Below are 57671 nucleotides of genomic sequence, written 5' to 3' on the forward strand. Positions count from 1 at the left end.
CTGAGCCGTCTCAGACTATTACCACTAATTTTGTGTTGAACTCTCTTACGTCAGTAGCAGATGAGCCTACCCAATATGCTTCTGCATTTGAGGTAACATCTTTAGAGCAAGATGGTTTAGCGGTTGGTAGATTAACAGGTGTTGATATAGATACCGATGGCTTGTTACGCGCAACTTATTCAAATGGTACATCTGAGCCTATCATTCGGGTAGCTTTGGTAAGGTTTGCTAACGAGCAAGGCCTGACACAACAAAGTAACACTGCTTGGAAAGAAAGTATCGCTTCTGGTGAAGGCTTAGCGGGTGAAGCAACGACAGGTACCTTTGGTGACATTAACTCTTCGGCATTAGAGCAGGCAAATGTTAACCTCACCACAGAGTTAATCGACTTGATTATTGCCCAGCGTAACTTCCAAGCTAACTCCCGAGCACTAGAAATAAATAATCAGCTTAATCAAACGGTATTGAATATTAGATAGTAACCATCTGATTTATATGATGTTTAAGGGCTGCCAAATGGCAGCCCTTTTTTGTTTAATAATTATGCAGCGTTAACTTGTCTTATTTATATAGCTGGCACCCTATTTGCACATCTATTTGTAATATTTTCATTAAGTCAAGATTCTGTCATGGATAAATTACTCTACATTGCCGCAAGTGGTGCTAATCAAGATTTGGTTGGTGCTTCAGTCCGCGCCAATAACCTGGCTAATGCTCAAACTACTGGTTTTAAGGCTCAGCTAGAACAAGCCCGAGCAATGCCGGCATACGGCGAAGGTTTGCCGACACGAGTATTCTCAATGACAGAAAGTCCCTCAAATGATTATGAGGGGGGGACTATGATACAGACTGGCCGTGAATTAGACCTAGCATTGCAAGGTGACGGGTGGTTTTCGGTTTTAGATGCGAATGGCAATGAAGCTTACAGCCGCAATGGTAGTTTTGAGTTAGGGGCTAATGGAGAATTAAAAGATTCTCATGGTAATGCTGTTGTAGGAGATTTTGGGCCAGTTTTTCTGCCTATCCCTGTTTCAAATATCAATATTGCCACTGATGGTACTTTGTCTGTGCAACCACAGGGGGCACCTGAAAGTGTCTTAGAAGAAGTGGGACGGTTGAAATTTGTAAACCCTGATGTGGCTAACATGCAGCGAGGCTCAGATGGGCTGTTTCGTATGAAAGATGGTGAATTGGCTGCAGAGGACCCCACTGTATCCATTCGTACAGGTTTTTTAGAAAGCAGTAATGTTAACCCAGTAGAAGAAATGGTTAGCATGATTACATTGCAGCGCCATTATGAAATGCAGGTGAAGTTAATGAAACGCGCTGAGAGTATGGATACTCGTGGTAATCAATTGCTGCGTATCATTTAAATAACCGTAACAAATTTAGTGATTTTAGGAGACAACCTATGCATCCCGCATTATGGATAAGTAAAACTGGTTTAGACGCCGCGCAAACAGATGTGGCTGTAATATCCAATAACTTGGCAAATGCCAGCACAGTCGGATTCAAAAAAGACAGGGCGGTTTTTGAAGATTTACTGTATCAAAATATTAACCAGCCTGGTGGCCGCTCATCAGCAGACACAGAGTTACCTTCAGGTTTGATGCTAGGGGCTGGTAGTAAAGTAGTTGCTACACAAAAAAGTCATACCCAGGGCAATATGTTAACCACTGATAACGCCTTAGATATGCTTGTAAACGGCAATGGTTTTTTTGAGGTGTTACAGCCAGATGGGTCAATTGCTTACACCCGTAATGGCCAGTTTACCTTAAATGATCAAGGGCAAATCGTAACACCTGGAGCAGGATTTTTATTGCAGCCAGAAATAACAGTTCCAGAAGATGCCCAGCAAATTACTGTGTCTCAGGATGGTGAAGTTTCTGCTTCAATAAACGGTGAAGCTGAACCTCAAGTACTGGGGCAAATTACCTTGTCTGATTTTATTAATGACACAGGATTGCAACCTATTGGACAGAACTTATATGTTGAAACCGCAGTAAGTGGTGCACCGATTCAAGGTGTACCTGGGTTAGAAGGCATTGGCACAATCTTACAAGGTGCTCTTGAGACCTCCAATGTCAACGTAACAGAAGAGTTGGTGAATTTAATTGAGAGTCAACGATTGTATGAGATGAATTCTAAAGTTATTTCTGCTGTTGACACTATGTTAGGTCAGGTCATTCAGCAGTTATAGTAGAAGGGGCAATTTGATGATGTATCAAATCTTGGTGAAAGTGATTACGGTTTTTTTAGGAGCGTTAATTTTAACGGGGTGTGGCTCAACGAGCGCTCACAACCCTCTTCCCAATGATCCTTTTTATGCCCCTATTGTGCCCGAGTCTCCGCGACCAAAGATTTCCAGTGATGGGGCCATTTTTCAGTCAGACTTGGCTGATAGTTTGTATTCAGATGTTAAGGCTAGGAGGGTAGGTGACATTATTACTGTTACCCTGCAAGAAAACACCAGTGCAACAAAGTCTGCTGGTACTAGTAATTCTAAAGAAACAGGTATTGATGTTAGTCCCATCATAGGGTTAGGTGGCAACGCAGTAAATATTGGAGGCCAATCTATTCAATTAGGGTTAGATACCTCGAATGAGTTTGACGGCGATGCATCTGCTAATCAGAGCAATAATCTCAGTGGCAATATTTCCGTGACAGTGGTGCAGGTTTTAGCCAATCAAAATTTATTAGTGAGAGGCGAAAAGTGGCTTACTTTAAATAATGGTGATGAGTATATTCGTTTAACTGGGGTTGTTCGCCCTGCAGATGTAAGTCCTTCCAATGAAATTGTCTCTACTAAAATAGCTAACGCACGTATTCAATATAGCGGCACAGGTAGTTTTGCCTCAGCTCAGCAAGCTGGATGGTTGAGTGGTTTTTTCTCATCGGAATATTGGCCGTTTTAGGCTGGAGAGTTAAATGAAAATATTTGTATCCCTTTTTGTGTTCGCGAGCTTGATTTTATCGCCCGTATCTAATGCTCAAAGAATTAAAGATTTAGCATCGATTCAGGGCGTCAGAAGTAACCAATTGGTTGGTTATGGGCTAGTAGTAGGTTTACCGGGAACAGGTGAACAAAGCCCATTTACTGAACAAAGTTTTAGAACAATGTTAGCGAACTTTGGGATTAGCTTAGACAGTAGTGTTAAACCAAAAATAAAAAATGTAGCAGCTGTTGCAGTACATGCCGAATTAAAACCATTCGTTAAACCCGGTCAAACCATAGATGTTACCGTTTCATCTATCGGTGAAGCCGCAAGCTTACAAGGTGGCACTTTGGTACAAACCTTCCTGAAAGGCTTAGATGGCAATGTGTATGCTGTGGCTCAAGGAAGCTTAGTAGTGAGTGGCTTTGGCGCTGAAGGTGGCGATGGTTCAAAGATTGTTGTTAATACACCAACTGTGGGCAGGATTGCTAATGGTGCATTGGTAGAGCGTGCCGTTACCAGTGGATTTATGCAGAATGATTTTTTAACCCTTAACTTAAATTATCCCGATTTTACCACTGCAAAAATTTTAGCAGATACCATAAATAGCCGGTTAGGAGCAGATCCATCTAAAGGTTATGTGATTGCTACCCCATTAGATGCTGCTTCTGTTCGAGTTACCGCACCTAGAGATGTGGGGGAAAGAGTTGGTTTTTTGGCCATTTTAGAGAATTTTGAGTTTACTCCAGCTAAAGCATCGGCTCGTGTGGTTATCAATAGCCGTACTGGTACCATAGTGATAGGTCAAGATGTTCGCCTGTTACCTGCAGCTATCACTCATGGTGGATTGACAGTCACCATTGCTGAAAATCAAATGGTATCCCAACCTAATGCATTAGCCGATGGTGAGACTGTTGTTACCACCCAGTCAATTGTTGATGTGAATTTAGACGATACTCGGATGTTTAGTTTTGACCCAGGTGTAACACTTGACGAACTAGTACGCGCTGTAAATGAAGTTGGCGCAGCACCAGGCGACCTAATGGCGATACTTGAAGCACTTCGAGAAGCAGGTGCCCTGCAAGGCGAACTAGTGGTTATCTAGGTAATAATTATGGACCAAACTCTGCTCACCCAAAGCCCCTTAGAGGCATCTAGAAACGCCAATGACATAAAAGGTTTGGATACCTTACGTCAAGCTGCCCAAAGTGGTGATAAGGGGGCTCTAGAGGAGGCGGCTAAGCAGTTTGAAGCTATTTTTGTACAGATGATGCTGAAGTCCATGCGTAAAGCGCAAGATGTACTGGCTGATAAAGACAGCACTACTAATTCTGACCAGGTGAAATTCTACCGGGATATGCATGACCAACAGCTAGCTACCGATTTATCTAGTAATGGTAGTATAGGCTTGGCAGACATTATTGTACGCCAATTAGGGCAGTTAGGTGATGGTTATATGCCTGCCGGAGTTATCCGTGATGATGGTAATTTATCTAGTATTAATCGTCAGTCAATAAAGCAAACTCAAGTAGCACAAAGTACTGTTTTAGGTGATTTGAACCCTAGCAATCAAGGTAGAGATTTAGATCAGCAAGTTAAGTCATCTAATGCTTTTAAATCTCCTGGTTTTACTGATGCCCAAGCTTTTGTAGAGCAGCTATATCCAATAGCCCAACAGGCGGCAGAAACGCTAGGACTTGATCCTAAAGCCTTACTAGCCCAAGCCGCGCTAGAAACTGGTTGGGGTAAACATATGATCCATAATGTCGATGGTGAAAACTCCCATAACTTATTTGGAATAAAAGCGAACCGAAGTTGGCAGGGTGATAGAGCGCTAGTGGATACCCTTGAGTTTGAACAAGGTATCGCCTCTACTAAAAAGCAGCCCTTTAAAGTATATGAAAACTTTTCTGAGGCAATGAAAGACTACGTGAATTTAGTTCAGCAGAGCCCACGTTACGAAGAAGCTGTCAAAAATACCCAATCACCACAAAATTATTTCTCTGAATTGCAGAAGGCGGGTTATGCCACTGACCCCGAATATGCAAATAAGGTTATCTCAGTATTTGAAAGCCCTCAATTTAAACAGTATTTACCATGATAAAGCTCGCGATTAGGACTAGGAGATTTTACATTGATTACAAGTAATTCTAATCGAAATATCGTCACTGCCGATTTGTATTCCATTGCTACCAGTGGTGTGAATGCCAGTAATCAACTATTAACTACTACCGGTAACAATATTGCCAATGTTAATACTGAAGGGTATGTACGAGAGCAAACCATATTTGAAGGACAACTTTATGGAGGAGTAGGTGAGTCTACTACTTCAAGGGTACTCAATACCTTTGCACAAAATCAATTGCGTCGCGATACCACCATGCAAAGTGAGTTTCAGACCTATTACGATAAAACCTCTGTTTTAGATAATTTATTTGCCAGTGAAGCCAATAGCATATCAAGTAGTATGAGCCGTTTTTTTGCAGCTATTCAGACAGCTACTGATGACCCAACTAGTATGGCCGCGAGACAGGTCGTACTAGGGGAAGCTGAGTTAATGGTTAGCCAAATAGGCATAGTTTCTAATTTTTTAGATGAGAGAGAAGATGAGGTCAATAAAGAGTTTGAAGCTACAATTGGTGTCGCCAATACTTTAATTCAGTCTATTTCTGATTTAAATGAATCAATACGCAGCATTCAAGGCAATAACCCTAATAGTGAACCTGGTGCACTAAAAAACGAGCGTGACCAAGCTATTATGGAGCTTGCAGAATTGGTATCTATAGAAACACGAGTCGATGCTGATGATGGTGGTGTATTAGTTAATTTATCATCGGGTGAATCTTTAGTATTACAAGATGGCTCCTTTAATGTTTTTACTGTCAGTAATGATGCTGACTTAAGCTATACCTCATTGCAATTAACCAGTGATGACAATGTCACAAGTTTAAACATTCATGAAACTGATATGGGCGGAACCCTAGGTGGTTTGTTTAGATATAGAGATGAAGTGCTAGAAAGTAGTCGCCGGGAGTTAGGTCAAATAGCCCTAGCTTTAACCGATGCGGTTAATACTCAAAACAAACTGGGTATGGATTTTGATCAGCAACTAGGTACTGACATTTTTACTAGGCCAGAGGTTACCGGCTTAAAATATCCTGATAACTCAGATCCCAGCTTATTAGTTTCTGGCCGTATGACTGCTGGTGAGAGCTCCAGTCTTACTAGTGCCGATTATCGTGTCACGGTTGATGGAACAACTAGTGGTACTCCAGATACCATTGATATTACCGTCGCCTTAGTAAATGTAGATGGTACACCGGTTACAGACACGGATGGCAATGCCATCACACAAAGTTATTCTGGGTTAATCGCAGAAGAAGGCACCTTCAATTCTGTGATAGGTGGGATTGAATTGGAATTTGCAAGCGGTGATGCATATGCTGTAGGAGATGAGTTTCTACTGCAACCTACCAAAGAGGCTGCTAGCGAAATTGAGTTGGCGATAACTCGCCCAGAAGACTTAGCTTTTGCTTCACCTATTCGCGTTGAAGGTAATATAAATAATCTCGGTGATACCGAGGTAACATCAAGCTCTGTTACAAACACCACTGTGGATAATACCTTTGCAGATTTAGGTGCTTCAGCATTTGATGGTGCTGGTGGTATTCATAGTGCAGGCACTTCGCCAACAGGGGCGGGTGGTGTCGGTGCGCCAGCAGAAATTTATTTTACATCAGCCACTGATTATCAAGTACTAGATGATGCGGGAAATGTGATCACAGAAGTTTCAGGCGCCACCAGTTTTTCAAACATGTTGGCACAAGCTGAAGCTTCTGGAACTGGTCCAGCATGGCCTAGCGAGTTTTCTGCCATGGATAATTATCCTGGTTATGATTTCAGTTTGCAGGGCGAGCCGAAAGCCGGTGATAGCTTTACAATTGGATACAATACTGATGGTTTAAGTGACACCAGTAATGGTTTAGCGTTAGCCAACCTGCAAACTGCAGATAGCATGCTGTTAAATAATAATGGTGCTGGCAATCTAGTTACTTTTCATGAAAGTTATTCAAATATTGTGACCGATATTGGACAAAAGGCATCAAGCGCAGATATCTCACTACAAGCCGCAGATGCCCTAAAATCCCAATCTAATAATTGGTTTCAATCCGTGTCTGGGGTTAGCTTAGATGAAGAAGCCGCGAACTTGGTTAAATATCAGCAATCTTATGCTGCATCCGCTAGGCTGCTGAGTACGGCTCAAGATTTATTCAATACAATTTTAAGTGTGGTTTCTTAAGAGGCTTAGGGGGATTTATGCGTATTTCAACAGCACAACTTTATGACCGCAGTATTCAAGCTGTCTTAGAAAACCAAAGCGACTTGTCTGACGTGCAGTTACAGTTATCTTCTGGGAAAAAGTTGTTAACGCCTGCTGATGATCCTGTTGGTGCTGCTCAAGTGATTAGATTAACTGAAGAAATTGATCAGATAAATCAATTCAAGGTCAATAATAACCTCTTAAATAACAGTTTAGAGCAAGAAGAAACTGTTCTTGGAAGTGTTAATGATGCTATCGACCGTGCAAGAGTCTTGATGGTGCAATCTGGAAATGGCATTTTTACAGCGGACGATAAACGTGCTATCGCTATTGAGATTGAAGAAATACGCGATCAAGTCTTTGATTTAATGAATACTCAAAACTCTGCTGGTGAATATATTTTTGCAGGTTATCAATCAGAGTCTCCCGCTTTTAGTTTTAATGCCAGTTCACCGGGTAATAAATATAGCTTTGAAGGTGATAATGGCTTTAATGAAATTAAAATATCTGATTCAGTTAATTTACAAGTAAACAATAGTGGATTTGATGTATTTGAAAATGTAAGTGCTAGAAATAAAGCTTCTATTAGTGGCTCTGTAGGGGTGACAGAGTCAAGTATGCAAATAGCAGAGCAAGCTAACTTCGAAAAGTTTCACGAAAACAATTACGATGCAGTGGATACTGCAAATAATGAATTTAGGTTAACTATAGTATCAGCTACTCAAGTACAAGTGACAAATGTTGGCACTGGTGCGGTATTAGATACAGTAGATTTTGAAAGTGGCAGTGGCTTATTATACCAAGGTCTAGAATTTAATATTACTGGTACAACAGGCGATTCCGTTGATTTTGAGTTGGCACCACCTGAAAAGAAGAATATTGCAGAAACATTAAATGATTTTGTTATCGCTTTAAGTAATGAAGATCTTTCAGACTCTGATTTTGAAGAAGCATTAACGGATGCGTTAACAGGAGCCGATAATGCTTTAACTAGTATTGGTGAGTCGGTATCAGCTATTGGTGCAAGAATGAATGTAGCTGATTCGGTGCTGGCTTCGAATTTAAATTTACAAATTGCCAACCAAACTGCAAGAGCCAATATTGAAGAAGTAGATTATGCAGAGGCGGTTTCAGAATTAAGCCGGCAAGAAACCGCCCTGCAAGCCGCTCAGTCTACTTTTAGTTTGGTGACTGGAACATCATTATTTGACTACCTGTAAGCAGTTTATTTAATTCAGTTTACTACTTACGCTAGTTTTTTAGTCCATTAATATCTATTTCAGACATGTACACATTGCTTTTGTTATCTTCATGGGAAGAGTAATAACAGACATATAATTTCGTTTCTTTCAGTACCAGACCGGGGTAACTATTATCACCCTTGGATGGCAAGATAAGTTGTTCCGTTAACTCGGCTGTTTTCAAATTTAGCGTTAAAATTCCTGTTACTAACTTTCCTTTTTTGATAATTCTTCCCGCGACTACAGCACATTCAGAGTTGAGCTTTAGCATTGCGGGGCCGCCAATGTATCTTTTTAAATCAATCCACTTCCAGGTTTTATAAGGAAAATGGCTCACCCCTAATTGTGCCGTGTAACTATCAGCGTCGCGTCTTATTAGCGCATAAGCAGTTTGGTTATCAAAGATAATATCACTTTCGTTGGGGTAACCTTTGCCGTGTTTCTTTAAGCTAAATGCTTCGGATACATGGCGATGGAAACTCCGACGGGGATCGCCTGAAAATAAGTTTATAGCATTTCGTTTGCGGTTGTAGGCGAAGCCATAACCCAAGCCTAGGTGCCAAGTTATTCGCCATAACCACCATCCTTTTTCGGCAAACTCTTTAAAAGACGACCAACTTTCGCCTGTTTGTGATACCCAACACAGGTTGCGAGTACCAAGAGTACGATTTTCATTATTGGTTTTCCTAGCGTAGGCGATGAGTAATAAATGCCCATTAGGGGTAATACTTAATTTGGGATCTCTAAGGTCAGTATTTGGCAAATGAATTCGAGTTTTGTTTTGTACTTTACCTGTATTATCTAGAGTTAATACGCAAATTCGCCCATCAGCACTTATATGGTTTGTAGCCTCTCGATAGCAGCAATAAAATTGCTCATCAAAGTGGCATAAATCCACAAAAGCATTGTGACCTGCCCAGTTTCCTATCTTTTTAGACCAATTTATCTGCATTTTCAAAATAATTTTATCGAATTTAACTTATTGAAACTCAAGTAAATATTAATAGCAATACGGCAAAAAATTGCCGAGTTCTCAAAAATAAGGCAATGAATGACTAAAGGGATTTTTAAAAGCGTCGATACATTTTTTGAGAGAGCCAGTAATAATGATTTTTTGAAGTACAAAATTATTATTCTATTAGTGTTATTTAACCAGCCGAATTTGTTTCGGTCGCCAGCATCGTCTGGACTGAGAGTGTAGGAGAAAACCATGAGTTTATTCGTAAATACCAACGTATCTTCTTTGAATGCGCAACGTCAGTTGTTTGATTCAGGGAATGCTTTAAGTACATCTTTTGAACGTTTGTCATCAGGATTCCGTATTAACAGCGCTGCAGATGATGCCGCTGGTCTACAGATTACCGACAGAATGACTACGCAAATCCAAGGTCTAAACCAGGCCGCACGAAACGCTAACGATGCTATATCATTAGCCCAAACCGCTGAAGGCGCGTTAGGCGAAGTGACAACTGCTTTACAGCGAATTCGTACCCTAGCAGTACAATCACAGAATGGTATTAACTCTTCTGCTGACCGTACGGCTTTGCAGAAAGAAGTCAGTGCCCTTAAAACTGAAATTACACGTATCTCAACTGACACACAGTTTGGGGGGGTAGATATATTAAAAGGTGATTTTTCTGCGACTTTCTTAGTAGGGGCCAATGCAGGTCAGACTATTGCTGTCGGTCTTACTAGAACTGATGGTTTTGGGGCTTCAGGCTTAGCTGTTAACGATACTACAGTACAAACTGAAGCCGGAGCCTCTGCTGCTTTGACTGCTGTTAGTGAAGCAATATCTGCCATTGGTGGTGTCAGAGCTGACCTAGGTGCTTTACAGAATCGTTTTCAGTCTACTATTCGTAACTTAACCAATATATCTGAAAACGTATCGAGTGCCAGAAGCCGAATCAAAGATACTGATTTTGCTACTGAAACAGCAGAGCTAACTCGTAACCAGATTGTACAGCAAGCAAGTTTAACGGTTTTAAGTCAGGCTAATCAGCGTCCACAGTCAGCTCTATCTTTACTAGGTTAATAACACAGTAACCTAGGTTTCGAGACTCTTCATCTGTTTTGAGGCGTAGAAGCCAGGAGGTAGTGCTCTGGATTTAACGAACCGAGCAGTTGGGAGTTTTGCTCACTCTCTCCTAATAAAAGAGCGACCAGCCGGAGTTTACTCCGGCTTTTTTGTATTTAACTATTTGTAAAATAAGAACTTTAAAAATAAATTGTTTTTTTCCTAAAGGATTCTCCTGATACGAACGATAAATTAAATAGACGTTACGCAACTAACAAAAATATAAGCGAACGGCGACGTAGAAGCTAAATAATAATAAAAGAAAAGCTCTACATCTATTTAGGCAACTAATAAAAATAATAGCCAAATAGTATTTACACAAAAATCGTTAGGAGATTGAAATGAGCTTATTCGTCAACACAAATGTGTCGTCGTTAAATGCAACTCGCCAGTTGTTTACGTCGAACAATAATTTAACCACTTCTTTTGAACGTTTATCGTCAGGTTTTCGCATTAATAGTGCCAAAGATGATGCCGCAGGCCTGCAAATATCTAATCGTTTAACTACGCAAGTTCTTGGTTTAGATCAAGCCGTTAGAAACGCAAATGATGGGATTTCTTTATCCCAAACCATCGAAGGTGCGTTAGGCGAAACTACAACAGCTTTACAGCGTATACGTGTTTTGTCGATACAATCTCAAAATGGTATTAATTCCTCTTCTGATAGAGTTGCATTACAGAAAGAAGTAACCGCTCTAAAACAAGAAATAAGCCGTATTGCTTCTACATCACAATTTGGTGGCGTTTTCATCTTAGACGGTGCATTTTCTTCAAAGTTTCTAGTGGGTGCTAATGCAGGCCAAACTATTAGCGTAAACGTACAGCGAACAGGTGGTTTTGGAGCTTCTGGTCTAGCTGTAAGTGACACTTCTGTTTTAACTGAAGCTGAAGCATCGACGACTTTAACGGCAGTGTTAGAAGCTATTTCTATTATTGATGCTAAACGTGCTGATTTAGGTGCTGTTCAAAACAGATTTCAATCAACTATCCGTAATTTAAGTAATATATCTGAAAACGTATCAGCGGCGAGAAGTCGTATCCGTGACACAGATTTTGCCGTCGAAACGGCAGAGTTAACCCGCTGGCAAATCATCCAACAAGCGAGTGTAACTGTTCTTGGGCAAGCGAATCAACGCCCTCAGTCAGCATTAAGCTTGTTGCAAGGTTAGTAATTAAACTGGGTGATCAGGAAACACTATGAATAAAAATGTTGAGCAATTGCGGGGGCAGGCTGCAACTTAGAAAACGAGGATAAAAATTGTTTGGACGGGGTGGTAGCCTCTAGGCAATTAAAAACGGTCGAATTGCAAAATGTGGGGACAGGCTGCAACCGACCGAGGGATATGAATTTATTAAGTATTATCAATGCGTTAAAACAATTTTTAGCGTGAGAAAACTTTGATTTAACAAGATCAGCCGAGGCTTTTTTTGTTAGATCGCTAACAGACGGAATAGATGCCAGGAGGTAGTGAGGTATTGAGGTAAAGGCCACCAACTCCGTCTGTCAGCTTGAGCATATGCTCACACTTTTTTGCATTTGTTTTTGTGCTTGTAACACTTAACAAAAATGCTAACCAGGGTACCAGCTAGCAGTTAACTTAAAGCATGTAATGTGCCAAAACGCACTCTAAGTGTAAATTTTAATTTTAGCATTACCAAAAAACACTGACGTTACAAACAAAAATATAAGTCAGTGAATGGTTAGGAGATAAAAATGAGTTTATTCGTCAATACAAATGTGTCGTCTTTAAACGCGACAAGACAGTTGTTTAATTCAAATAATAGTTTGAGTACTTCGTTTGAAAGGTTGTCTTCGGGCTTTCGTATCAACAGCGCCAAAGATGATGCCGCAGGCTTACAGATTTCAAATCGTTTAACTACTCAGGTTATGGGGTTAGATCAAGCTGTTAGGAATGCCAATGATGGGATCTCTCTATCGCAAACTATTGAGGGTGCGCTAGGGGAAACCACTACAGCATTGCAAAGAATAAGGGTCTTAGCAGTTCAATCCCAAAATGGTATTAACTCTTCAGCTGACAGGGTTGCACTTCAAAAAGAGGTAACGGCTCTGAAACAGGAAATAAGTCGTATTGCATCTACGTCGCAGTTTGGGGGGGTTAATATTTTAGATGGCGCTTTTTCCTCAAAATTTTTAGTGGGCGCAAATGCCGGGCAAACTATAAGTGTAAATGTTGAGCGAGAAGGAGGCTTTGGTGCATCTGGCTTGTCACTAACGGATACATCAGTATTAACAGAAGCATTGGCATCTTCTACATTAGGTAGCATTTCCGAAGCTATCTCTATTATTGATGCGAAGCGAGCAGATTTAGGTGCTATACAAAATAGGTTTCAGTCGACTATTAGAAACTTGAGCAATATATCTGAGAATGTTTCAGCGGCAAGAAGTCGTATTCGTGATACAGATTTTGCCGTCGAAACGGCAGAATTAACCCGAGTACAAATTGTTCAACAAGCGAGTATAACTGTGCTTAGTCAGGCAAATCAGCGCCCACAATCTGCATTGAGTTTATTAGGATAGATTGGGACGTAACAAGTGAAGAGGGTAGGAAATGAGAGGCCAACCCAGGGCTATGCCCTAAATAAGCAATAATGGATTGTTGCTGTTTTATGCTAAGGAGGGCGCTATTTAGAAGTTAAGGAGTTTTCCTTAGCAATTACCAAGTTTGCTCCAACTCCTAACGTGAGCAAGTTGGTCGGTGTCATCCTTTCGAAGAGGGGGCACCGGCCTTTTTTCATAGTAAAAATATTAAGGCAAAATGATTTCATGCCTTATGAAACAAGCAGTATTTCTGCGTTTTCTTTACATCTTAAGGTGTAAATTAAAACGCCGACTAACAGGACTAAGAGTGTAGAAGTTTGGTTGAGAGGCCAGTATTCAGCTCTAACCCTGCCAGTCGGACAGAAACCTTTTTGCTCCATCTCCTAACGTGAGCAAGTTGGTCGAGGTTATCCTTTCTAAGAGGATGCCTCGGCCTTTTTTCTTTGTAAAACTCAATCTCAAATTTTTGTTTTACAAAACTAAGTAAGCATTTTATATGCCAATATTAATTAGGCATTAAAATTATTAAGATGTTTTTCTTTAGCTACTCTCATCACCAAGAAAATACTGTTCTACAAAGAGTTTAACTATAAGTGTGTTGGTCATGCCGCCTATTCCTCCTAAAAATAATCTATAACTAAACATAAATAGAAGACTTCCAGAAAGGAATAAAAACAGAGTTTATACCTAGCTCAATTAATTTCTATCTGTGCGACTGATACGTAAACGCTAATGAAATTTACTTCTTTAGCAGGCATATAATACAGGTGTATTAGTTCCTATATCTTTCTGTACGTTAATTAAAAGTATAATTAAAACAATGAATTAATGCTTGAAAAGCATCTGGCAAAAAAAAATTAATAAAAAAATTAAAGTTACTATTGAACGGGTCGATAACTTTAGTTGAGAGGTAATCTAACTAGATTATTTCAAGTTTGACGAGCGATAGAGGTGTCGTTCGTTGAATTGATAAATGAGGTGATGGACAAGAAGAGGTTCTTGGCCATTAATATTGAGGCAAACTTACTGTGAAACATACGTCACAGGCGTGCAGTGAGTTTTCAGGAGGTTTTTATGTCTTTATTTGTAAATACAAATGTGTCTTCTTTGAATGCTCAGCGTCAGCTGTCTAATTCAGGGAATGCTTTAAGTACTTCTTTTGAGCGTTTGTCGTCTGGGTTCCGTATTAACAGTGCATCTGATGATGCTGCTGGATTACAGATCACCGACAGAATGACCACGCAAATCCAAGGTCTAAATCAGGCTGCACGAAACGCCAATGATGCTATTTCATTAGCCCAAACCGCTGAAGGTGCATTAGCTGAAGTGACTACGTCATTGCAACGTATTCGTACTCTTGCAGTGCAATCACAAAATGGCATTAACTCATCAGCTGACCGCACGGCGTTGCAGAAAGAAGTTAGTGCTCTAAAAACTGAAATCACGCGAATTGCGACTGATTCACAATTTGGTGGTGTAGATATACTAAGTGGAAGTTTTTCTGCTTCATTCTTAGTTGGGGCTAATGCAGGCCAAACAATTTCAGTAGGTCTAACTAGAAGCGGTGGTTATGGGTCTTCTGGGCTATCTATTGGTGACACTACAGTGGAAACAGAAGCAGGTGCTTCTGCAGCTTTGACCGCTGTAAGTGAAGCTATTTCGTCAATTGGTGGTGTTAGAGCTGATTTAGGTGCATTACAAAACCGTTTTCAATCTACAATCCGTAACCTAACGAATATTTCTGAAAATGTTTCTGCAGCTCGATCAGGGATCAGAGATACTGACTTTGCTACTGAAACCGCTGAATTAACTCGTAACCAGATAGTTCAACAAGCGTCTCTTTCAGTATTGAGTCAAGCTAATCAAAGACCACAATCTGCATTATCGCTATTAGGCTAGACCTAGTTTAAGCGATATGTAAAAAGCTATGATTGGCTACTATATTTTATAGTGGCCATTTGTTCTCTTAGAGGGGTGATTTATGGAGATTAATTCGTTTCAAGTTGGCCAGAGTTTTGCTTTGCCAAAAGAGGATCTTGTTGTAGACAAAACGCAAACCCAATTGTCTCAATCAGAGTTGTCAGCAGAGAGTAATAACCAAACTAAAGTTCCGGTATTTTCTGCCGATAACCAAGTAGCACAGGATGAATATAGTCCTGAAAAGATTGAGATTGCGGTAACACAAATTAGTGAGTTTGTTCAGGCAAGTAGCAGGCAATTAAACTTTTCTGTGGATGAAGATAGTAACAAGCAAGTTGTAAAAGTTACGGACGCAGAGTCTGGTGATGTGATTAGACAAATCCCATCAGAAGAAGTGTTGAAACTATCTGAACGATTACAAGACTTACAAACTGAGGTTGGTACTGCAGTGGGTTTACTATTTAATAAGCAAGTCTAGTTATTAAGGTATGAACAGCTCTAAAACATTGGGGCAGGGGTGAAGTATGTCAATACAATCATTAGGTGTAGGTTCAGGCTTAGATCTTGAAGGCTTAGTCACGCAATTGTTACAAGCTGAAAGCGAACCCAAAACAGCTGCTCTGGATGCCAGAGAAGAATCTGTTGAAGCTGAAATATCGGCTATTGGTCAGTTAAAATCTAAGCTAGAAGACTTTCAAGAAAGTTTGGATAACTTACGCAGTGAAACAAACCTAAAAGGCCGCGAGCCTACTATTAATAACCCATCCTCTGATATAGAGCCATTTACTGCAGAGGCTTCCAACAGTGCTTTGGAAGGTGATTACCAGATAACTGTAACCCAATTGGCCAGTGGCAGTCGTATTGAAACTGCTGATGCTGCTGACGGGGGCTTTTCTAGTACTTCCGACTCAGTACTATCTACTGGTACTGGTAGCTTAACTTTTAAAATAGACGCTACTAGTGATGCATTCACCATTGACTTGTCGGCTGGTGACTCATTAGAAGACCTACGAAATGCCATAAATAATTCTGATGATAACTTTGGTGTAACTGCCAGTATTATTACTACTGGTACCGCAGATGGTGGTTCTAAGTTAGTTTTTACTTCTGATGTAACCGGGGATGGCAATGATTTAGTCATTGTAAATGACAATGATATTGCTGAGTTAGACCGAGTATCTACTACTAACTCTCTAGAAACTATTGATTATTTATCGCCAGTATCTTCTGCTCAAAACTCTAAAGCAACCATTGACGGTATTGATGTAGAAAGTGAAAGTGACGAATTTGAAAATGTTATTGAAAATGTTAGCTTTACTGTATCCGAGCTATCAGAATTAGCTGCTGACGGCGTGACATATCAAGCATCGAAATTAAGTATTGGGTTTGATACCGAGCAAGTAAAGGAAAATATTCAGGCGTTTGTTGATAACTATAATGCTTTAAAGTCTGAGATAGATATTTTAACTAACTATGGTGAGTCTGATTTAGAAGAAGATGGCGCATTAGCTGGAGACTCTTTAGTAAGAGGTATTCAGACAGGCCTCGCTAACATTCTATTTTCATCAGTAGATTCTTCAGATTTAGGGACTATTTATCAAATCGGTATTGAATACACCGATGATGGGGAACTAGAAATTAGTTCAACAGATAACATTGGTTTAGGAAGTGGGGAAGACCGTCTAACTGATGCGTTAGATGATAATTTTGATGAGATTGCTGCGCTATTTACTGATGAAGAAAATGGTATTGCAGTTCGACTTTATGATTTCGTAGAAGAGTACACTAATTATAGTGGCTTACTTAAGACTCGAGAAGATACAGCAAAAGATCAGCGTGAACAGATATACGATGACCGAGAAACATTAGAGTTACGTTTAGCGAGTACTGAACAAATATTACGAGACAAGTATTTAAACTTGGATCAAACCGTAGCTTCTTTGAATTCTACTAGTTCAGCATTATTGGCAACTTTAGGTTAGTAATGTTTTTTAATTTTATTCAGCATGGACAAATATTATGGCGTTAAAAGGCATCAATGCTTATAAAAAAGGCAATATTAAGCAAGATATAGCTCAAGCCGATCCTCATAAGTTAACTTTAATGTTGATGCAAGGGGCTTTGGATAGGCTTGCCTATGGAAAAGGCTGTATCGAGCGTAAGGATTATGCTGGTAAATCTGAACATTTATCTCGAGCAACCGCTATTATTATGAATTTACGAGATACTATCGATCTTGAAGTGGGTGGAGAAGTCGGTGGTAATTTGTTTGATCTATACGAATATATGTTGCAACGCTTAATTGATGCAAATGTACAGAATAACTTGAAGATTGTAGATGAAGTGATTACTCTATTTTTACCTATTAAAGCCGCCTGGTCACAAATTCCTGAGTCTGCAAAGCAAGAGGCTTATGAAACACAGAGGCAAAAACGTCAAGCAGCGGTTTGAAAACATTAAATCTAGACCATCCTTTTACACCTCCCCAATTAAGTATCATTAATAAAAGTTTAGTGGATCATCTTGCAACAGATGATCCTGATGAAGCGGTTCTGCTGCAACTTGTCAAAAATCGAGAAGAAGTGATTCAAGCGTTTTTGAAAGAGCATTCTAAAGAAGACTTAAAAGACTTTGCTGAGCAAGAATTAAAAATGAATGGTCTATTAATTGCTTATTGTGAAAAGATGTCTAAAGCGTCATTAAAGCGGTTGTCAGGGTTAGTTCGCGGCCGTAAAGCCGTGAAAAAGTACCTTTAATCATGTTTAATGTAGCTTGTCACTAACGTTTACCTGCTGCTACTTTAGGAAATAAATAACTATGTTTTCAAATAAATCTATTTTAATAACAGGTGGTACTGGTTCATTCGGTAAACGTTTTGTTGCCCACTTAATCAAACACTATACCCCTAAGAAATTGATTATTTATTCTCGAGACGAGCTAAAGCAGTTTGAAATGCAGCAAACTTTTAACGCCTCCTGTATGCGATATTTTATAGGAGATGTGCGGGATAAAGAGCGTCTTAAAGCTGCAATGCGTGAAGTTGATTATGTGGTCCATGCCGCAGCATTAAAGCAAGTCCCTGCTGCTGAATATAACCCTAATGAATGCATCAAAACTAATATCAATGGCGCTCAAAATGTTATTGATGCTGCTATTGAAGCAGATGTGAGTCGCGTTATCGCACTTTCTACAGATAAAGCTGCTAATCCTGTGAATTTATATGGTGCTACCAAATTGGCATCAGATAAATTATTTGTTGCAGCCAATAACATTTCTGGAGCGAAAGGCCCTAGGTTTGCCGTAGTTAGATATGGAAACGTGGTGGGTTCTAGGGGGTCTGTAGTGCCATTTTTTCATAAGTTATTAGATGAGGGGGTTAAGACCCTACCTGTTACCCACAAAGAAATGACCCGTTTTTGGATCACATTAGATGAAGGGGTGGAGTTTGTTGTTACAAACTTTCAGCGTATGCAAGGCGGCGAAATATTTGTCCCTAAAATACCCTCGATACGTATCTTAGATCTAGTTGAATCAATTAGCGGTAATCGAGAATACGAAGAGGTGGGTATTCGCCCTGGCGAAAAATTACACGAGGTAATGGTACCAGAAGAGATGGCCCACCATTCATTAGAGTTTGAAGATCATTATGTTATTACCCCCGCTATAAAATTCTTTGATAAAACTGTGGATTACCATAAAAATAAGTTGGGCGAGATAGGTCAAGCAGTTGCCGAAAAATTTGAATACCACTCAGGTACCAATCCACACTTTTTAACGGTTGATGAGCTTGCCACGCTTGATAAGGCAACAATTTAGTACTGGATGTAAACATGATTTTTTACGGTAAACATTCAGTTGATGAAACAGATATCGAAGCTGTGGTTGAAGTTTTACGTCATCAGTTTTTGACACAAGGCTCAGTCGTACCTCAATTTGAAGAAGCACTTTGCCAATATACAGGTGCAGACTATTGTACTGCGGTAAACAGTGCGACTTCAGGCTTACATGTAGCATGCTTAGCAGCAGGCGTAGGCTCTGGTGATTTAGTTTGGACAGTACCTAATTCATTTGTGGCGTCGGCAAACTGTGCGCTATTTTGTGGAGCCAGCGTTGACTTTGTAGATATAGACAAGCAAAGCAGAAATATCAGTATCTCCCAACTTACGGCAAAATTAGAAAATGCTAAGCGACTCGGCAAACTTCCAAAAGCTTTAATTGTGGTGCATTTTTCAGGTTTAAGTTGTGATATGCAGGCTATTGCTGAAGTTATAGCTCCCTATGAAGTAGTCTTAATTGAAGACGCCGCTCATGCACTAGGTGGGCAATATCAAACTGAAAAAATTGGCAGTTGCCAATACTCAGATATGGCGGTATTGAGCTTTCATCCAGTAAAATCAATAACCAGTGCTGAAGGTGGGGCTGTTTTAACCAACAGTTCTGATTATGCTGAAAAGATAATATTACATGCCAAACATGGTGTGACCCGTGATCCTAACTTAATGCAAGGAGAAAGCCACGGTCCTTGGTATTATCAACAGGTTGCTTTAGGTTATAACTACCGGTTAAGTGATGTGCATGCTGCTTTGGGGCTATCACAACTTAAAAAACTTGATAGCTTTATTGCTAAGCGAGTGGAGTTAGCCAAGGTTTATCAACAGGCGTTGGCGCATTTACCTCTAAAGTTACCGAGTGTAGAAGAGTTTGCCAATAGTGCTTGGCATTTGTATATGGTTGAACTAACACACCACTCTAGAAAAGAGGTTTATCAAAAACTTCACGAGAAGGGAGTAGGGGTTAATGTTCACTACATTCCCATTCACTTGCAACCTTATTATGAAAACCTTGGGTTTCAAGCGGGGGATTTTCCTAATTCAGAACATTTTTATGAACATGCCTTAACCTTGCCTTTATATCCGACACTCACAGACGCTGAGCAGCAAAGTGTAATTGATGCTCTTATTCAGGTTTTGTCGTGAATATAGCCATAATACCTGCCCGCGGTGGTAGCAAACGTATTCCCAAAAAAAATATTAAACGTTTTGCCGGTAAGCCATTAATTGCTTATTCCATAGAGGCTGCTAAAGCGTCAGGGATTTTTGATAAAATTATAGTCACTACAGACAGTCAAGAAATTGCGAATACCGCCATTGAGTTAGGTGCTGAAGTTCCTTTCACTAGACCTGCTAAGTTATCAGATGATGTTTCAGGCACACGTCCTGTTACCAATCACGCGATAAAATATTGCATAGAGCATTTCTATAAACCTGAGTATTGTTGTTGTATTTATGCCACTGCACCCTTTATAGAAGCTGAGTATTTACAGCAAGGGTTAGACGCGCTGCAAAAAAATGAAGATAAGGCATTTGCATTTTCGGTAACGAGTTTTGCTTTCCCAGTACAACGAGCTTTAATCCAACAAGGCTCAGGTGTAGCACCTATGTACCCAGAAAATATAAGTAAACGCTCTCAAGATTTACCTGAAGCTTACCATGATGCCGGCCAATTTTATTGGGGTAGAACCGACGATTATCTATCTAAAAAAAGAATCTTTAGTGAGCATAGTATTCCTATTATTTTACCTAGGCATTTAGTTCAAGACATTGATACTGCAGAGGACTGGTTTAGAGCCGAGTTGATGTATAAAGCGTATATTCAAGGATTAAAAAGTGACTGAAATAGTTGATGATAGTCAGCCAATAGAAAAAATATTATTAATTCGCATGTTGAGTACAGCAGATGTTTGCGCCATTGGTTTGCCGGTTGTGCGTTATTTTCAGCAGCAACATCCTCATGCTGAATTACATTTTTTAACCTTTGGTGATGGCGCGAAGTTAATGAAGATGGCCGTACCAAGTGTGAAAGTACAAGTACTACCTAATGAGCAGTGGCCTGATGATTTTTTTCTGGCCTTAGAAGCCTTTTTAGCGCTAGCTGAAGACATTGTTGGTGAGTCTTATAGTCAAATCATCAATCTTGATACCGCATTTATGCCGTGCTTTTTAGCTAGGTTTTTAAAAGATGCCCATGAGCCTATTAGTGGTAATCTTCTCAGTTTATCTGTGCAGCAGTTGTTTGACCAAGTTCAAAAGCAAACCTTGAAAGCTGATTATGTTAATTCCCCTCAGGCTTTTATGGATAGTACTTTCACCACTATGTACAAATGGCATAGTCAATGGTGGCAATACGGCGAAACTCCTGATGGTGGCTATCCGGAGTTCTATCTAAAGAAATGTTGTGGCCTAGTAGTGGATAAATTGGCAACCGATATATCTGTTATACCCGATAAACGTTTGTTAAAAGCGCAGAAAAATAACAAGGTAGTTGGCTTGTGTTTTGAGCAGTCTGAAGACGGTTACCTTTACCCTTATCAAGCAGAATTAAAAAAGTCTTTAGAACAATTAGGGTTTACAGTATGGGTAGAACAAGACAGTAAAGCAGACATTAAACTTCTTTTGAAAATGCTGGCTGCAAGTGACTTATTAGTATGCAAAGCCGCCGGCCCTAGATGGTATGCTCAAGCTACAAGTTGTCCTAGTTTACTGATAAGTGGAGCGAGTGAACCAGCATTACTAATGCCTGAGTTTGCAACCGATACGGTTACACCTTGTCTGCGCCATTCAGGTAAAACTGCAGCTATAGGCCAAGCCGATACACTAGACTGTAATTGTGATAAAGCTGCAGATTTAGTTGAAAGTATCGAATCTATTTTTGAACACTTGGCTGAAGAAGCCCAAGGGTTAAATAATGGGTAATATTCTAATTGGTGATCGATTAATAGGCCCAAGCCAGCCACCATTTGTAATCGCAGAATTAAGTGGTAACCACCAACAAAACCTCGATTTAGCTTTAGCTATGGTAGACGCAGCGGCTAAAGCCGGTGCAGATGCTATTAAATTGCAGACTTTCACCGCAGATAGTATGACCTTAGATGTAGATAACGAGCATTTTGTTATTCAAGAGAAAGACAGTTTATGGAGTGGTGAATCTTTGCATGCCTTATATCAGAAAGCCGCTACTCCTTATGATTGGCATAAACCTTTATTTGATAAGGCCAAAGCCCTAGGTATGTTAGCTTTTAGCTCCCCATTCGATGCGGCCGCAGTAGATTTTCTTGATGATTTAGATGTGCCTTGCTTTAAAATTGCCTCATTTGAATTGACAGATTTGCCCCTTATTCGTAAAGCCGCTTCTAAAAATAAACCATTAATTATGTCCACGGGAATGGCAAGTCTAAGTGAAATAGAAGATGCAGTTAAAACGGCAAAAAAAGCGGGATGTAAAGATATCATCTTACTTAAATGCACAAGTACCTATCCAGCATTGCCCACTAATACTAACTTAGCCACTATTCCTAACTTAGTTGATGCGTTTGGCTGCCAAGTTGGCTTGTCTGACCATACCGCTGGAGTTGGAGTGTCAGTTGCATCAGTTGCGCTAGGAGCAACGGTGATTGAAAAACATTTTGTGTTAGACAGAGCGGCCGGTGGGGTTGATGCCGCTTTCTCCTTAGAGCCAGAAGAATTTGCAAGCTTAGTCACCGAAACCCAAAGAGCGCATCAGGCTCTAGGGCAAGTAACCTATGGTGGCACTAAAGCAGAAAATAAGTCTAAGCAATATCGCCGCTCTATATATGTAAGTGAGGACATTCCTCAAGGCGGGGTTTTGACTGAGAAAAATTTGCGGATAGTACGACCGGCATTTGGTCTTGCTCCTAAAAATTGGGAAAAAGTATTAGGTAAACTTGCTAAACATACCCTGAAAAAAGGCACTGCGCTCGATTGGTCTATGTTCGAATAAATCATGTTGATTAATATCTGATGCGTATTGTATTTAGAGTGGAGGGCGAACCCAGGATTGGCTTAGGTCATATAATGAGGTGTTTGGCTTTGGCACAGAGTTTAACTAACAGCGGTCATTACGTGTGTTTTCTGATGTCTAAATCTTCACAAAGCTTTTGTCAAAATCGTGTCGATTGGGTTGGAGACATACTGCCAATGGATATTATTAATCCACCAAACGAAGCTAGCTGGGTACAGCAGCAGTGTGTTGAGTTACAAGCTGATTGGTTGGTTTTAGATGGTTATCAATTTACAGAAGGGTACCGCCGAGCTTTGGTGAGTCGCCATTATCATCTTGCCGTTTTTGATGACATTAACAATAGTGGTAATTTATTTGCTGATTTAGTGATAAACGGTGTCAGCAATGGGTTAGCTTTGAATTATCAAGCGACGGCACCCCAAGCTCACTTGGCCGTGGGTAGACGATACCAAGTATTAAGACAAGAGTTTTTCAGGTTATCGGACCGAAGCTGGTCAAGAAGACGCAGCTTGACGTTAATGTTTGGTGGCAGCGATACTCACAATATGACTTTATCTGTACTAGATGCATTGGCTAAGAGCCATGTTTCAATACCTATCTCGGTTATTACTGGTGCCGCATATAGCCATTTAAATGAACTTAGTGAGTTTATCGCCAGCAGTGATTTAACTGTTACTCATCATCATGATTGCCAGAATATGGCTGAGGAACTGGTTAATAGCCGCTTAGCTTTATCTGCAGCTGGGGGCAGTCAGTTTGAATTGTTAGCCTGCGCTACTCCCGCTATTTTACTAGTGGTGGCAGATAATCAGAAGTTCGCGAGTGAAGAGGCTAAAAAGCAAGGTTGGTGTCAGGTCTTGAATTATCAAGAGCAAACTTCAGAACAGCTTGTTAAGCATTGCTTAGCCCTTTGGGGTGATGTAGATACATTATTCTCTATGCATCAACACGCTATGAAACAAGCGGTAATAGATGGGGCTAAGGCCGTAGGTGAACGTATGTCTAAAATAGCCAGTTCAACTGAGTCTAATTTATGAAGGTTGGTTTGCCTTCCCATGAATTTAGACCTCTTACGGAACAGGAGCTTACGCTAGTTTGGCAATGGCGCAATAGCCCTAGAATCCAGCAAAATATGCATAACAATGAAGCAGTGGAGTGGCAAAGTCATTGCAATTGGTTTAAAAAGTTGCAAAGTGATAGCAGTCGACGTTTTTTTGTTTTGTGGCAAAACCAGCGACCGATTGGTGTACTTAATTTTTCAGGGTTGGATACACCAACACCTGAATGGGGCTGTTATTTGGGTGAAACAAACGTGTGGCCTGGCAGTGGCATAATGCTAGAGCTTGCTGCTTTAGACTACGCAGCTATGGGTTATATAAAAGACAGTAAAATTAAATATAGCCATTTGTTAGCTCAAGTATTGTCCTTTAATCATGCCGCAAATAAAATGCATAAACTATTTGAATATGAGCAAGTTAAGCAAGAGCCGGCAGCTGAGCGTGATGGTGAAACTTTTACTGTTTTACATTACAGTTATGATCTGAAACAGTGGTTACAAAAACGTGAAAAAGTGCTCAATAAGCTGCCTAAAAATATTTGTTTAGCCAGCGCTCAAATACAGTTTTTAAAATAGGAATCCCCTTGAATTTAGAACAGCAAATAAAAGATGCTATGCAACAGGTAGCTGAATTAAGTGATTGCCAATTAGTTGAGCCAATTGAAGCTAATACCTTGTTGCTTGAGTGTGGTTTAGACTCTTTAGGTTATGCCATGTTAGTGGCACAACTAGAAGAAGATTTAGGGTTTGATCCCTTTACTGAGTTAGCCATAGAAACCTATCCAAGTACCTTTGCTGAGTTTCTAGCTATTTACAAACAATGTAAAAGTAACCAATAAGTCATTATGACTAACCTGATCGCTCAATTAAGAAAACGTGAAACATCAGGTGTCTTAAAGACTTCAGTTCAACAGTCAGCTATAGCTGACTTAATCACCAAAGCCTATAAAATTAGGAGTCAAGCGCCACAATTGGCTGCAAAGAAAGTGGCGATACTCCCTAGCCCTATAGAAGATTTAATTGTGGGTTTGTTAGCCTTTGACGGTTTTTGCGAAGCAATTTATTTATGCCCTGCTAACACTGCTTTGCCGCCAGTAGAAGATTTACACCTGTGGTCTTTTACTAGCGAACTCTCTGTAGAAGTTAAATCTACTACAACTAGCAAACAAACCACTTGGTATATGGCTACGTCGGGCACCACAGGCAAGCCTAAGTGGTTTGGTCACTCCTTTGAGGCTTTGACGGCTAGCATTAAATACAGTGATAACCTACAGAAGCAATCCTGGGGCTTATTGTATCAAGCCTATCGTTTTGCTGGTTTACAAGTGGTATTACAGGCGCTGTTAAGCTCTGCTGATCTAGTGGATGTGACAGGGCACGAACCAATAAATCAGGTAGAGCTGATGGCATTGCATCAGGTTACTGCTGTATCTGCAACGCCAAGTTTATGGCGACAACTTTTGATGACTCAGCAATTAGATACATTACCTTTAAGGCATATTACCTTAGGTGGTGAGATAGCCGAACAAGCGCTACTGACTCAGTTGAGTCGCTTATTTCCCAAAGCAAAACTACGACATATTTATGCTTCAACTGAAGCAGGCGTTGGGTTTGTGGTAGCTGATGGTCAAGCTGGATTCCCAACAAAATGGCTTGATAACCCGAGCTTACCAATAGAGTTAGATATATCAGAGCAACATCATTTACTGGTTAAGCCTCAGTGTTCAGTAGAATCAGACGCTCCACTGCTACTTAACTCAAAAGGTTTTATGGATACCCAAGATAGAATTGAAATAATCGGCGACCGAGTTTTCTTTTTAGGAAGGGCCACTGGAGCCATTAATGTGGGCGGCAATAAAGCTTATCCAGAAAAGGTAGAGCAGGTGTTGTTAAGCTGTGACGCCATAAGCCAAGCTAGGGTGTATGCAAAGAAAAGTGCCATGATGGGAGAGTTGGTAGCCGCTGATGTTGTGCTGCGAAGTGATCCTTTAATAACTCAAAGTGATGTTAGTATGATAAAACTACAAATTCTAAAAGAATGTAAAAAACAATTGCAACGCTTTGAAATTCCTACCAAAATCTCATTTGTTGATAATGTGGCGTATAACCCAAGTGGCAAACTTAATAGACAATCAATCGGGAAACAGCATGACTGAGTACGTGATAGTAACGGGTGCAAGTAAAGGGTTGGGCTTTGCTATTTGTGAACAAGCTGTAGCACTAGGTTATAAGGTAGTTGCCCTTGCTAGAAGCTTTTCAGAGCCTTTAAAAACGCTACAACAAAATTACCCAGATTTTGTCCATTATCACAGTGCTGATTTAGCTGATTTAGAGCAGATAGCGCCTCTTTGTAAGCAAATAATCTCGCAGTATGGTCGCCCTTATGGGTTAATTAATAATGCAGCTGCTGGCCATGATGGCGTGCTCGCGACTATGCCTAATTCTGCTATTGAGCATTTAATGCAACTGAATATTCAAGCTCCTATTTTAATGAGCAAATACTTAGTGCGTTCAATGATGTTGAATCGCAAAGGACGCATTATCAATATCTCGTCCATCATAGCTAAAACTGGTTTTAATGGTTTAAGTGTCTACGGAGCAAGTAAAGCTGCTCTTGAAGGGTTTAGTAAGTCCCTTGCAAGAGAGGTAGGTAAAGCAGGTATCACAGTGAACTGCGTAGCCCCCGGATACATGCAAACTGATATGACCAGCAGTTTGCAAGGTGACAAATTAGAGAGCGTTAAAAGGCGTAGCCCCCTTGGTAAATTAGCCACGGTTGAAGATGCCGCTGCTATGGTGATGTATTTACTAAGTGAGCAAGCTAAATCAATAACCGGAGCCGTAATGACAGTTGATGCAGGTAGTACGGCTTAAAATAGATCAAACCTTTTAATATGCAGATTAAAAACGATTATGAATAATAGTCTGATTGAGACTCTCAGAGCAGATTAATGCTTTTCTATGGTTTGTCGATATTACTTAGAGACGCTCGGTAATTTAGCGGAGTTATTTTCAAATTACTGTGATTTTCAGGATATCGAGTTATGCATGTAAAATTAATATATATAGAATGAAGTTGTGAGACACACTATGGTTGAAAGTAGCAATAATAAACCAGTAGCCGTTATTTTTGGGGCTAGCTCTTCTGGAAAGAGTGCCATTAATGTTGTCTCTGAATCATATGAGATTCTTGCTTTTATCGATAATTCTGCAGATAAACATGGTACTAAATTAGCTAATGTTCCCGTTTTGGGAGCTAGCCAAATTCCGCAGCTTACATTTGATAAGATACTGATTGCTAGTGAGTTTTCTGAGAAAATTCATCAGCAGTTAACTAATGATTATTGTATTGATGCAGGTAAAATCCTTATTCTACCAAACCGAATTACTAAACCTATGCAGTTTGGTTTGGATGAATCGTTCCGCCAACAAAGCATTGAAATATTGTTACTCATCTGCACAAGTCTAAATAAATCAAAAGCAGCTTATTATATTGATGCGGGAACTCTGTTAGGTCTTTATCGAGATGGTGCTCTTATTCCGTGGGACGATGACTTAGACATAGCCATACCTTCCACTTCATTGGAACATGTAAAGCAGATTATAACAGACTGTTTACATAGCTTAAGCACATTAACTGGCGAGCCATGGGAGCTTGTTGCTCATAAAAGTGAAGAATCTTATGGAGCGGTTCAAGCTGGTGACGTTCGAGGTTTAAAGTTAAAAAGTAAAAAAGTCGATACAAAGTTGCCAATGATGGACGTATTCGTCAAGTACATTAATGGTGATGTGATGGATTATACCTTGGCTTCTAGAGGTTTTAGAATGCCAAGTGAGCATATACTTACACTTGAAACTATGGAATTTGCAGGAGGTACTATAAATATTCCTTCGAAGCCGGACTTATATCTAGAAAGGCATTATGGTGATTGGAAAACTCCAGTGAAAGATTGGTCATTGCAAGACGTAAAGTCTGCAACTGTATTTTGATAGGGAACAAAATGAGAACAATCATTACCTATGGCACTTTCGACTTAATGCATATTGGTCATTTAAATTTATTAGAACGTTTAGCTGACATGGGTGACAAGTTAGTTGTTGGCGTTTCTACCGATGACTTTAACTTAAGCAAAGGTAAGCAATGTTTATATTCTTTTGAAGAACGAGCAAGAATAGTAGGTGCGCTTCAATGTGTAGATTTAGTTATACCTGAGTCATCATGGGAGCAGAAAGAACAAGATATTCAAACTTATCAAGCTGATATTTTTGGCATGGGTGACGATTGGGTTGGAAAGTTCGATCACCTGGCGCCTGCATGCAAAATTGTTTATTTACCTAGAACTCCAACTATATCCACCACCGAACTTAAGCGTTCGTTGGCAAAAATAGACCCCGTGGCCATTCAAAAGATTAAAAAAGGTTTAGATGGAGTGTTGGATATAGTTAAGGCATTAGAATAGAAATATGGCTTACCAACTTAACAAGATTTATTCAGATTACGCTAATGTGCATAAAGTTTGTAGAGAGGTCTTAGATGTATCTGATAAAGTTGGGATCCAATCTGTATTAATAGGAGGCTCTCTTCTAGGAATGGTTCGAGATGGTGATTTTTTACCTTGGGATAAAGATCTAGATTTTGCAGTTTTCGAAGATGATATTGATAAAACCCTAGCCCTAGAACAAAACTATAGAAAACTTGGATATGAGTGTCGAGTGCACCGACTAGGTGTACGCCAGTCTGACGAATTGCAAGAAGGGTTGTGTTTAATAAATGACTTGAGTTTGGCATTGCAAACCGAGTCTATTGAACATTGTTTGATTGGTGGTGCGTTACTGAATTTATATCGAGATGGCGAACTATTTTCAGAGATTGATACGCTCGGAGTGTTGTTAAAAACTGAAATCAATATAGAGCAACTGATAGAAACGTTATTACAATTTGGGACTGTTTTTAAAAACATTGAAAATGAAGACCTAAAAGGTATTTCTCTAGTGACTAAAAGTTGGCGAGTAAACTTTTTTATTCAAGTTGAGTTGGATGGGAAGTATGGCTGGCGAGACTTAAACTGTGAGCATTGGTTTGATGCTGCATTTTTCCCTGCTGAAAAACATGAGTTAGACGAAAGAATCTATTTTTCACCAAATAATCCTAGCCAATTTTTGTTAAGTCGATTTGGAGCTAAATGGACACAAAAACCAAAGGCTAAGTTTTCAGAGGGGAGAGTGGTTGGTTCTGTGCAGCTTTATAAAGAAGGCGTAATGTTTGATTTTATTATGCATTATGTAAGGGGGGATAAAACCTATTGGTATGAACCTGCTGCAAACGTAATTAGTACTAAAGGGTTTCTGCCTTGCTCAGTTAAATCAACTAAGGCCGGAAATATGTTGTTTCCAGATTGCCCTGAAATATTTTTAGAAGAGCACTATGGGAATTGGAGAGTGCCAGTGAAAACCTGGGATGGCGCGGTAGATAACCCAACAATTATTCCTTCTGAATATGCAATGCAGAAAATTTTGAATGAACAATAAGTCCCAATCAAATACTTGTGTACCTCTAGTTTCGGTCATAGTACCTAATTACAACCATTACGATTACCTTGAGCAGCGGTTGCAGTCTATTGCTAAACAGACTTATTCTAATTTGGAAATTATCCTGTTGGATGACGCAAGCTCTGATAAGAGCGTGAGTCGGTTAGAAGAGTTTTCACTATCAGATGCAAGGGTTAAAACTTTTATTAAGAACTCTGATAATTCAGGGAGCGCTTTTGTACAATGGATTAAAGGAGTTGAGCAAGCATCGGGAAAGTATCTTTGGATTGCGGAGTCAGATGATTGTAGTGATTTACATTTTATTGAATGTTTAGTTGAACAACTTGAACAACAACCTAAAGCTGCACTGGCTTATTGTCATTCGAATTGGATAGACGCTGAAAGTAACCCTTTAGGATTAATGGATATACATGTACCTTATTTTAAGGAAAATTATTGGCTTACTGATTTTTGTCTTGACGGTGATGAGGTTAACCGAAATCTTATGCCCTATAGGAACGTAGTCAGAAATGCTTCATCAGCATTATTTAGGATTACGCCATTTAAGGCTGCGTTAAAGGGGGTATCGCCAAGCGGCAGAATTGACGATTGGTTGTTTTATGTTCTCTTGTTAAAGGGAAACATTCTGTGCTTCGTTAACCGAGAATTGAATTTTTGTCGATTGCACTCCGGTAATTTCAGCCGTTCCTTAACTAGTCAAAGTTATGTCTCAAACATCAAACAAAGAATTGGTGTGTTTCGAAAAATAATTGCTGAGTATCCTGATGGTGTTAATAGCGTGGAGCCGGCCTTAAAAATATTGTGGCGAAATCGTTTTAAATATAAATCAGTAGATACGTTAATAACGCGACATCAGAGCTTTGGTACTTACGCTCTCTATGGTTTTAATGATTTGAGTAAATACTTCATCAGTCGATGTACTAGTAAACCTTTAGTTATTTTTGATAAAAAAATTATAGACTCTAGTTATTCTGGTACATCCCTATCACGGGTTGATGATTTTGATTTGGTTCAATTAGATACAGTCATTGTGATGTCTATCTATTATCAAGTTCAAATGCGGAAAATATTGCAAAGTTTAGGTTTTAAAGGTCGAGTTCTTTGTCTGGAGGTAAAATGATCGTTTTTACAAGTATAAATACTGGATACCTAGACAAAGCGTTAGTGTTAGCAGAATCTGTTAAACGTTGGCATCCCGACGCTTCTTTTCATATTGTACTGGCCGATTATAAAGAGGGTAATCAATATATTTGTGAATTAGTCGATCATGTTGAGTTTCTAGAAGAGTTTGAGTTTGGATTAGATAAAGCTTTTCTGTTTCAACACAATGTTGTTGAACTATGTACATTAGTAAAACCTATTTATGCGGCTAAATTGGCAAACAATCATAAAGGTAGACATATAGTTTATCTCGATCCTGACACTATGCTGTTTTCACCAATGGGTATCGTAGTTGAAGCTCACAGCGAGTCAGACGTTTTATTAACTCCTCATTTATTAACTCCACCTTCAAGTCATGCTCATATCGTTGAATCTGAATATAGTGCGCTACAACATGGATTGTATAATTTAGGATTTTTTTCTTGTGTTGGTGGAGATAACGCGAGCTTATTTTTCAATTGGTGGGGTGACCGATTAAAGCATATTTGTTCAACGGTAAAGGAAAATGGTTTATTTACTGACCAAAAAATTGTCGATATTGCACCTATTTACTTTAATTTTATCGGCATACTTAAAAGTAAAAGCTTAAATGTTGCTACATGGAATTTATTTGAACGGCCACTAGTTTGTGAAAATTCTCAATTTTTTATTGAAAATCAACCACTTGTTTTCTACCATTTTACTGGTTTTGATTCTGGAGCCGGCCAACGTAAAATTGATCAACACCATACAAAAAACCAAGCATTGGAAATATTGTGGCAGCATTATCACCAACAATTAAGTAAACAAAGCACCAAAGTATTAGGCAGTACTCAGTGGTGTTTTGCTAACTTTGAAGATGGGCAGCCCATCCCCAATAAAGCAAGACAATATTTTCGATATTGTGTTGAGAATAAACATGACTTTCCTAACCCCTTTTCTACTCAATTTCAGACCCTTTGGGCTAACTCAATAGGTGCGCGATTGTTTGAACGTAGTGAAGAACAAGGAAGAAAATATTTAAAGAGCATTTCAACGTTTTCCCATGCTCATAACTTTGACTTAAAGGGAGTAATGCAGCAACTGCAAACTTTAGAAAAGCATCATGGTTGCGCGAGAGTGTTTCTGTGGGGATATAATGAATATGCTCAACAGGTTGAGTCAACATTTTATGCTCAGTCAATGCAGTTTGAGCATGCCTACGTAATTGATAAAAATTTGCCCGAGAATGATAGGGTGATTGACCCAACGTCTTCTACTTTTCTTAAATCAGACATCATTGTTGTGTGTGCTATTAGCGCTAAAAACGATATTCTAAGTCTGATCAAAACCCAGAAAATCCCCGCCCATGTTTTATCAATTGGTTAGAAAGCTACTTTATGCTTTATGCCTAAAAATAAATAAACCTCATTGGTTTCTACTTTGTCACCCTAGTATTTGGTTTAGTCAAAACATTGTTGTGGTGGGCACTGGTAGCTTGGGTAAAAATGTTATTGCAGCGTTACTCAACACTAATAAAAACATATACATAATTGATGATAAAGCCGCGAGATATGCTTATTCTATTTTGCAAATTGCTGTACTACCCTGGACAGATCTGGGCAAAGTTAAAAGCTTAAGAAGTTCAAATACTCGTTTTATTTTAACCATGTATGAAGGCGTGGATAATGCGAGAGAGCGTTTGCACGAGCTGAATGTCACCAAAGGCATTGTTAGTTTTTCAAAGGAGATGCGCCATAATGGTCAAGTCGCCATTCGAAACCGATATGTTTCTCAATTGAAGGTACAAAGATTAAACGAAATACCACTTTGTTTACCGACCATTTATTCATACAGTACTTTATTTGTAGAACACAATCTCGGTGGCGGAACCTATCATTTTTCTAAGCGACATATTCAGTCGAATTTACATAATTCTACAGTTTTAGTACTTACTTATTGTGATGACGGCTTCCATCTAAGTGAATCTAAATCACCAGCATTGATCGCTTCTTTTTATTCCTTAGATATGCTCATGGAAAGTTTAAAAAGCATTAAATTTAACCAATTAGTCCTCTCTAACCTGTTTGGATTTAATGCTCCTTTAAATGTTTTGCAGCGTTTGTTAGAACTAAGATATGAAGCCATTACTAGTTATATTCATGATTACTTTGCTATATGCCAATCCTATACTTTGTGGAATGAAAAGAACGAATATTGTCATTTACCTAGCCCCGATATATGCAACAGGTGTATTAGGCACAATAGAAATATTAATGATTCAAGCCTTTCTATTGAAACGTGGCGTTCAACGTGGTTGGATGTATTATTGAAATCAGACCAAGTTATTACGTTTTCTTCGGACTCACATCGTAAAATGAAGCAAACCTTTCCACAGCTGAATAACTTAATTGTGAGCCCTCACAGCTTGGATTACTTTCAACCAACCCATTTTTATCAACAGAAGTGCGACATTAATTCAGTCTTAAATATTGGAATATTAGGTCCAGTTACTGCAAAAAAAGGTGAGTTGGCAATTAGAGAGCTGCATGAGTATATTGTTAAAAATGATTTGAATACGAAGCTTATTATTATTGGCCGCGCTTCATCTGCTATATCTGAATTGAAGCATGTTACAGTTACGGGACCTTATGAAGTTGCTAATTTAGATAGGGTTTGTGCCAATCTAGAAATTAGTGTGTTTTTCTTTGCTTCCTTATGTCCTGAAACCTTTTCTTTTTCTGTTTCAGAAATTATCTCAATGAAATATCCAATTCTATGTTTTGATCTTGGTGCACAAGCCGATAAGGTAAAAGAGTATAAAAAAGGCAGTGTTATACCTTTGCATCGCAGTGGAGAAACCATGATTGTAGCGTTACAAGAAGCCGCAGGTTACGGAAAAACTCATGAAAAATAACATCGTGTTTGTATTAGGCATGCATCGATCTGGTACAAGTATGTTAACAAGTATGGTTGAGGCTTCGGGTTATCATTGTGGTGACAACCTGCAACCACCAGGTAGTGACAACCCTAATGGTTATTGGGAAGACTTAGTAATGCTGCGCATTAATGAAACGTTATTGCGTGCACTAGGTAAAGATTGGTCATCTTTGGGGACCCCAGAATATTCTGAAATTGAAGAGTTATCTTGTTTTGATGAACTTAAAACCGAGGCTGTGGGTTATTTAACCCAACAAATTAATAAATATCAGCGTTTAGTTGTGAAAGATCCCCGAGTTTGTATTTTGTTACCCTTTTGGTTATCCGTTTGCAAAGAGCTAAACGCCAAAAGTAAATTCTTAATTATCAAGCGTGATGCTGCGGCCATAGTTCAGTCGTTACATAAACGTGATCTAATGGATCCGGTTTATGCAATGCAATTGATCATCTGTTATTGGGTGCAAGTTGCCGTTCACCTTGTCGGCTCCGAGTTGAATTGGCAACTTGTTAACTATGAGTCGATAGGCGAAGTTAAAGCACATCAAAGTCTAGCGAAAAAGCTAGCTACTTTTATTGATGTTAAACCGGATAATATTTTAGTGGCGTTAGCCAGCTATAACTCAGAACTTAATCACGCTAAAAATAATGAAGTTGTTCTACAGCCTATAGTGTTTGATTTTCAGAGCGGATTTTACCAAGCCTTTCCCTGTGAGATTTCAGATAGTGCATATCTACAACACAAAGCTCTTTCTTTTGTGCATAGCTCCTTATCTTTTTGGGGAGATACTAAAGCGATTATTCAAAAAGTTGCTCAGAGTCTTGATGTCTTTTCCAAAAATTTACGTCATGAAAAGCTGGTGTTATATGGGGCTGGAACAGTGGCTAAAACCATACTGACTCATATGTTTCCCAAAGTAATGTGTGGTGTTGATCAGTCTTTTACTGCCATCAAAGATTTACATGGAGTGAGTTTCTACCCGGTTAGTCAGTTAGGTAACTTGGAGGAAACTACCATTTTAGTTACAGTAACAGGACGAAAAGCTGAGATTCAGAGCAGACTTTCGACCTATGGGCATAACGTTATTTTTATTGAGGATTATTTCAATGACCAAACGAATTATTAATGGTTGTGGATATAATTTAAGTGGTTGTACTGCCATTACTGATTTTTTTTCGGATTTTGAGGGGGCAGGTTACGTAAATCACGGAAAACACGAAATCGGTATTTTGAAATGTCGTTTTGGATTTGCCGGTTCTATTCAAGGAATATTAAGAGATGAGTCTTTCAGAGCCAGTCGCGCTCAGCTGCGAGCTTCTTTACTAGGTGACCAAGACGCGCTACTAACAGAATCACTGGGACCTGTAGAAAAAGTGCACTTGGAAATGCGGTTGCGGGTTGCGGGGCAATTAGGTGACAAATACAAAACTTTAGTAGAACGTATAGTGCAATATATTCCAGATGATGTGGTTACTGCTCCTGCTCCTGCTCCTAAAGCCCTTCTTGGGTACGAGCGAGCTCTTGATGAATGGCTTAAAGGCGTGGTGGAATTATTACCTGATGAACATTTTTTTGAAGGTAAACAAAATGCCAACTCATTTGTAATGCTCAAAAATGATCCTCCTGGTAAATATCCTTACATGGCATCACTTATTCCCAATGGAATTTCATTTTCGTCGTTGAGGGATCCTGTAGATGCATGCTTTGACTTCAATCGATTTTACAAAAAAGAGATGGCTGAAGAGCAGATTAAGGCTTATTGCGAAATGTTTAACTCTATTATTCGAACTGCAATGCATCATATTAATCTTCATGAAGAAAAAATTAGTGGAAAATTTTATGTGGTCAGATTTGAAGATTTCATTACCAAAGAAAATGTTCGGCAACAAGTGCTGGATATAGCAGGTATTTCACAAAAACGAATACGTCATAGCTTCAACCCTGTGCTGTCCAAAGACAATATTGGTATCGGACATGAGTTACCGAAAGACTTAGTAACTTTTATAAAAGAGATGAGTGAACCCTGGTATGAGAAGTATCAAGAATTTCTTATCAATAAAGATATATTAATTGAAGGCTAGATGATGCACGTTAATGTATTTTGTAATCATAAATGTGGCACGGTTTGGTTATTTAAATACCTTAAAACCTTTGCTCAATTGAATGATTTTCAATATGTCAGTTCAAACCGTGGTTGGAAAGGGTTTGAGCCTTCAGAGTTAGCAGATAATGCCGTTGTTATGTATCGTAATGCGCAATATGAAGTCATTAGTAAAACGTGCAATGCAGGTGTACGGATTATAAGAGATCCAAGGGCACTAGTTAATTCAGCTTATTTCTCACATCTAAATACTCATAATGTTGATGATTGGTTGCAACTAAAAAAACAGCGCACTTTGCTTCAACAGATGTCTGAACAAGATGGCATTCGAATGACCTTAGCTTTCACTGAAAAAAGTCAGTTTTACCATGGAACAAAAGGTCCATTATGTGCGCTAGGTGAATGGCAATTTGATGATCATCGATATTTGCCTATTCGTATGGAAGATTTTGTTATCGATCCACTTAAATATATGAAGCGGACTATTGTAGTTAATGGGGGCGATCCTGAACATTTCACATATCCTGATTCTGATGAATTTAGTTTTGCTAAGTTAACGGGCCGAACAGTAGGAGAAGTAAACGACAGTAGTCACTTTAGAAGTGGTGATCCTCAAGATTGGAAAAAGCACCTTCCAGATGATGTGAAGCTTTATTTGCAAGCTCATTTCTCATACTTAATTAGTGAGTTCTACTCTTAATTTAATCCTCAATAAAATACTAAAATGTAAGGAGCTTACATTGCGAATATCAAGTAAACATAAAATTATTTTTTTATCTAATCGGAAATGCGGCTCAAAATCGATAAGGTTATTACTCGATAATGTTTCCGATATAAAAAGTGATAGTGGTTATCCATTTAATAATCATGGTTGTGCTAAGGGATTAAAGAAATATTTCGACCTGAAGGAATGGGACTGGAGTCAATATTGTTCTATTACAACTATTCGGAATCCTTTTGATCGAGTTGTTTCAATATATTATTTTTCCTAAGTTAATTCTGGCAATATTTGGCATAGCTTGTTTACACAAACTGGTAACTTTAAGGAATTTGTAGAGAGACTTCCCGATTTTATTAGAACAGTAGTTCATCCATTAGATGGAGAGCGTTTTATTAAAACTGGACAAAAGTGGATTTCAATCGATGAATTTGCATTTGGAGATAAAGGAGAAAAGTTAGTTGACCACATATTACCAATCGAATCACTAACTGAAACTTTAATTCCAATTTTAGAGAGCTGTAATATGCGAAATTTACCCTCAATACCTCAGATAAACACTACTAAACACGGACACTATCGTCAATATTATACTGAAAAAGAGAAAAAAATTGTAAAGAAAATATTTGAAGCTGATTTTGAAATAGGCAAGTATTCTTTTTAAGTTAGCGAACGTCTGGATCGGATAAACAGCCGTGGATTCCTCCCGTTGCGTTAATACAGGCACCATGAATAAACGATGCTTTATCAGAGCACAAATATACGGCTAATTGTGCTACTTCTACAGGTGTAGCAATACGGGCAATAGGATGAAAAGCTTCTAACATTTTATATTCTTCGTTTTTACCTTCAAATCCCGCTTTTAACATATCAGTACTTACTGCGGCAGGTTCAATCGCGTTTACTCTGACACTGCCACCTAAATCTACAGCCATATTTCTGGTTAATGAACTTAGAGCACCTTTGGTCGTTGCGTAAGTTACAAAATCTCGTTTAGTTTGAATAGCATGAATGCTACTAATATTGACGATTGAACCATGCTTTGATTGTATTAAATCTTTTAAAAACAACTGGCTAAGAAAGAAGGGTGCAGATAGGTTGACATTAAAACTTTGGAACCATTCATTACGAGTAATTTTGTCAGTTGGATTCAATATTTGTGTAGCAGCATTATTAATTAACGATTGAATAGGCTGTCTTTTGGTTATCTCAATAATTTCATTATGAAATGCTTCAGCATAAGCTTCATTAAGAACTATTTCTTCTAAATTGGTTTGAAGCGGGTAGACGTTTTCATTTTCTTGCTCAATAGGTTTTATGTCTGTTGCAATAATACGATAACCTTCTTCGGCAAAAACATTAACTAAGGCTTTGCCAATCCCACCATCTGCGCCAGTAATGATTACCCAGGGTTTATTGTTCATGTAAGAATCGTCCAATTTTGTCAATTGCAACTAACGAGGCGCGGTTGGCTGCTTCTTTTGTATTGGATGCATTGTGCGTACCTAGTATACATTTATCAAATTGCATTAATTTTGACTGGCTCGGCAATGGTTCAACATCAAATACATCTAATGCAGCCGCTTCGATGTGCCCTGACTCTAAATACGCTATCAGTGCACTTTCGTCAATTAGTTGGCCACGAGCAACATTGATTACAAATGCTCCAGATTTCAGAAGAGCTAGCGTCTGCTGGTTAAGCATATGCCAGGTATCTGCGTTTAATGCGCAGGTGAAAACTAGAAAGTCACATTCTTCAAGCTTGTTAGGAAAGGTTGAAAAACTGATATTTTTATTTTCGGTACTTTGCTCTGCGAAGGGATCAAATACTAAAACATTCATTTCTAAACTTGTAAGACGCGTCGCTAGGTTTGAACCTATATCACCATAGCCCACTACTCCCACTGTTTTTCCTGAAAGGCTCATTCCTGCTGGTTTTGGCCATAAGCCCATACGAACTTTGCGATCAATGTAAAATGTTTGTCGAGCTAGGCCAATAACGTAACCTAGGGCTAAGTCTGCTACTTCTTTGCCAAACATGTTGGGGGTGTTATCAATTGGTAGACCCAATTTTTTGCAGGCATCAAAATCAACGTTATCAATGCCTATACCCCATTTTACAGTGGCTTTTAAAGCACCACTTTTTCCAACTGATAGTACTGCATGAGTTGCTGGGTCATCTCCTATTATCCAGCCATCATAGTTAGGCAACAGAGATTTTAGTTCTTTTTCTGTCAACGTTTGGGTAACATTTCCTGAAACTAATTCAATGCCTTTTTTAACAGCATATTCCCTTAAACTCTCTAATTGTCCTAACATAGGCGGACAAGTTACTAACACTTTAAACATCTATTTTGCTCGCTGCTGTTTTTCGATTAATGCTTCAGCTAAAAGCCAATCTTCTTTCTCATCTATATCAATAGACTCTAATTTGGGTGTTACGAAAACTTGTGGCTTAAAACCAATTCTGGCTTTCGTTTGGTTAAATGAATTCTGATTAAATAAGTAAATACAAGAGTTCTCTTCATACCAAGGCTCTAGATCTTGAGTCCGTATTAAATTCTTAGGATCATGATTTATGGGTGATACATTCTGTTTGTAGAATCGCGTTTGATGTTTATTAACCGAGAATAAAGAGTCTAAATTTTCATTATTTAAGTACGCCCCGACAGCCCTTTTAATTGTTGCTCTTGATATAAGTGGGTTAGTGGTATGCGTCATAAGATAATGTTCAGCTGGAACAGCATGGATATCGTCATTGAGAATATCATTCATACTGACATGATCACCACAAAGGTTAGGTTTTCTATCGCGAATGATTATACGTTCTGAAGGTACTAGTCCAGAGTCGAATAACGTTTGCTTAGCATCAGTATTAATAACTACAGCATCAATTTCGTCAATAGATAATAAGGTGTCTAAAATCCATCGAAACAGAGGCTTGCCACCTAAAGGTTTAAAGTTTTTTCCTGGTACCCTTTCACTGTGTAGCTTCATAGGTAGCAAAGCAATGATTTTATGGCCCATATTATCTTTCTTTATTTATAGAATAGGGCCAAAAATAAAGGCGTTTGGGTTCAATGTTTTTATAAGTCGCTCCGCATTGCCCTAAATATAAGCCTCTAAATTGATGAAATCTATACTTAAAAATTGCCGCTAAATTTCTTAATAAACTTCTAGCTTTTAACGCTTTTTCACAATCTGAAATACAGGCTAGGAAAAACCAATAAATGGCCTCTGTTAAACTTAAAGAAGAAAACGCAATTTGCTTCAAGGCTTGGGCTTCTCGTCTAAAACGATGTTGTATTTGGGGCCAACTTTCTTCGTGAATATGAAACACAGAAGACTTTGATTGATAGCCTAGCTGATAACCTAATGCCTGTGCACGCTGGGCAAAGTCTAAGTCTTCAAGTCCCGATATGGACTCATTAAACTTCAGTGATTTCCACAACGTTTTATTCATCGCGGCATTTGCGTTATTACAAAAGTTAGATCTTTGAGGAATGGATGATTCATTTGGAAAGTTAGTTTCGAAAATTTGTTTTTCTGAGAATTGGGTTTTTTCATGGCTAAGTTGACGTCCATAAACATAATCTGCTTGCTTTGTAATTAAAGGCTTACATAATTGAATTAACCAGTTTGTTGTTGCTGGAATACAGTGACCACTGACAAATACTAAAAAGTCGCCACTTGCTGCTTCACACCCAACATTTAGTGAGTATCCAAAAGTAAAATCTTCCTGCTTAATGTGCTGAATGTTGCAATTGTAACGTTTTGCTATTTCGAGGGTTTTATCATTTGATCCGGAGTCAACAATGATAGTTTCAACTGAAATATTTTCAGTGACCTGATTTCGTATAGAGCTCAAAAGCTCTTCTAGATACTTTTCTTCGTTATATGTTCGAATAATTATACTAATCATCATTGCTGCGTATTTTGTTAACCTAATTTAAATATTAAACAGTTGCCGGAATCAGGTGCTAACTTTAACTCTTCATTTGTCAGGCCATGCCTAGCGCTTGTGACAAATAAGTAGTTAGATTCCGGTCCACCTATAGTACATGCAGTAACATGTGGCATTGGACATTTTATTTCACTCATTACCGATGATTCATTCCGTATTTGTACACAGCTTTGTCCCCACACCGCAATAAGCAAATTTTTCCTTTTATCTAATATGCCACCATCGGGTGTCCCAGGAGCGCTATATTGTGCCCAAACGCGCTTATTTTCCCAATTTAGTGTTTGGCCTTCTTTCTTCACTATATAAATTGTTCTGGAATATGAGTCGCTGATCAAAATTTCATTGTTGGACAACCAAACAAATGTGTTTGGAATGCCAATGTTATTTCCTACTACAGACAACTCTTTTCCTAAATCATATCTTAGGATCTGACCTGAATTTTCATCAGGGTCTTTTTTCATTGTGCCGAACCAAAGTGCACCATCAGGACCTATTACTCCATCATTACACCGCATATTCACAGCGTGGGGAATTGTAATCTTATTTTCAAATTCCCCCGTGTTTAAAGATAAAACGGCGATAGAGCTTTCTGAAGTTACTAATACTTTATCGTCAATCAGAACAGAAATATTAGTAACCATTTGTGTAAGGGGAAGCTTTTTAGGGGGAAATGATTTTCCAAACGGGAGTTCGTAAACACAATTCCCTAGAATATCGGTCCAGATCCAGCTTTGTCTATCTGAATGCCAAATAGGTGACTCACCTAATAAACATTCTGATGGGATAATTTTTGAAAGGGTATATGAACTCATCACAAGCCTAAAACCGCATATCTAATATTACAGAGTGCTTTTTGGATATTTTTTGTCGCATGCCTTGCAGTTTTTCATGGGATATTAGAGGATGAAGAAAGTCTTGTTTATCTAGTTTTTTGTATTCGATTTCTCCCCTCGAACCGGACAGCGAAAAGTTTTTAAGTTCATTCTCATGCTGATAACAGCATACATAATTACCATAATCACAAATGAAATACTTTGAATGTGACGGTTCTAATTTATGTATAAAGGGATTAGAGGTAACTGAATAATATTTAGGAATTATGATTTTAGGTGCTTTGAAACTAACACTCGCTCTAATTGCGTGCCCTATAATCCATGTAAGACCTGTAAAGGCTTCAGCTTCACCTATTTCAGGAACTAAAAATTGAGTTATGCCTTCCTTGGAAGTGCATTTATTATTAATGAGGTCATTTGTAATGACGACTGTACTAACCTTGCCTTTTATTAGGGAATACTCGTCTTGGTGGATATCATAAAGACAATAGTCCGGAGTTTCATTGAGTTTTTGGCTTTGCTCAAAGGTACAAACTGATACATTGTTAAACCAGGGGAAAGATTTTCGAAAAACATAATTTGCGATTTTTTCGAACTCTTCCGACTCTGTAACTATTAGAAATGTTTCATTTTTAAAATTTTGTTGTAGGAACTTTAATTCTCTATTGGTCATGAAGTATGAGGATATATCTAGCTCATCTACTCTAGTGGATACCTTATTTCTAATAGTACTTATTGAATTAGCCCAAAAACTAATACAACTAACATTGTTACTGAACAGGTTATTACCTTCATCACATTCAGAAGCATTGATATTGGATAATAGTTTGGTTAACGCGGCATTTGCATAATTAACCGTGCCATATAAGTAGTAAAACAATAGAGATTTACCTGTTTTATATGACGTGAATAACATTTCTTTTTGTCTATCAATGATAAATTGCACATCTTCAGTACAGGTGATTTCTTTTTCTAATAAGGTTTCAAATGCACTGATTTCTTGTAGCAATAATTCTTGTGAAAATTGCCTTTCGAATTTTTCTGAATAGTTTTCTAATCCGTTTGAAGAAAATACTTTTGTCTTAAGTACATCTAATGTTTGTTGTTTTTGTTCAAGTGTTGCAACAATTAACAAATCGTCAGGCCTAATAGGCAATGTCCCTTGAATTTTTGCGCCATCACTACAGTTATAGAAAGATTGGCCCTTCGGCTTTTTAGCTGTGACTTGCTCTATCACTTGCCTTGATACTTTAAATTCGTGTTTGGTATTTACAGTAGGGCGAAAATTACCTGGTACCACAATAGACGTATTATTTTTAGCCGAGTAGTCATAGGTTTCTTCGCCGTCTTCTTGGTAGTAACCTGACGATTTAGAATGATGGTGTTTTACACTAACAAAGCCTAGGTCTACCCCAATTAAATAAATGCTGGTAAACCCCATGCAACTAAATAGGTCACACACAAAGTTACTAACCGTAGGGAAGGCGTTTTGCAGTACCTCATAGTTCTCTCGGCCTAAAACAGTTAATGCTGACACAGTTGAAGACTCACCTTCTTTAAATGCAACCATCACGTCTTTGTATAATTCGCATGTGTCCGGGTGAACCCCATTGCAGGATATTAAGGTAATCTCTTTTAAATAATCTAAATCACCTACTAACACTGCCCAATCAAAGGTGCTGCGGTTTTGCTCTATTTCTGCGTGAAAATCTGGAGTAATGTTATGGCGGTGTAAGGCTTGTAACGCAGTACCACAGCTAATAATTATACTTTGTCCTTGCCATTCTTTGATGGCGTCAATAGAAGAGTCTAAAGAAGGGCCGTTACCCACTATGAATATAGGTACTTCTTTATTGTCATAACTTAACTTGCTAGCAGGGTCGGCCGTTAATATAGGAATATTACGCTGCATTCCTTCTTTTGTATGGGCAATACCATAATAAGCATGGTCGAAATATTCTCCCATTGAAATTACTACTTGCAATTGTTCTCTGAGCTGGCTAATAGCCGAGTTTAGTGAGGCATTGTAGTAACTTTGGTAGAAATAGGTGCTGTTTAAAATATAAGGGCCAATGGAGTAGAACTGGTTTAATAAATCTCTAAAAAGGTTAGTGCCATCATCACCAATATTAAGATAAATACGTGATTCAGATTTTTCGACGGTTTCAAAAATTTCCAACCAGTCAATGGCAAAAAGTGAAGCATAGAAAAAATCAGGGTTGGGTTCACAGATAAATAGTTTTTCAACTATGTGCTCGTTAAGTAACTTTTCAAGTTGATACCCAGCCCCTAATCCAAACATGATGATTGATGCAACTTTATCAGGCAACGCGCCCACTTCTTCATCAGCTTGCTGTAGTAGCTCTTCTGTTTCTTTTACAAATTGATAGTGGATGTAATGAGCTAATTTTGTCCCTTTATAACCTAGTACTAATCCATCTTTGTTGGGCTGTTCATCGAAGTTTTCAAAGTTGAGTACGCATTCGTTTTTAGGTGAATCACCATACCAAGAGTGTAAATTTTTAATATGTAATAAATTTACTTCGCCATTGTCGTTCTCAATAGGAAGCCACTTTTTGGGCGTATAATCTTTGAACTCATCATAAATAGCTGGAAAATATTTCTTTAGGGCGTCGAGGTTCTTTAAGAGTTTTTCGTTATCATCCTGAAGTAAAGTATGTGTTTTTAGCTCTATGTTGGGTGTCCAACTGCTCACATAATCTAAATAGTTATTTTTGGTTTTGATTGAAAAACCACTGTCTTGGATGTCCTTCCAACTGCGAGTCATCACATCATGCTCAAGAGAGTCAAATACCTGATGGTTATAATGTTTATATAAATGAAAGCTGGATATATCACAGTGTTCGACTAACTCTCCAATATCTTTTATTAAGTCTCTACCGTCTTTACCAAGTTGTAGAAATATCGAAGTGCCTTTTTTTTGTATCACAGAAAAAATACTACTCCAGGATATATCCAGTACAGAGCATTTGAAAAATTGGAGTTCTGGTTCGTATATTACGATATTCTTAATATTGTGTTGTTCAAGTAAAGGTTCTAAATGTAGTCCTAGTCCACAGCCTAAAACCACTAAACACTCTATGTCTGTGGGTAACGGGTTTTGTGATTCTTGTAACATTACACTTGGTAGCGTTTCAATGCTGTTTACCGTTTCTTCATCGTTATTATTTGTTATAAATCCCGTATCACTGCTGAGCCGTACTTGTGGAGAATGTTGTTGCTTTTTCGCTAGCTGTTGCAACACTTCGTCTTCTGGGTGAAACCCATATATGGTGCGGCCTTGTCCATAATCAACAATGTTATGTTCGCCATATTGATTAATAAACAGTGAGAAATTAGCTAAATCGGTAGATTCTATATAATTTAGCAGTGAGGGGACGTTTCTTTGGAAAGCGTTAACATTGGCTTGTTGTGTTTTTAGAATATGATTGGCGAGTTCGTTTTCTAACTGTGCCTGTTTTTGTTCATCTTTTTCGATATGTAAGCGAATATTTTTAAGCATTTATTTTGTGAACTCTAATTTTAAGACCAAGCAAGAAGTTTAATTATTCCATTTATGCTCTAGTTACCGCAACGAAATATTATATAAAGGTATTGATTTACATTGGTATTCTAGATTACTTTTTGAGCGTCTATCTGCTAATATCTACAGAAGGCAAGTGAGGGTAACACCATGATTAATTTTAATACCGAGTCAAATTCTTCGTTATTGCAAAAAGTACAGAACAAGCAAGAGTCTATTCTTGAGAAATTATCTTCAGGAAAACGAATCAATAGTGCTGCAGATGGTGCTGCAGCTCAACAAATTATTGACCGCCTAACGTCTGAAGTAGAAGGCGGTAGACAAGCTATCTCTAATGCCTATGATGGCGTCTCGTTAACTCAGGTTGCCGAAGGTGGTTTAGCAGGAATTAATGAAGACGTTAACCGCATAAGAGAACTATCAGTGCAATCTGGTAATGGCTTATTAACTGATGCTGATAGACAGGCCATCCAATCTGAAGTGTCACAACTGCAAGAAAACATTTCCCAAACCATAGAGCAAACAGAGTTTGCAGGTAAGTCTTTACTGTCTAACGATGGTTCTATCGATTTTCAAGTGGGCTCTAATGCAGATCAAAAAATTGGTGTTGGTACCCAAGATGTTCTTTCTGGTTTAAATGATATTCTAAATGTGGACTTAAGTTCAGCAGATGGTGTTGAAGATGCTCTGGCCGCAGCTGATGCTGCCACTGAGTTTGTAGGTAGTGCTCGAGCTGATTTAGGGGCAACCCAAAGTCAATTTGAAAGCGCAGCTCGTAACCTTACTCAAACAAACGTAAATGTCGCTGCAGCAAGAAGTCGTATTCAAGATACTGATTTTGCTCAAGCAACATCTGAAAATGCAGCTGCTGGTATATTGAGTCAAGCAGGTATTGCAGTACAAGAGATCGCAAATCAACAGCAAGGGCAAGTGCTGTCGTTGTTGAATGGTTAGTATGTTTACCAACTTAACTATAAAAAAGAGTAGCTAAGCTACTCTTTTTTTTGAGGTTTGTTACTTAAACCTTAGGATTGCTCAATAAAAAAGCATTTTATTAAAATTGCTTGAAATTCAGTTGCTATCCCCTCTCGAATGTTTAGAATCATTTGATAAAGTTAAATAAATACAAGCAGAATTGAGGGTGCATGAGCAATATTTTGATTATTTGTTCTGATGAAGAACAAGCCAATAATCTTACAACTATTCTTACCTTTCTTGGTGAATGCTGCTCTAGTGTTTTATTTTCTTCAGCCATTGAAACTTTAAAAATAAATCCAGATATCGAATCTGTGCTGGTCGATGGCGCAAGCACTGAATTAGTAAGTGATATAGGTGAAAAGTTCCCTAGTATTCCATTCATCCTATTAGGTAATTACGATAACTTTAAACCCAAATCAAATATTGTTGGGGTTATCAGTGAGCCAATTACATATCCAGCATTAACTCAGATGTTACATAGATGCCAAGAGTATCGACGTCGTCAACCCTCGAGAAAACCAAATCCTCACCAAAAACCCAGACTTTTTCGTAGCTTGGTCGGAAAAAGCGATCATATACGGAACGTGAGACATCTCATCGAACAAGTTGCGCCTAAAGAAGCCAATGTGCTTATCTTAGGGGAATCAGGTACCGGCAAAGAGGTGATAGCCCGTAACGTACACTTTATGTCTAACCGTAAAGAAGGGATTTTTATTCCGGTAAATTGTGGTGCTATTCCTGGTGAGTTGCTTGAAAGTGAATTATTTGGACATGAAAAAGGGGCGTTTACTGGGGCTATTGGTACACGTAAAGGTCGTTTTGAAATGGCGGAAGGCGGGACCTTATTTTTAGATGAAATTGGTGATATGCCTTTGCAAATGCAAGTGAAATTATTAAGGGTGTTACAAGAGAGGACTTACGAAAGGGTAGGTGGAACTAAGCCTATTAAGTGTGATGTGCGTGTAATTGCAGCCACCCATCGAAATTTGGAAGCCATGATCGAAGATGGCAGCTTTAGGGAAGACTTATATTATCGCTTAAATGTGTTTCCAATTGATAGCCCTGCTTTAAGAGAGCGTAAAGAAGATATCCCGCTATTACTACAAGAGCTAGTGTGTCGCTTACAAGAAGACAATGCTCAGATTAAATTTACAGAAAACGCCTTGAAGTCATTGATGGAACATAAATGGCCTGGAAATGTTCGAGAGCTGTCAAATTTAGTGGAGCGCTTGATGATTTTATATCCTGAGCAACTCATTGATTTAGCTGATCTACCATTTAAATACAAACATTTAGATATTGATCCCTACGAGCCTGAATACCCAGAAGAGTTGCTTGAGCGAGAAGCTATTAATGCGCTATTTAGAAGTAATGATGACGATGATGAAAGTGAAACTATCAACGATGCTTCGTCTAAAGAGTTGCCAGTTGATGGGCTAAATTTAAAAGAATACATTTCGGAGCTAGAAGTTAGTTTGATTTCTCAAGCGCTAGAACAACAAGATTGGGTTGTTGCTCGTGCAGCTGAAGCTTTGGGGATGCGCCGTACAACCTTGGTAGAAAAAATGCGCAAATACAATATTAATAAAGCATAACTAGCTATACCGGCTTATTTATCCCATAGGCCGCCATTTCTTTGACATCATTTTTAACCATTTACCTATCTAACCTTATGTTTTAAAAGACTATTTCTTTTGGCATGACATGTGCTTTGTAATACTCGTAATCATTCTGTCTAAGTTTTGACGTGGGGAATTTATGGGGTCTAACAATAGCTTGCCAAACAATATACTTAAAGACGCTGTTTCAAGAGCGGATTTATTACCTAATGAGCCCCTTGTAGCTGCAGAGGAGTCGATGGAGCTCGATGCATTACGCTTGCAGGCCAACCGTTTAGAACATTTATTACAGGTTATGCCTGCTGGTGTAGTGGTAATTGATGGTAAAGGTGTAGTGAAACAGTCTAATCAGCTTGCCAAATCATTATTAGGAGAGCCACTTGAAGGTCAGTCTTGGCGCGCCATTATTCTGCGTTCATTTAAGCCCCAAGCAGATGATGGGCACGAAGTTTCTTTGTTTGATGGGCGTAAAGTTAAGTTATCTATCACACCTTTAGGAAAAGAGCCGGGACAACTGATTGTATTAACTGACTTAACAGAAACCCGTCAGTTACAACAGAGGATTGGACATCTTCAAAAGTTATCTTCCTTAGGAAAAATGGTGGCCTCGCTAGCCCATCAAATACGCACGCCTTTATCTGCAGCCATGTTATACGCTGCCAACTTGTCAAATAACACCTTGAATAAAAGCTCGAGAGACAAGTTCAGTGAAAAATTGCAATCCCGACTGAGAGACTTAGAAAGCCAAGTGAATGATATGTTGTTGTTTGCAAAAAGTGGTGATGGGCAGGTTGTGAGTAATATTTCTATTAATGATTTAATGTCAGAGCTACAACAAGGCGCTGATGCTATGTTACAGAGACAGCAAGCAAAATTAATCCTACAGCAACCAGAATCTGATTTGACAATTTTGGGAAATAAAACGGCTTTGTTAGGTGCGCTGCAAAACTTAATTCACAATGCGCTCACAATTAAACCTGAAAACGCAGTGATAAACTTATCTGTGGTCCAAGATAGCGACCAGCCTAATTGGGTCAGCGTTAGTGTTAAGGATAATGGCCCAGGTATCAAAGATGAAAATATCAATCGTATTTTTGAGCCCTTCTATACAACTAAGAGTAACGGAACAGGCTTGGGTTTAGCGGTAGTAAAAAGTGTTGCACAGTCCCACCAAGGCAAAATTAGTGTTAGCAACTTAGCTGATGGTGGAGCCTGTTTCACCCTTAGGCTACCCATATACAATTCCAATAGTTTAACAGAAACCACGATTCAATCCGCGAAATACAATCAGTCGCAACCACACTATGCCGATGCGGCGGGGAGTTTATAAATGAGTCAAGCAAAAGTATTAATTGTTGAGGATGATGCTGGCTTACGTGAAGCGCTAGTCGACACTTTATTACTTGGTGGGTATCAAGTCATTGAAGCAGAAAGTGGTGAACGAGCTTTAATCACACTATCTGAACAGTCTGTAGACTTAGTTGTCAGTGATATCCAAATGTCTGGTATGAGTGGTTTGTCTTTGTTGAAGAATATAAAAAACAAACACCCGAATCTTCCCATTTTATTAATGACGGCATTTGCCACTATAAATGATGCGGTACAAGCAATGCGAGATGGGGCAACAGATTATCTGTCAAAGCCTTTTGCACCTGAAGTCTTACTTAACTTAGTAGGCCGTTATGCTCCTGCCCATAAGGTTGAATCAAGAACACCAGTAGTTGATGATCCAAGTAGTCTGCAATTATTAGCATTGGCTAAAAAAGTTGCGGTATCAGAAGCCACAGTTATGGTGCTTGGTCCAAGTGGCTCTGGTAAAGAAGTCCTAGCGCGATACATTCACGACCAATCTAATCGCAGTGCAAAGACATTTGTAGCAATAAATTGTGCTGCTATACCTGAAAATATGCTTGAAGCTACTTTATTCGGTTACGAGAAAGGAGCGTTTACTGGGGCGTTACAAGCTTGCCCAGGTAAATTTGAGCAAGCCCAAGGTGGCACTATCTTATTGGATGAAATCAGTGAGATGGATCTTAGCTTACAGGCTAAACTATTGCGGGTATTACAAGAAAAAGAAGTTGAGAGATTGGGGAGTCGTAAAACGATTTCTCTGGATGTTAGGGTGATTGCTACTAGTAATCGTAATCTAAAACAAACAGTTGATGCTGGTGAATTCAGAGAGGATCTATATTACCGCCTTAATGTGTTCCCATTAACTTGGTTACCCCTTGATAAACGTGCTGGGGATATTGTGCCCTTAGCAGAGCATTTAATTGAGCGCCATTGTCAAAAGTTGGGTAATGCTATACCTAAATTAACAGCCGCTGGTCGCAGCAAATTGTTGCAACACAATTGGCCTGGCAATGTTCGTGAGCTGGAAAACGTGATCCAGCGTGCATTAATTTTATCCGATGGCACTCAGATTGATGCGATTGATTTAATGATTGAACAAGACTTGGCTGTTGGTGCTAGAGCACTTGATATTGAACCTGTTGAAGATGATAACAGTAAGCTTGGTTCAGAGTTGCGACAACAAGAGCACCAGATTATTTTGGATACCTTGCAAAGCTGCAAAGGTCGCCGTAAAGATGTAGCGGAACGTCTTGGGATAAGTCCAAGAACTTTACGTTATAAGCTTGCAAAAATGCGAGAAGTGGGCATTGACCTACCGGCATAAAAGCTCAGTTTTTGCTCTATAATTAGATTGTTTTTTAGCCACCTGAACCGGTGGCTTTTTTATGCCTATTAGATAGTTCTGAATGTCAAGAATATGACACTGTTTTTATTTATGATTTTTGACTGTAACTCATTGTATTTTATAGGTAATTTATTTTAATTTGTTTTGTTTCTATTTGGCATCCGGCTTGCTATTGATACATGTACAGTGTTTCAAAATTAGAAAACGTCAATAGGTAGTGGGAGCAAGGTCATGGACATTAAAGCACAGTCAATCTATCAAGAACTGCAAGGCATGGCCGAGCAGACGAAAATGGGGCTGGGTGAATCTGGCGGGATTGCTACTAACCCTTCGTCGCAAAATTTTGCTGAACTGCTGAGTCAAGCTGTCGGTACAGTAAACGATATGCAGTTAGAGTCCAAAGATAAGGCGATGGCGTTTGAAATGGGCGATAAAAATCTTAGTTTAGCCGATGTAATGGTCGCTAAAGAAAAAGCTGGGATTGCGTTTGAGGCTACTATTCAAGTAAGAAATAAAGTACTTGATGCCTACAAGCAAATTATGAATATGCCAGTTTAGGAGTTAGGTTTTGGCTGAAGCTGCGGGTACAGAATTAGCAATGAGTGATATGAGTACAGACTTGTACCCAAGTGACTCAGGTGCGGAACAAAAATCAGGGTTTATGGATTCAGTTGGCAATGCCGATATGATGCGCCAAATAACTTTGATTGTGGCATTAGTGATATGTGTAGCTATTGCTGTGTTTATTTTTCTTTGGGCGCAAGAACCAGACTATCGTCCATTAGCCAAAATGGAGACCCAAGAGTTAATTGAAACGTTAGATTATTTAGATCAAGCTCAAATCGATTATCGCCTAGAGGGCAACGTTATATACGTTAGTAGTGAGCAGTATCAAAGTATAAAAATTGGCATGACTAGACAAGGAATTTCACAAGGAGAGTCAGCTGGCAGCGATATTATTATGCAAGACATGGGGTTTGGTGTGAGCCAACGTGTTGAAAAAGAGCGTTTAAAACATGCCAGAGAGAAACAAATTGGTAGCACCATTGAAGAAATAAATTCCATCGCACGAGCAAAAGTTTTACTCGCTTTACCTAAAGAAAATGTGTTTGCTCGCCGTGAGAAAAAAGCCAGTGCAACAGTCGTGGTGACTAGCAAACGTGGGGCTATGATCACCTCTGGTGAAGTCAACTCTATAATTGATATTGTTGCATCTTCTGTGCAGGGGTTAGAACCAGAACGGGTGACTGTAAGTAATAGTAATGGACGCCTGTTAAACTCAGGGTCCCAAGACGCAGACTCGGCACGCTCTCGTAAAGAGTATGAGTTGGAGAAAAAGCGTGAGTCAGAGTATCTAGAAAAAATTGATTCAATTCTTATTCCTGTCTTAGGGATAGGTAACTATACAGCGCAAGCTGATGTCACCATGGATTTTACTTCAGTAGAGCATACTCAACGTAGTTACAATCCTGATTTGCCTGCCATTAGAAGTGAAATGACAGTTGAAGATAATAGCATTGGAGGGGTTATTGCGGGCATACCTGGCGCGTTAACAAATCAACCTCCTTTGGACGCGAATATTCCTGAACGAGCTAATGGCAGTTCAACGCAACAAACAACACCAGGCAGAAACCACAGAGAAGAAACCCGTAATTACGAGTTAGACACCACAGTTAGCCACACAAAGCAGCAGGTTGGGGTGATACGTCGTTTGAGTGTTTCGGTAGCCTTAGATTACATAACCAATACTGCGGCAGATGGCACCGAGAGCAGTGCCCCCAGACCACAAGCTGAGCTATTAGATATTCGTCGTTTGTTACAAGGTGGAATCGGCTTTGATGTGACTCGAGGAGACTCTCTAGAAGTTGTTAGTATTCCATTTAGTCGTGATGCAGACTATGAAGCCATTGACTTACCGTTTTGGGAAGACCCTGTTTTTATCCCTATGCTTAAGTTAGGTGGGGGCATCTTTATTATTGCCTTACTGATTTTGTTTGTAGTTAGGCCTATGGTCAGTAAACTCATTCACCCAGAAGAGTTAAAGAGTAATGACTTAGACGCTGATGAAGGATTAGATTTAGGTGACGAAAGTATTAACCTCTTGGCGGAAGAGTTTGATGAATCTCAGGTAGGCTTTGCTGCAGATGGCACCTTTATGCTACCTGATTTACATAAAGATGAAGATGTATTAAAAGCAGTAAGAGCCTTGGTTGCAAATGAGCCAGAGTTATCTTCACAAGTTGTTAAAAACTGGATGATGCTTGATGATTAATCTAGGATTTAACAAAAAGAGTATTGAGGACTAGGTTGTGGATGAAGATAATGTAGAAGACACCGGATATGACGTCGGGAAATTAGAGGGTGTCGATAAAGCTGCCATATTATTACTGAGCCTGTCAGAAGAAGATGCGGCACAAATTCTTAAGCACCTTGAGCCAAAAGAAGTCCAAAAACTAGGGCAGGCTATGGCCTCGATTGAGGATATGACCCAACCTAAAATCACGGCCGTGCATAAAAGTTTTATCGAAGAAATCCAAAACTACAGTACCATTGGATTCCAAAGTACTGATTTTGTTAAGCGAGCACTAACTTCGGCATTAGGTGAAGATAAGGCCGCTAACTTAATCGACCAAATATTAATGGGATCAGGTGCTAAAGGTCTAGATTCGTTGAAATGGATGGACTCGAAGCAAGTTGCCAGTATTATTCGCAACGAGCATCCGCAAATACAAACTATAGTTATGTCTTATTTAGATGCTGAGCAATCAGCGGAAATTTTGAGTCAGTTCCCTGAAAAAGTACGGCTAGACCTAATGATGAGGGTGGCTAACCTAGAAGAAGTTCAACCTGCTGCATTACAAGAATTGAATGAAATTATGGAGAAACAGTTTGCCGGTCAAGCTGGAACTCAAGCTGCGAAAATGGGTGGGCTTAAATCTGCAGCCGATATTATGAACTATCTAGATACCAATATCGAAGGTCAGTTAATGGACGCTATTCGTGAGCAAGATGAAGAAATGAGTCAGCAAATTCAAGATCTTATGTTCGTATTTGATAATCTTGCCGAAGTCGACGATAGAGCTATTCAAGCCATACTCCGTGAAGTACAACAAGAAGCATTACTTAAAGCCATTAAAGGTGCTGAAGACGAACTTAAAAATAAAATCACTAAGAACATGTCCAAACGTGCAGCTGAAATGTTAATCGATGATTTAGAAGCCATGGGCCCAGTACGTATTAGTGAGGTCGAAACTGCACAAAAAGAAATTCTATCTGTCGCTAGGCGCTTAGCTGATTCTGGTGAAATCATGTTAGGCGGTGGTGGTGGTGATGAATTCTTATAAGTATCTGACGAGTTTGAAAAGGTAGTTTTATGACTGATGAAGAGTTGGAAGAAGAGTTTAAAACATGGGATCTACCCTATGTAGAACAGAAAACTTCAAAGGTTGATTTAGATAAAACTAACGCCTTAAACCGAAAGTCTAATTGGAAATACGAACCTCCAGAGCCAGAAATTGAAATTCTACCTCCCACAGCTGAAGAGATTGAAGCGATTAGAGCTGCAGCTCACGCTGAAGGGTTTGCTGAAGGGCAGAAAAAAGGTGAAGACGAGGGCTTTCAACAAGGTTTGGAAAACGGTCAAAAAGAAGGTTATGCAAAAGGGTTAGAGCAAGGAACTCAAGAAGGCTTAGCTAGCGGTGAAGAGCAAACTCAGCAGAATCTTGCATTATGGGAGAGCTTAATTGAAAGTCTTCAAAACCCTGTTACTAAAGTAGAAAAACAACTCGAACAAGAGCTAGTCCTGTTAGCAGTGAGTTTAGCTAGAGGGGTAATACGTAGTGAAGTGAAGACTAATCATGACCTTATATTTCAAGCCTTAAGTGAAGGCCTAAAAGTATTACCTATTCAAGAGAAACATTATCAGATTCGTTTGCACCCAGATGATATTGAGCGGGTAAATAACCACTTTTCAGAAGAAGAAATCACTAAACATCGATGGGATTTGGTTGCCGCTCCTGAATTATCTGCTGGTGGGTGTGAAATTGTAACGGATGCTAATGCGGTCGATATATCGGTTGAACGACGAGTGCGAGATGTTATAGATAAGTTTTTACTTGAGCAGGGCTTAAGTCACTTGGCTAATGCTAGTGACGAGTAAAGCCTCTATGTTAGAGCGTATCAAAAAGTTAAAACACCAAATTCCCCATGCGCCTATAGTTGCCAGTGGCAAGTTGGTAAGAGGTATTGGGCTAACTCTTGAGGCCGTGGGGTGTCAAATGCCTGTCGGCAGTCAATGTTTAATTCAAACCATAGAAGGCGAAATAGAAGCTGAAGTGGTTGGCTTTGCGGAAAATATCACTTATCTAATGCCCACTGAAGCTGTGAAAGGCATAGTTCCTGGTTCTAGAGTCTTGCCTCTCAATAGAGAGCAAGGTTTAGCTGTGGGAATGGAGTTATTAGGCCGAGTGGTGGATGGTAACGGCCAACCACTTGATGGACTTGGGCCAATTAATGCTGAAACACGAGTCCCCTTAACTAAACCACCAATGAATCCATTATTACGAAAACCCATCACACAACCATTGGATGTTGGGGTGAGAGCCATTAATTCTGTTATTACAGTTGGCTCTGGGCAACGTATGGGCTTGTTTGCTGGCAGTGGTGTAGGTAAAAGTGTATTGATGGGCATGATGACCCGAGGAACCACAGCTGATGTTGTTGTGGTTGGCCTAGTTGGGGAAAGGGGCCGAGAAGTAAAAGAATTTATTCAAGATATATTGGGTGAAGAAGAACGAAAAAAATCTGTAGTCGTGGCGGCTCCTGCGGATACATCACCATTAATGAGACTCAAAGGATGTGAAACTGCTATTACTATTGCCGAATATTTTCGGGACAAAGGCCTAAATGTTTTATTGTTAATTGATTCATTGACCCGTTACGCCATGGCACAAAGAGAAATCGCCTTAGCTGTGGGTGAGCCGCCAGCCACCAAAGGATATCCACCTTCTGTGTTTGCCAAGTTACCTGCATTAGTGGAAAGAGCGGGCAATGGCTCAGAAACACAAGGCTCTATTACTGCGTTTTATACAGTACTAACTGAAGGAGATGATTTACAAGACCCCATAGCGGACGCAGCGCGGGCTATTTTAGATGGGCATATAGTGTTGTCGCGAGACTTAGCTGACTCAGGACACTATCCCGCCATTGATATAGAAGCTTCAATTAGCCGGGTTATGCCTATGGTTGTGTCCGAGGATCATGTATTAAGAGCAAGGCGTATCCGTCAAGTTTATGCCACTTATCAAAGAAACCGAGATTTAATCAGTATAGGCGCTTATTCAAAGGGAACAGATCCTCGAATTGACTTATCCATAAATGCTGAGCCTGCAATTAATGCCTTTTTACAGCAAGGTATGTCGCAAGTTCTAGATTTTGAACACAGTACAGCCGATATGACTACATTGAGTAGTGGCTTGGGAACAGGATGAGTAGTATTAGATTGATAAATGAGACTTTACTTTAATGGCTAACTCTCAACTAGATATCGTGGCTGAATGGGAGCGACAAAAAGAGCAAAAGATGGTTGAAGATTTTCGCCAGGCGCAGCAGTTTGCCCAGAATAATAAGCAAAAATTATCAGGTTTAGAAAATTATCGCTTAGATTATTTAAGACAAGTTCAACAAAAGGCTAAACAAGGTATAGGTAGTTTAACTTTTGGGCAGCATCACCAGTTTATAGGTAAGTTAGACAAGGCATGTGAAATGCAAGTTCAAGCTTTAAATAAAGCCCTTGTTGTAGCTGATCAAAGACGTGCTCAATGGTTACAACAACAACGCAAACGTAAAGCTGTTGAAATGCTCTTAGAAAAGCAACAAATAGCAAAGCAAAAACGAGAAGACCGACAAGAGCAAATAATGCTTGATGAAATGTCTCTACAAAAATACCTCCGCAAGTAATTAGCACAATTTTATAAATTGGAATACTCCTTGCTCTATCTAGTTTGAGCACTAATTTATTTTTACCCATAAGACATTTAAGAGTTACAGGGCTTAGTTCGATAATTGCTGTAACGTGCTGAAAAATATAAGTTAAATGACTATGGGGTGACCCAGTACTATGAGGTTAAGGACGTTACAATGATGCAACAAGTTGCCACAGCTAAATCAGAACTTGCCGCTTTTGCCATAGGCGCTGAAACAAGCGGCCAGCAAGAGTCAGCGATGAAAGAACAGTTTGGTTTATTACTAAAAGATCAACAAAATAGCCTAAGTAAGCATGAGAAGTCTGTTAGCTCTATTAAAGACGCGGCAACAAAAAGTTCAACTTCAAGTAAAGAAAAGCCCACTGAAATTAGCCCCTCAAAACCCAATAAAGAGCAATCAAGTAGTAACGCTCAAATAGAAGATTCGGCAGCGAGCTTAGCCAAAGAAAAGTACGAATCTGATAAGCCTACAAAGCCGCAACCGAAAATTGAGAGCCATGATGATATTAAGGTTAAATCATCAGATAAAGGCGAACATGATGTTATCCCTAGAGATGCAAATATTGATGTTTCTAAATCGATTAGTAGCTCTGACATTATCTTGGAAAGTGACTTAGATACCGAGTTAGAAAATATAGACCTGCAACAGTGGGTTAACTTAGTAGATAACCTGCAAGGTTTGAATCAAGGTCAGGCTGAGTTAAAGGTGGACACAAAAGAGTTAACAACTAAGTTATCAGGAGAGCAGCAAGCATTATCTGACCTTCTAACGAATACTTCTGCCCATGGCTCAGATATCAGTTTGGCTGAGGTAGAAACTAACTTAGAGACACTAGACCTTTCCAACTTAGAGTCTGACGATACGAGCCAGGTGAAAAGTAGTCAGCTTTTAGCAGAGAAAATAATGGGGCAATTAGAAAAAGCGCCTAATAAAGACGAGTTTAATAAAATAGTAACTAAAATTCTTGATTCTTTAGGTGATGAAGTTCCAACAGATGATTCATTAGTTAATGCAGATAACCTAAAAGCAAGCCTAGACATATTACCCGCTGAAAGTCTCGATGCTCTGGAACTCCCAGATTTAACCAAGGATGTGAATAAGTCTCTTTTAATTGAGTTGTTGCAAGATAATGGGGAACTTAACCTCGATGAGCCATCAATCATGGCTGAAACAGATAACGCAGAACTGCTAGTTTCGGGATCTGAACAAGCAATTGTTGCCGACTTAACCGGCAATATAATAGCTGAGGAAGAAATTGAGTCTTCTGAAATAGGCGAAATAGTGACGGCTACTGGTCTTGATAACGAGCTGGCTGAATCAGCTACTGATACTGCACCTGAAGTGGTGAGCATAGTAAATAGCATAATTTCACCAAATGAAAATAAACACTCTGAAGTGAAAGCTTTACTTGATTTACCTGATACTAAATTAAATAAAGTCCTAGAGAATATTAGCAGTCGTGTAATTGAGCAAGAAAAGGTAAGTGATGCCACGTTATCGGAACAAAACCAGTTAGCAGCACAACGCTCAGTATCGACTTTGATTGCGGATCTTGCCCCAGCAAGTGAACTAGCCTCTAAGGAGTTTGTTGCTGCATTAAAAACTGGGTTACAAGAATTTAAAAGCCAACTCGCACAGGGACGGGAGCCTGGCATAGATTTAAAGGCATTAATTGCTGAAGCTGCTACTAAAGT

At 39.1% G+C, this 57671-nt stretch carries 55 protein-coding genes (2 of these 55 cut by a window edge); 48 read left to right on the forward strand and 7 right to left on the reverse strand.

The features are described 5' to 3' along the window. From flgE to flgL, 8 genes are all read left to right on the forward strand, one after another. Nucleotides 1-479: the final stretch of a flagellar hook protein FlgE gene (gene flgE / locus EOK74_RS06565; RefSeq protein ID WP_133469196.1), read on the forward strand. 901 nt of this gene lie to the left of the window's left edge; the window shows 479 of its 1380 coding nt (coding positions 902-1380); the start codon falls outside the window, past its left edge; the stop codon is at nt 477-479. A gap of 150 nt (nt 480-629) precedes the next feature. Beyond that, nucleotides 630-1373 carry a flagellar basal body rod protein FlgF gene (locus tag EOK74_RS06570; protein ID WP_133469197.1) on the forward strand — a complete coding sequence of 248 codons (744 nt, stop codon included), beginning with the start codon at nt 630-632 and terminating at the stop codon, nt 1371-1373. Between the two features lie 38 nt (nt 1374-1411). Further along, nucleotides 1412-2200, forward strand: a complete 789-nt coding sequence (gene flgG, locus EOK74_RS06575; protein WP_133469198.1) for a flagellar basal-body rod protein FlgG — start codon at nt 1412-1414, stop codon at nt 2198-2200. A gap of 16 nt (nt 2201-2216) precedes the next feature. After that, nucleotides 2217-2915, forward strand: a complete 699-nt coding sequence (gene flgH, locus EOK74_RS06580; RefSeq protein ID WP_420818923.1) for a flagellar basal body L-ring protein FlgH — start codon at nt 2217-2219, stop codon at nt 2913-2915. Between the two features lie 13 nt (nt 2916-2928). Further along, entirely contained in the window at nt 2929-4041 is a 1113-nt protein-coding gene (locus tag EOK74_RS06585) for a flagellar basal body P-ring protein FlgI (protein WP_133469199.1), read from the forward strand. 9 nt (nt 4042-4050) lie between these two features. After that, complete coding sequence (gene flgJ, locus EOK74_RS06590; RefSeq protein WP_133469200.1) at nt 4051-5037, forward strand: flagellar assembly peptidoglycan hydrolase FlgJ; 987 nt, start codon at nt 4051-4053, stop codon at nt 5035-5037. A 33-nt stretch (nt 5038-5070) separates the two neighbouring features. Beyond that, nucleotides 5071-7236: a flagellar hook-associated protein FlgK gene (flgK, locus tag EOK74_RS06595; protein WP_133469201.1), complete on the forward strand. Its 2166-nt coding sequence runs from the start codon at nt 5071-5073 to the stop codon at nt 7234-7236. A gap of 17 nt (nt 7237-7253) precedes the next feature. Further along, a complete protein-coding gene (gene flgL, locus EOK74_RS06600; protein ID WP_133469202.1) occupies nt 7254-8477 on the forward strand; it encodes a flagellar hook-associated protein FlgL in 1224 nt (407 codons plus the stop codon). A gap of 31 nt (nt 8478-8508) precedes the next feature. Here the strand turns inward: flgL and EOK74_RS06605 are convergent, their stop codons facing one another. Continuing rightward, a complete protein-coding gene (locus EOK74_RS06605; RefSeq protein ID WP_133469203.1) occupies nt 8509-9450 on the reverse strand; it encodes a hypothetical protein in 942 nt (313 codons plus the stop codon). Nucleotides 9451-9708: 258 nt separating this feature from the next. Here EOK74_RS06605 and EOK74_RS06610 point away from each other — a divergent pair, with 258 nt between their 5' ends. The 29 genes from EOK74_RS06610 to EOK74_RS06750 all read left to right on the forward strand — a co-directional run bounded on the left by EOK74_RS06610 (nt 9709) and on the right by EOK74_RS06750 (nt 37020). Continuing rightward, nucleotides 9709-10533 carry a flagellin N-terminal helical domain-containing protein gene (locus tag EOK74_RS06610; protein WP_133469204.1) on the forward strand — a complete coding sequence of 275 codons (825 nt, stop codon included), beginning with the start codon at nt 9709-9711 and terminating at the stop codon, nt 10531-10533. 383 nt (nt 10534-10916) lie between these two features. Continuing rightward, nucleotides 10917-11744 (forward strand): flagellin N-terminal helical domain-containing protein, encoded by an 828-nt coding sequence (locus EOK74_RS06615; RefSeq protein WP_133469205.1) that lies wholly within the window; start codon nt 10917-10919, stop codon nt 11742-11744. Nucleotides 11745-12289: 545 nt separating this feature from the next. After that, on the forward strand, nt 12290-13114 hold the full coding sequence (locus EOK74_RS06620) for a flagellin N-terminal helical domain-containing protein (RefSeq protein WP_133469206.1): 825 nt from the start codon (nt 12290-12292) through the stop codon (nt 13112-13114). Between the two features lie 1095 nt (nt 13115-14209). Further along, on the forward strand, nt 14210-15034 hold the full coding sequence (locus EOK74_RS06625; RefSeq protein ID WP_133469207.1) for a flagellin N-terminal helical domain-containing protein: 825 nt from the start codon (nt 14210-14212) through the stop codon (nt 15032-15034). Nucleotides 15035-15116: 82 nt separating this feature from the next. Then, nucleotides 15117-15533, forward strand: a complete 417-nt coding sequence (locus EOK74_RS06630; RefSeq protein ID WP_133469208.1) for a flagellar protein FlaG — start codon at nt 15117-15119, stop codon at nt 15531-15533. A 46-nt stretch (nt 15534-15579) separates the two neighbouring features. Beyond that, nucleotides 15580-17037, forward strand: coding sequence for a flagellar filament capping protein FliD (gene fliD / locus EOK74_RS06635; RefSeq protein ID WP_133469209.1), 1458 nt, complete (start codon nt 15580-15582; stop codon nt 17035-17037). Nucleotides 17038-17074: 37 nt separating this feature from the next. Continuing rightward, a complete protein-coding gene (gene fliS, locus EOK74_RS06640) occupies nt 17075-17506 on the forward strand; it encodes a flagellar export chaperone FliS (protein ID WP_133469210.1) in 432 nt (143 codons plus the stop codon). Continuing rightward, nucleotides 17503-17811 carry a hypothetical protein gene (locus EOK74_RS06645; RefSeq protein WP_133469211.1) on the forward strand — a complete coding sequence of 103 codons (309 nt, stop codon included), beginning with the start codon at nt 17503-17505 and terminating at the stop codon, nt 17809-17811. The genes fliS and EOK74_RS06645 overlap by 4 nt, the downstream gene beginning before the upstream one ends. 61 nt (nt 17812-17872) lie before the next feature. Further along, nucleotides 17873-18871, forward strand: coding sequence for a UDP-N-acetylglucosamine 4,6-dehydratase (inverting) (gene pseB / locus EOK74_RS06650; RefSeq protein WP_133469212.1), 999 nt, complete (start codon nt 17873-17875; stop codon nt 18869-18871). Nucleotides 18872-18885: 14 nt separating this feature from the next. Further along, a complete protein-coding gene (pseC, locus tag EOK74_RS06655) occupies nt 18886-20031 on the forward strand; it encodes a UDP-4-amino-4,6-dideoxy-N-acetyl-beta-L-altrosamine transaminase (RefSeq protein ID WP_133469213.1) in 1146 nt (381 codons plus the stop codon). Further along, a complete protein-coding gene (gene pseF / locus EOK74_RS06660; RefSeq protein WP_133469214.1) occupies nt 20028-20729 on the forward strand; it encodes a pseudaminic acid cytidylyltransferase in 702 nt (233 codons plus the stop codon). Before pseC ends, pseF begins: the two co-directional genes overlap by 4 nt. Then, entirely contained in the window at nt 20722-21807 is a 1086-nt protein-coding gene (locus tag EOK74_RS06665; protein ID WP_239024038.1) for a glycosyltransferase family protein, read from the forward strand. Before pseF ends, EOK74_RS06665 begins: the two co-directional genes overlap by 8 nt. After that, on the forward strand, nt 21800-22852 hold the full coding sequence (pseI, locus tag EOK74_RS06670; RefSeq protein ID WP_133469215.1) for a pseudaminic acid synthase: 1053 nt from the start codon (nt 21800-21802) through the stop codon (nt 22850-22852). The genes EOK74_RS06665 and pseI overlap by 8 nt, the downstream gene beginning before the upstream one ends. 20 nt (nt 22853-22872) lie before the next feature. Then, nucleotides 22873-23910, forward strand: a complete 1038-nt coding sequence (gene pseG, locus EOK74_RS06675) for a UDP-2,4-diacetamido-2,4,6-trideoxy-beta-L-altropyranose hydrolase (RefSeq protein ID WP_133469216.1) — start codon at nt 22873-22875, stop codon at nt 23908-23910. Then, the gene (gene pseH, locus EOK74_RS06680) at nt 23907-24506 is read left to right on the forward strand and encodes a UDP-4-amino-4,6-dideoxy-N-acetyl-beta-L-altrosamine N-acetyltransferase (protein WP_133469217.1); all 600 of its coding nucleotides are present in this window, start codon (nt 23907-23909) and stop codon (nt 24504-24506) included. Before pseG ends, pseH begins: the two co-directional genes overlap by 4 nt. A gap of 8 nt (nt 24507-24514) precedes the next feature. Next, nucleotides 24515-24769: an acyl carrier protein gene (locus EOK74_RS06685; protein WP_205964540.1), complete on the forward strand. Its 255-nt coding sequence runs from the start codon at nt 24515-24517 to the stop codon at nt 24767-24769. Nucleotides 24770-24775: 6 nt separating this feature from the next. Further along, nucleotides 24776-26086 (forward strand): AMP-binding protein, encoded by a 1311-nt coding sequence (locus EOK74_RS06690; protein ID WP_133469218.1) that lies wholly within the window; start codon nt 24776-24778, stop codon nt 26084-26086. Further along, a complete protein-coding gene (locus tag EOK74_RS06695) occupies nt 26079-26804 on the forward strand; it encodes an SDR family NAD(P)-dependent oxidoreductase (RefSeq protein WP_133469219.1) in 726 nt (241 codons plus the stop codon). Before EOK74_RS06690 ends, EOK74_RS06695 begins: the two co-directional genes overlap by 8 nt. A 204-nt stretch (nt 26805-27008) precedes the next feature. Beyond that, nucleotides 27009-27920: a LicD family protein gene (locus tag EOK74_RS06700; protein ID WP_133469220.1), complete on the forward strand. Its 912-nt coding sequence runs from the start codon at nt 27009-27011 to the stop codon at nt 27918-27920. An 11-nt stretch (nt 27921-27931) separates the two neighbouring features. Continuing rightward, a complete protein-coding gene (locus EOK74_RS06705; RefSeq protein WP_133469221.1) occupies nt 27932-28390 on the forward strand; it encodes an adenylyltransferase/cytidyltransferase family protein in 459 nt (152 codons plus the stop codon). 4 nt (nt 28391-28394) lie between these two features. Continuing rightward, the gene (locus EOK74_RS06710; protein WP_133469222.1) at nt 28395-29459 is read left to right on the forward strand and encodes a LicD family protein; all 1065 of its coding nucleotides are present in this window, start codon (nt 28395-28397) and stop codon (nt 29457-29459) included. After that, entirely contained in the window at nt 29449-30600 is a 1152-nt protein-coding gene (locus EOK74_RS06715) for a glycosyltransferase family 2 protein (protein WP_133469223.1), read from the forward strand. Before EOK74_RS06710 ends, EOK74_RS06715 begins: the two co-directional genes overlap by 11 nt. Further along, nucleotides 30597-31988: a hypothetical protein gene (locus EOK74_RS06720; protein WP_133469224.1), complete on the forward strand. Its 1392-nt coding sequence runs from the start codon at nt 30597-30599 to the stop codon at nt 31986-31988. The genes EOK74_RS06715 and EOK74_RS06720 overlap by 4 nt, the downstream gene beginning before the upstream one ends. Beyond that, nucleotides 31969-33516, forward strand: a complete 1548-nt coding sequence (locus EOK74_RS06725; RefSeq protein WP_133469225.1) for a glycosyltransferase family protein — start codon at nt 31969-31971, stop codon at nt 33514-33516. Before EOK74_RS06720 ends, EOK74_RS06725 begins: the two co-directional genes overlap by 20 nt. Continuing rightward, entirely contained in the window at nt 33506-34663 is a 1158-nt protein-coding gene (locus EOK74_RS06730) for a sulfotransferase family protein (protein ID WP_133469226.1), read from the forward strand. The genes EOK74_RS06725 and EOK74_RS06730 overlap by 11 nt, the downstream gene beginning before the upstream one ends. Further along, nucleotides 34644-35618, forward strand: a complete 975-nt coding sequence (locus tag EOK74_RS06735) for a hypothetical protein (RefSeq protein ID WP_133469227.1) — start codon at nt 34644-34646, stop codon at nt 35616-35618. The genes EOK74_RS06730 and EOK74_RS06735 overlap by 20 nt, the downstream gene beginning before the upstream one ends. Further along, nucleotides 35619-36338, forward strand: coding sequence for a sulfotransferase domain-containing protein (locus EOK74_RS06740; RefSeq protein WP_133469228.1), 720 nt, complete (start codon nt 35619-35621; stop codon nt 36336-36338). Continuing rightward, complete coding sequence (locus EOK74_RS21265; protein WP_133469229.1) at nt 36322-36630, forward strand: sulfotransferase family 2 domain-containing protein; 309 nt, start codon at nt 36322-36324, stop codon at nt 36628-36630. Before EOK74_RS06740 ends, EOK74_RS21265 begins: the two co-directional genes overlap by 17 nt. Before the next feature lie 27 nt (nt 36631-36657). Beyond that, nucleotides 36658-37020: a hypothetical protein gene (locus EOK74_RS06750; protein ID WP_133469230.1), complete on the forward strand. Its 363-nt coding sequence runs from the start codon at nt 36658-36660 to the stop codon at nt 37018-37020. Nucleotide 37021: 1 nt separating this feature from the next. Here the strand turns inward: EOK74_RS06750 and EOK74_RS06755 are convergent, their stop codons facing one another. The 6 genes from EOK74_RS06755 to EOK74_RS06780 are packed head-to-tail and all read right to left on the reverse strand — an operon-like array spanning nt 37022 to nt 44676. Next, nucleotides 37022-37780, reverse strand: coding sequence for an SDR family NAD(P)-dependent oxidoreductase (locus EOK74_RS06755; RefSeq protein WP_133469231.1), 759 nt, complete (start codon nt 37778-37780; stop codon nt 37022-37024). Further along, nucleotides 37770-38705 carry a phosphoglycerate dehydrogenase gene (locus EOK74_RS06760; RefSeq protein WP_205964542.1) on the reverse strand — a complete coding sequence of 312 codons (936 nt, stop codon included), beginning with the start codon at nt 38703-38705 and terminating at the stop codon, nt 37770-37772. The genes EOK74_RS06755 and EOK74_RS06760 overlap by 11 nt, the downstream gene beginning before the upstream one ends. Then, nucleotides 38706-39383: an acylneuraminate cytidylyltransferase family protein gene (locus tag EOK74_RS06765; protein ID WP_133469232.1), complete on the reverse strand. Its 678-nt coding sequence runs from the start codon at nt 39381-39383 to the stop codon at nt 38706-38708. It lies immediately after the preceding gene. A gap of 1 nt (nt 39384) precedes the next feature. Next, a complete protein-coding gene (locus EOK74_RS06770; RefSeq protein WP_133469233.1) occupies nt 39385-40281 on the reverse strand; it encodes a glycosyltransferase family 2 protein in 897 nt (298 codons plus the stop codon). Nucleotides 40282-40295: 14 nt separating this feature from the next. After that, nucleotides 40296-41132 carry an SMP-30/gluconolactonase/LRE family protein gene (locus EOK74_RS06775; protein ID WP_133469234.1) on the reverse strand — a complete coding sequence of 279 codons (837 nt, stop codon included), beginning with the start codon at nt 41130-41132 and terminating at the stop codon, nt 40296-40298. A 7-nt stretch (nt 41133-41139) separates the two neighbouring features. Continuing rightward, complete coding sequence (locus tag EOK74_RS06780; RefSeq protein WP_133469235.1) at nt 41140-44676, reverse strand: 6-hydroxymethylpterin diphosphokinase MptE-like protein; 3537 nt, start codon at nt 44674-44676, stop codon at nt 41140-41142. Between the two features lie 171 nt (nt 44677-44847). Here EOK74_RS06780 and EOK74_RS06785 point away from each other — a divergent pair, with 171 nt between their 5' ends. The 11 genes from EOK74_RS06785 to EOK74_RS06835 all read left to right on the forward strand — a co-directional run. Then, nucleotides 44848-45651, forward strand: coding sequence for a flagellin N-terminal helical domain-containing protein (locus EOK74_RS06785; protein ID WP_133469236.1), 804 nt, complete (start codon nt 44848-44850; stop codon nt 45649-45651). Between the two features lie 191 nt (nt 45652-45842). Continuing rightward, nucleotides 45843-47270: a sigma-54 dependent transcriptional regulator gene (locus EOK74_RS06790; protein WP_133469237.1), complete on the forward strand. Its 1428-nt coding sequence runs from the start codon at nt 45843-45845 to the stop codon at nt 47268-47270. Between the two features lie 163 nt (nt 47271-47433). Further along, nucleotides 47434-48624 (forward strand): sensor histidine kinase, encoded by a 1191-nt coding sequence (locus tag EOK74_RS06795; RefSeq protein WP_133469238.1) that lies wholly within the window; start codon nt 47434-47436, stop codon nt 48622-48624. Beyond that, nucleotides 48625-49971 carry a sigma-54-dependent transcriptional regulator gene (locus EOK74_RS06800; protein WP_133469239.1) on the forward strand — a complete coding sequence of 449 codons (1347 nt, stop codon included), beginning with the start codon at nt 48625-48627 and terminating at the stop codon, nt 49969-49971. A 252-nt stretch (nt 49972-50223) separates the two neighbouring features. Continuing rightward, nucleotides 50224-50550 (forward strand): flagellar hook-basal body complex protein FliE, encoded by a 327-nt coding sequence (fliE, locus tag EOK74_RS06805; RefSeq protein WP_133469240.1) that lies wholly within the window; start codon nt 50224-50226, stop codon nt 50548-50550. A 10-nt stretch (nt 50551-50560) separates the two neighbouring features. Then, on the forward strand, nt 50561-52264 hold the full coding sequence (gene fliF, locus EOK74_RS06810) for a flagellar basal-body MS-ring/collar protein FliF (protein WP_133469241.1): 1704 nt from the start codon (nt 50561-50563) through the stop codon (nt 52262-52264). 37 nt (nt 52265-52301) lie between these two features. After that, nucleotides 52302-53336 carry a flagellar motor switch protein FliG gene (gene fliG, locus EOK74_RS06815; protein WP_133469242.1) on the forward strand — a complete coding sequence of 345 codons (1035 nt, stop codon included), beginning with the start codon at nt 52302-52304 and terminating at the stop codon, nt 53334-53336. Between the two features lie 29 nt (nt 53337-53365). Further along, entirely contained in the window at nt 53366-54151 is a 786-nt protein-coding gene (gene fliH / locus EOK74_RS06820; RefSeq protein ID WP_133469243.1) for a flagellar assembly protein FliH, read from the forward strand. A 7-nt stretch (nt 54152-54158) separates the two neighbouring features. Next, nucleotides 54159-55481 (forward strand): flagellar protein export ATPase FliI, encoded by a 1323-nt coding sequence (fliI, locus tag EOK74_RS06825; protein WP_133469709.1) that lies wholly within the window; start codon nt 54159-54161, stop codon nt 55479-55481. Nucleotides 55482-55515: 34 nt separating this feature from the next. Then, nucleotides 55516-55950 (forward strand): flagellar export protein FliJ, encoded by a 435-nt coding sequence (fliJ, locus tag EOK74_RS06830; protein ID WP_133469244.1) that lies wholly within the window; start codon nt 55516-55518, stop codon nt 55948-55950. Nucleotides 55951-56130: 180 nt separating this feature from the next. Then, nucleotides 56131-57671: the 5' portion of a flagellar hook-length control protein FliK gene (locus EOK74_RS06835; protein ID WP_133469245.1), read on the forward strand. Its footprint extends 640 nt past the window's final position; only the first 1541 of its 2181 coding nucleotides appear in the window; its start codon is at nt 56131-56133; the stop codon falls past the right edge of the window.

The organism is Paraglaciecola marina, assembly GCF_004360155.1.
In the GTDB taxonomy this organism is placed as follows: domain Bacteria; phylum Pseudomonadota; class Gammaproteobacteria; order Enterobacterales; family Alteromonadaceae; genus Paraglaciecola; species Paraglaciecola marina.

What these genes read in the sequence shown, in the direction of transcription:
- EOK74_RS06605 (WP_133469203.1), bottom strand. Translation starts at nt 9,450, where the DNA reads ATGCAGATAAATTGGTCTAAAAAGATAGGAAACTGGGCAGGTCACAAT.
- EOK74_RS06610 (WP_133469204.1), top strand. Translation starts at nt 9,709, where the DNA reads ATGAGTTTATTCGTAAATACCAACGTATCTTCTTTGAATGCGCAACGT.
- EOK74_RS06720 (WP_133469224.1), top strand. Translation starts at nt 30,597, where the DNA reads ATGATCGTTTTTACAAGTATAAATACTGGATACCTAGACAAAGCGTTA.
- EOK74_RS06730 (WP_133469226.1), top strand. Translation starts at nt 33,506, where the DNA reads ATGAAAAATAACATCGTGTTTGTATTAGGCATGCATCGATCTGGTACA.
- EOK74_RS06625 (WP_133469207.1), top strand. Translation starts at nt 14,210, where the DNA reads ATGTCTTTATTTGTAAATACAAATGTGTCTTCTTTGAATGCTCAGCGT.
- EOK74_RS06615 (WP_133469205.1), top strand. Translation starts at nt 10,917, where the DNA reads ATGAGCTTATTCGTCAACACAAATGTGTCGTCGTTAAATGCAACTCGC.
- fliD (WP_133469209.1), top strand. Translation starts at nt 15,580, where the DNA reads ATGTCAATACAATCATTAGGTGTAGGTTCAGGCTTAGATCTTGAAGGC.
- pseC (WP_133469213.1), top strand. Translation starts at nt 18,886, where the DNA reads ATGATTTTTTACGGTAAACATTCAGTTGATGAAACAGATATCGAAGCT.
- EOK74_RS06790 (WP_133469237.1), top strand. Translation starts at nt 45,843, where the DNA reads ATGAGCAATATTTTGATTATTTGTTCTGATGAAGAACAAGCCAATAAT.
- EOK74_RS06800 (WP_133469239.1), top strand. Translation starts at nt 48,625, where the DNA reads ATGAGTCAAGCAAAAGTATTAATTGTTGAGGATGATGCTGGCTTACGT.
- EOK74_RS06710 (WP_133469222.1), top strand. Translation starts at nt 28,395, where the DNA reads ATGGCTTACCAACTTAACAAGATTTATTCAGATTACGCTAATGTGCAT.
- EOK74_RS06695 (WP_133469219.1), top strand. Translation starts at nt 26,079, where the DNA reads ATGACTGAGTACGTGATAGTAACGGGTGCAAGTAAAGGGTTGGGCTTT.
- EOK74_RS06780 (WP_133469235.1), bottom strand. Translation starts at nt 44,676, where the DNA reads ATGCTTAAAAATATTCGCTTACATATCGAAAAAGATGAACAAAAACAG.
- fliE (WP_133469240.1), top strand. Translation starts at nt 50,224, where the DNA reads ATGGACATTAAAGCACAGTCAATCTATCAAGAACTGCAAGGCATGGCC.
- pseB (WP_133469212.1), top strand. Translation starts at nt 17,873, where the DNA reads ATGTTTTCAAATAAATCTATTTTAATAACAGGTGGTACTGGTTCATTC.
- EOK74_RS06785 (WP_133469236.1), top strand. Translation starts at nt 44,848, where the DNA reads ATGATTAATTTTAATACCGAGTCAAATTCTTCGTTATTGCAAAAAGTA.
- flgL (WP_133469202.1), top strand. Translation starts at nt 7,254, where the DNA reads ATGCGTATTTCAACAGCACAACTTTATGACCGCAGTATTCAAGCTGTC.
- EOK74_RS06715 (WP_133469223.1), top strand. Translation starts at nt 29,449, where the DNA reads ATGAACAATAAGTCCCAATCAAATACTTGTGTACCTCTAGTTTCGGTC.
- EOK74_RS06740 (WP_133469228.1), top strand. Translation starts at nt 35,619, where the DNA reads ATGATGCACGTTAATGTATTTTGTAATCATAAATGTGGCACGGTTTGG.
- EOK74_RS06735 (WP_133469227.1), top strand. Translation starts at nt 34,644, where the DNA reads ATGACCAAACGAATTATTAATGGTTGTGGATATAATTTAAGTGGTTGT.
- EOK74_RS06760 (WP_205964542.1), bottom strand. Translation starts at nt 38,705, where the DNA reads ATGTTTAAAGTGTTAGTAACTTGTCCGCCTATGTTAGGACAATTAGAG.
- EOK74_RS06765 (WP_133469232.1), bottom strand. Translation starts at nt 39,383, where the DNA reads ATGGGCCATAAAATCATTGCTTTGCTACCTATGAAGCTACACAGTGAA.
- EOK74_RS06705 (WP_133469221.1), top strand. Translation starts at nt 27,932, where the DNA reads ATGAGAACAATCATTACCTATGGCACTTTCGACTTAATGCATATTGGT.
- EOK74_RS06585 (WP_133469199.1), top strand. Translation starts at nt 2,929, where the DNA reads ATGAAAATATTTGTATCCCTTTTTGTGTTCGCGAGCTTGATTTTATCG.
- EOK74_RS06795 (WP_133469238.1), top strand. Translation starts at nt 47,434, where the DNA reads ATGGGGTCTAACAATAGCTTGCCAAACAATATACTTAAAGACGCTGTT.
- EOK74_RS06620 (WP_133469206.1), top strand. Translation starts at nt 12,290, where the DNA reads ATGAGTTTATTCGTCAATACAAATGTGTCGTCTTTAAACGCGACAAGA.
- EOK74_RS06630 (WP_133469208.1), top strand. Translation starts at nt 15,117, where the DNA reads ATGGAGATTAATTCGTTTCAAGTTGGCCAGAGTTTTGCTTTGCCAAAA.
- EOK74_RS06725 (WP_133469225.1), top strand. Translation starts at nt 31,969, where the DNA reads ATGTTTTATCAATTGGTTAGAAAGCTACTTTATGCTTTATGCCTAAAA.
- EOK74_RS06755 (WP_133469231.1), bottom strand. Translation starts at nt 37,780, where the DNA reads ATGAACAATAAACCCTGGGTAATCATTACTGGCGCAGATGGTGGGATT.
- EOK74_RS06775 (WP_133469234.1), bottom strand. Translation starts at nt 41,132, where the DNA reads ATGAGTTCATATACCCTTTCAAAAATTATCCCATCAGAATGTTTATTA.
- fliS (WP_133469210.1), top strand. Translation starts at nt 17,075, where the DNA reads ATGGCGTTAAAAGGCATCAATGCTTATAAAAAAGGCAATATTAAGCAA.
- flgJ (WP_133469200.1), top strand. Translation starts at nt 4,051, where the DNA reads ATGGACCAAACTCTGCTCACCCAAAGCCCCTTAGAGGCATCTAGAAAC.
- pseI (WP_133469215.1), top strand. Translation starts at nt 21,800, where the DNA reads ATGGGTAATATTCTAATTGGTGATCGATTAATAGGCCCAAGCCAGCCA.
- EOK74_RS06570 (WP_133469197.1), top strand. Translation starts at nt 630, where the DNA reads ATGGATAAATTACTCTACATTGCCGCAAGTGGTGCTAATCAAGATTTG.
- fliH (WP_133469243.1), top strand. Translation starts at nt 53,366, where the DNA reads ATGACTGATGAAGAGTTGGAAGAAGAGTTTAAAACATGGGATCTACCC.
- flgG (WP_133469198.1), top strand. Translation starts at nt 1,412, where the DNA reads ATGCATCCCGCATTATGGATAAGTAAAACTGGTTTAGACGCCGCGCAA.
- pseH (WP_133469217.1), top strand. Translation starts at nt 23,907, where the DNA reads ATGAAGGTTGGTTTGCCTTCCCATGAATTTAGACCTCTTACGGAACAG.
- EOK74_RS06690 (WP_133469218.1), top strand. Translation starts at nt 24,776, where the DNA reads ATGACTAACCTGATCGCTCAATTAAGAAAACGTGAAACATCAGGTGTC.
- fliJ (WP_133469244.1), top strand. Translation starts at nt 55,516, where the DNA reads ATGGCTAACTCTCAACTAGATATCGTGGCTGAATGGGAGCGACAAAAA.
- fliI (WP_133469709.1), top strand. Translation starts at nt 54,159, where the DNA reads ATGTTAGAGCGTATCAAAAAGTTAAAACACCAAATTCCCCATGCGCCT.
- pseG (WP_133469216.1), top strand. Translation starts at nt 22,873, where the DNA reads ATGCGTATTGTATTTAGAGTGGAGGGCGAACCCAGGATTGGCTTAGGT.
- flgH (WP_420818923.1), top strand. Translation starts at nt 2,217, where the DNA reads ATGATGTATCAAATCTTGGTGAAAGTGATTACGGTTTTTTTAGGAGCG.
- EOK74_RS06770 (WP_133469233.1), bottom strand. Translation starts at nt 40,281, where the DNA reads ATGATGATTAGTATAATTATTCGAACATATAACGAAGAAAAGTATCTA.